52 protein-coding genes and 1 riboswitch (2 of these 53 only partly in view) are annotated in these 57,671 nt (G+C 71.0%); of the genes, 16 read left to right on the forward strand and 36 right to left on the reverse strand.

Features of this window, described 5'->3' with window-relative positions; genetic code table 11:
- The 4 genes from QSV35_RS08505 to rlmN form a co-directional block, all read right to left on the reverse strand.
- Window positions 1-100: the 5' end (the start) of an aldo/keto reductase family protein gene (locus tag QSV35_RS08505; protein WP_286288241.1), read on the reverse strand. The gene continues 908 nt to the left of window position 1, outside the view; 100 of the gene's 1,008 nt are visible here — the first part of the coding sequence; the start codon lies at window positions 98-100; its stop codon lies off the left edge, out of view.
- 37 nt (window positions 101-137) lie between these two features.
- Complete coding sequence (locus QSV35_RS08510) at window positions 138-1,667, reverse strand: DUF4407 domain-containing protein (protein WP_286288242.1); 1,530 nt, start codon at window positions 1,665-1,667, stop codon at window positions 138-140.
- A gap of 57 nt (window positions 1,668-1,724) precedes the next feature.
- Window positions 1,725-2,792: an alpha/beta fold hydrolase gene (locus tag QSV35_RS08515; RefSeq protein WP_286288243.1), complete on the reverse strand. Its 1,068-nt coding sequence runs from the start codon at window positions 2,790-2,792 to the stop codon at window positions 1,725-1,727.
- A gap of 119 nt (window positions 2,793-2,911) precedes the next feature.
- The gene (gene rlmN, locus QSV35_RS08520) at window positions 2,912-4,147 is read right to left on the reverse strand and encodes a dual-specificity RNA methyltransferase RlmN (protein ID WP_286288244.1); all 1,236 of its coding nucleotides are present in this window, start codon (window positions 4,145-4,147) and stop codon (window positions 2,912-2,914) included.
- A gap of 86 nt (window positions 4,148-4,233) precedes the next feature.
- Between rlmN and QSV35_RS08525 the strand changes: the two genes are divergently transcribed.
- The gene (locus QSV35_RS08525; protein WP_286288245.1) at window positions 4,234-4,866 is read left to right on the forward strand and encodes a LysE family translocator; all 633 of its coding nucleotides are present in this window, start codon (window positions 4,234-4,236) and stop codon (window positions 4,864-4,866) included.
- 1 nt (window position 4,867) lies between these two features.
- On the opposite strand, the gene QSV35_RS08530 is transcribed toward QSV35_RS08525, so the two are convergent.
- From QSV35_RS08530 to QSV35_RS08540, 3 genes are read right to left on the reverse strand one after another with little or no spacing between them, the layout of a single operon-like run.
- The gene (locus tag QSV35_RS08530) at window positions 4,868-5,698 is read right to left on the reverse strand and encodes an SDR family oxidoreductase (protein WP_286288246.1); all 831 of its coding nucleotides are present in this window, start codon (window positions 5,696-5,698) and stop codon (window positions 4,868-4,870) included.
- 53 nt (window positions 5,699-5,751) lie between these two features.
- Entirely contained in the window at window positions 5,752-6,579 is an 828-nt protein-coding gene (locus QSV35_RS08535; RefSeq protein ID WP_286288247.1) for an enoyl-CoA hydratase/isomerase family protein, read from the reverse strand.
- Between the two features lie 8 nt (window positions 6,580-6,587).
- Complete coding sequence (locus tag QSV35_RS08540) at window positions 6,588-7,349, reverse strand: SDR family NAD(P)-dependent oxidoreductase (protein WP_286288248.1); 762 nt, start codon at window positions 7,347-7,349, stop codon at window positions 6,588-6,590.
- Between the two features lie 105 nt (window positions 7,350-7,454).
- Between QSV35_RS08540 and QSV35_RS08545 the strand changes: the two genes are divergently transcribed.
- A complete protein-coding gene (locus QSV35_RS08545; protein WP_286288250.1) occupies window positions 7,455-7,802 on the forward strand; it encodes a DUF488 domain-containing protein in 348 nt (115 codons plus the stop codon).
- Complete coding sequence (locus QSV35_RS08550; protein WP_286288251.1) at window positions 7,799-8,524, forward strand: aminoglycoside 3'-phosphotransferase; 726 nt, start codon at window positions 7,799-7,801, stop codon at window positions 8,522-8,524. The genes QSV35_RS08545 and QSV35_RS08550 overlap by 4 nt, the downstream gene beginning before the upstream one ends.
- Here the strand turns inward: QSV35_RS08550 and QSV35_RS08555 are convergent, their stop codons facing one another.
- The 3 genes from QSV35_RS08555 to QSV35_RS08565 form a co-directional block, all read right to left on the reverse strand.
- Complete coding sequence (locus QSV35_RS08555; RefSeq protein ID WP_286288474.1) at window positions 8,525-9,322, reverse strand: energy-coupling factor transporter transmembrane component T family protein; 798 nt, start codon at window positions 9,320-9,322, stop codon at window positions 8,525-8,527.
- Between the two features lie 127 nt (window positions 9,323-9,449).
- Entirely contained in the window at window positions 9,450-10,922 is a 1,473-nt protein-coding gene (locus tag QSV35_RS08560; RefSeq protein WP_353618970.1) for an ABC transporter ATP-binding protein, read from the reverse strand.
- A gap of 1 nt (window position 10,923) precedes the next feature.
- Window positions 10,924-11,559 (reverse strand): ECF transporter S component, encoded by a 636-nt coding sequence (locus QSV35_RS08565; protein WP_286288252.1) that lies wholly within the window; start codon window positions 11,557-11,559, stop codon window positions 10,924-10,926.
- Window positions 11,551-11,655, reverse strand: a riboswitch (TPP riboswitch). It overlaps the preceding gene by 9 nt.
- Before the next feature lie 37 nt (window positions 11,656-11,692).
- Here QSV35_RS08565 and QSV35_RS08570 point away from each other — a divergent pair.
- The gene (locus QSV35_RS08570; RefSeq protein WP_286288253.1) at window positions 11,693-13,132 is read left to right on the forward strand and encodes a D-alanyl-D-alanine carboxypeptidase family protein; all 1,440 of its coding nucleotides are present in this window, start codon (window positions 11,693-11,695) and stop codon (window positions 13,130-13,132) included.
- A 19-nt stretch (window positions 13,133-13,151) separates the two neighbouring features.
- On the opposite strand, the gene QSV35_RS08575 is transcribed toward QSV35_RS08570, so the two are convergent.
- From QSV35_RS08575 to QSV35_RS08585, 3 genes are all read right to left on the reverse strand, one after another.
- Window positions 13,152-14,084, reverse strand: a complete 933-nt coding sequence (locus tag QSV35_RS08575; RefSeq protein WP_286288254.1) for a J domain-containing protein — start codon at window positions 14,082-14,084, stop codon at window positions 13,152-13,154.
- 13 nt (window positions 14,085-14,097) lie between these two features.
- The gene (locus QSV35_RS08580; protein WP_286288255.1) at window positions 14,098-15,156 is read right to left on the reverse strand and encodes an enoyl-CoA hydratase/isomerase family protein; all 1,059 of its coding nucleotides are present in this window, start codon (window positions 15,154-15,156) and stop codon (window positions 14,098-14,100) included.
- 88 nt (window positions 15,157-15,244) lie between these two features.
- The gene (locus tag QSV35_RS08585; protein WP_286288256.1) at window positions 15,245-15,760 is read right to left on the reverse strand and encodes a GNAT family N-acetyltransferase; all 516 of its coding nucleotides are present in this window, start codon (window positions 15,758-15,760) and stop codon (window positions 15,245-15,247) included.
- A gap of 234 nt (window positions 15,761-15,994) precedes the next feature.
- Here QSV35_RS08585 and QSV35_RS08590 point away from each other — a divergent pair, with 234 nt between their 5' ends.
- From QSV35_RS08590 to QSV35_RS08600, 3 genes are all read left to right on the forward strand, one after another.
- Window positions 15,995-17,350, forward strand: coding sequence for an HNH endonuclease signature motif containing protein (locus tag QSV35_RS08590; protein WP_286288257.1), 1,356 nt, complete (start codon window positions 15,995-15,997; stop codon window positions 17,348-17,350).
- Window positions 17,351-17,504: 154 nt separating this feature from the next.
- Window positions 17,505-20,666, forward strand: a complete 3,162-nt coding sequence (locus QSV35_RS08595) for an ATP-binding cassette domain-containing protein (protein WP_286288258.1) — start codon at window positions 17,505-17,507, stop codon at window positions 20,664-20,666.
- Entirely contained in the window at window positions 20,663-21,496 is an 834-nt protein-coding gene (locus QSV35_RS08600; RefSeq protein WP_286288260.1) for an ABC-2 transporter permease, read from the forward strand. The genes QSV35_RS08595 and QSV35_RS08600 overlap by 4 nt, the downstream gene beginning before the upstream one ends.
- Window positions 21,497-21,524: 28 nt before the next feature.
- On the opposite strand, the gene QSV35_RS08605 is transcribed toward QSV35_RS08600, so the two are convergent.
- The gene (locus QSV35_RS08605; RefSeq protein WP_286288261.1) at window positions 21,525-21,920 is read right to left on the reverse strand and encodes a hypothetical protein; all 396 of its coding nucleotides are present in this window, start codon (window positions 21,918-21,920) and stop codon (window positions 21,525-21,527) included.
- A 335-nt stretch (window positions 21,921-22,255) separates the two neighbouring features.
- On the opposite strand from QSV35_RS08605, the gene cofG reads away from it, so the two are divergent.
- From cofG to QSV35_RS08630, 5 genes are read left to right on the forward strand one after another with little or no spacing between them, the layout of a single operon-like run.
- Window positions 22,256-24,751: a 7,8-didemethyl-8-hydroxy-5-deazariboflavin synthase CofG gene (gene cofG, locus QSV35_RS08610; RefSeq protein WP_419956829.1), complete on the forward strand. Its 2,496-nt coding sequence runs from the start codon at window positions 22,256-22,258 to the stop codon at window positions 24,749-24,751.
- Entirely contained in the window at window positions 24,748-26,226 is a 1,479-nt protein-coding gene (locus QSV35_RS08615; RefSeq protein WP_286288263.1) for a flavin-containing monooxygenase, read from the forward strand. The genes cofG and QSV35_RS08615 overlap by 4 nt, the downstream gene beginning before the upstream one ends.
- Window positions 26,226-26,828, forward strand: coding sequence for a 2-phospho-L-lactate guanylyltransferase (gene cofC, locus QSV35_RS08620; RefSeq protein WP_286288265.1), 603 nt, complete (start codon window positions 26,226-26,228; stop codon window positions 26,826-26,828). The genes QSV35_RS08615 and cofC overlap by 1 nt, the downstream gene beginning before the upstream one ends.
- A gap of 31 nt (window positions 26,829-26,859) precedes the next feature.
- Window positions 26,860-27,876: a glucose-6-phosphate dehydrogenase (coenzyme-F420) gene (gene fgd / locus QSV35_RS08625; RefSeq protein WP_286288266.1), complete on the forward strand. Its 1,017-nt coding sequence runs from the start codon at window positions 26,860-26,862 to the stop codon at window positions 27,874-27,876.
- A 12-nt stretch (window positions 27,877-27,888) separates the two neighbouring features.
- Window positions 27,889-28,350 carry a GNAT family N-acetyltransferase gene (locus tag QSV35_RS08630; RefSeq protein WP_286288268.1) on the forward strand — a complete coding sequence of 154 codons (462 nt, stop codon included), beginning with the start codon at window positions 27,889-27,891 and terminating at the stop codon, window positions 28,348-28,350.
- Here the strand turns inward: QSV35_RS08630 and QSV35_RS08635 are convergent, their stop codons facing one another.
- From QSV35_RS08635 to QSV35_RS08645, 3 genes are all read right to left on the reverse strand, one after another.
- Window positions 28,351-29,061 (reverse strand): ion channel, encoded by a 711-nt coding sequence (locus QSV35_RS08635; RefSeq protein ID WP_286288269.1) that lies wholly within the window; start codon window positions 29,059-29,061, stop codon window positions 28,351-28,353. It lies immediately after the preceding gene.
- A 91-nt stretch (window positions 29,062-29,152) separates the two neighbouring features.
- A complete protein-coding gene (locus tag QSV35_RS08640) occupies window positions 29,153-30,289 on the reverse strand; it encodes a sensor histidine kinase (protein ID WP_286288270.1) in 1,137 nt (378 codons plus the stop codon).
- Window positions 30,286-31,011 (reverse strand): response regulator transcription factor, encoded by a 726-nt coding sequence (locus tag QSV35_RS08645; RefSeq protein ID WP_286288271.1) that lies wholly within the window; start codon window positions 31,009-31,011, stop codon window positions 30,286-30,288. The genes QSV35_RS08640 and QSV35_RS08645 overlap by 4 nt, the downstream gene beginning before the upstream one ends.
- 160 nt (window positions 31,012-31,171) lie before the next feature.
- Here QSV35_RS08645 and QSV35_RS08650 point away from each other — a divergent pair, with 160 nt between their 5' ends.
- A complete protein-coding gene (locus tag QSV35_RS08650) occupies window positions 31,172-32,305 on the forward strand; it encodes a lactonase family protein (RefSeq protein WP_286288272.1) in 1,134 nt (377 codons plus the stop codon).
- 237 nt (window positions 32,306-32,542) lie between these two features.
- Here the strand turns inward: QSV35_RS08650 and QSV35_RS08655 are convergent, their stop codons facing one another.
- The 10 genes from QSV35_RS08655 to QSV35_RS08700 form a co-directional block, all read right to left on the reverse strand.
- A complete protein-coding gene (locus QSV35_RS08655) occupies window positions 32,543-34,009 on the reverse strand; it encodes a pyridoxal phosphate-dependent decarboxylase family protein (RefSeq protein WP_286288273.1) in 1,467 nt (488 codons plus the stop codon).
- Window positions 34,006-35,385 (reverse strand): MFS transporter, encoded by a 1,380-nt coding sequence (locus tag QSV35_RS08660; RefSeq protein ID WP_286288275.1) that lies wholly within the window; start codon window positions 35,383-35,385, stop codon window positions 34,006-34,008. The genes QSV35_RS08655 and QSV35_RS08660 overlap by 4 nt, the downstream gene beginning before the upstream one ends.
- Window positions 35,386-35,744: 359 nt before the next feature.
- The gene (gene cofD, locus QSV35_RS08665) at window positions 35,745-36,689 is read right to left on the reverse strand and encodes a 2-phospho-L-lactate transferase (protein ID WP_286288276.1); all 945 of its coding nucleotides are present in this window, start codon (window positions 36,687-36,689) and stop codon (window positions 35,745-35,747) included.
- Window positions 36,686-38,026: a glutamate-1-semialdehyde 2,1-aminomutase gene (hemL, locus tag QSV35_RS08670; RefSeq protein WP_286288277.1), complete on the reverse strand. Its 1,341-nt coding sequence runs from the start codon at window positions 38,024-38,026 to the stop codon at window positions 36,686-36,688. Before hemL ends, cofD begins: the two co-directional genes overlap by 4 nt.
- Window positions 38,027-38,125: 99 nt before the next feature.
- The gene (hemB, locus tag QSV35_RS08675) at window positions 38,126-39,109 is read right to left on the reverse strand and encodes a porphobilinogen synthase (RefSeq protein ID WP_286288278.1); all 984 of its coding nucleotides are present in this window, start codon (window positions 39,107-39,109) and stop codon (window positions 38,126-38,128) included.
- Window positions 39,106-39,927, reverse strand: coding sequence for a uroporphyrinogen-III synthase (locus tag QSV35_RS08680; protein ID WP_286288279.1), 822 nt, complete (start codon window positions 39,925-39,927; stop codon window positions 39,106-39,108). The genes hemB and QSV35_RS08680 overlap by 4 nt, the downstream gene beginning before the upstream one ends.
- 228 nt (window positions 39,928-40,155) lie before the next feature.
- The gene (locus tag QSV35_RS08685) at window positions 40,156-40,428 is read right to left on the reverse strand and encodes a hypothetical protein (RefSeq protein ID WP_286288280.1); all 273 of its coding nucleotides are present in this window, start codon (window positions 40,426-40,428) and stop codon (window positions 40,156-40,158) included.
- On the reverse strand, window positions 40,418-40,828 hold the full coding sequence (locus QSV35_RS08690; RefSeq protein ID WP_286288281.1) for a phage holin family protein: 411 nt from the start codon (window positions 40,826-40,828) through the stop codon (window positions 40,418-40,420). The genes QSV35_RS08685 and QSV35_RS08690 overlap by 11 nt, the downstream gene beginning before the upstream one ends.
- A gap of 3 nt (window positions 40,829-40,831) precedes the next feature.
- Window positions 40,832-41,239, reverse strand: coding sequence for a hypothetical protein (locus tag QSV35_RS08695; RefSeq protein ID WP_286288283.1), 408 nt, complete (start codon window positions 41,237-41,239; stop codon window positions 40,832-40,834).
- Between the two features lie 76 nt (window positions 41,240-41,315).
- Window positions 41,316-42,911, reverse strand: a complete 1,596-nt coding sequence (locus QSV35_RS08700) for a protoporphyrinogen/coproporphyrinogen oxidase (RefSeq protein WP_286288284.1) — start codon at window positions 42,909-42,911, stop codon at window positions 41,316-41,318.
- 42 nt (window positions 42,912-42,953) lie between these two features.
- Here QSV35_RS08700 and QSV35_RS08705 point away from each other — a divergent pair, with 42 nt between their 5' ends.
- Window positions 42,954-43,523 carry an HhH-GPD-type base excision DNA repair protein gene (locus tag QSV35_RS08705; RefSeq protein ID WP_286288285.1) on the forward strand — a complete coding sequence of 190 codons (570 nt, stop codon included), beginning with the start codon at window positions 42,954-42,956 and terminating at the stop codon, window positions 43,521-43,523.
- A gap of 65 nt (window positions 43,524-43,588) precedes the next feature.
- On the opposite strand, the gene QSV35_RS08710 is transcribed toward QSV35_RS08705, so the two are convergent.
- The 6 genes from QSV35_RS08710 to QSV35_RS08735 form a co-directional block, all read right to left on the reverse strand.
- On the reverse strand, window positions 43,589-44,182 hold the full coding sequence (locus QSV35_RS08710; RefSeq protein ID WP_286288286.1) for a hypothetical protein: 594 nt from the start codon (window positions 44,180-44,182) through the stop codon (window positions 43,589-43,591).
- Between the two features lie 100 nt (window positions 44,183-44,282).
- A complete protein-coding gene (locus QSV35_RS08715; RefSeq protein WP_286288287.1) occupies window positions 44,283-45,746 on the reverse strand; it encodes a purine-cytosine permease family protein in 1,464 nt (487 codons plus the stop codon).
- 145 nt (window positions 45,747-45,891) lie between these two features.
- Entirely contained in the window at window positions 45,892-47,046 is a 1,155-nt protein-coding gene (locus QSV35_RS08720) for a thiolase family protein (RefSeq protein ID WP_286288288.1), read from the reverse strand.
- A 28-nt stretch (window positions 47,047-47,074) separates the two neighbouring features.
- On the reverse strand, window positions 47,075-48,460 hold the full coding sequence (locus QSV35_RS08725; protein ID WP_286288289.1) for a glycine--tRNA ligase: 1,386 nt from the start codon (window positions 48,458-48,460) through the stop codon (window positions 47,075-47,077).
- 101 nt (window positions 48,461-48,561) lie between these two features.
- Entirely contained in the window at window positions 48,562-48,939 is a 378-nt protein-coding gene (locus QSV35_RS08730; protein ID WP_286288290.1) for a DUF4870 domain-containing protein, read from the reverse strand.
- A gap of 53 nt (window positions 48,940-48,992) precedes the next feature.
- Entirely contained in the window at window positions 48,993-50,120 is a 1,128-nt protein-coding gene (locus tag QSV35_RS08735; protein WP_286288291.1) for a citrate/2-methylcitrate synthase, read from the reverse strand.
- Window positions 50,121-50,190: 70 nt separating this feature from the next.
- Between QSV35_RS08735 and QSV35_RS08740 the strand changes: the two genes are divergently transcribed.
- Complete coding sequence (locus QSV35_RS08740; RefSeq protein WP_286288292.1) at window positions 50,191-51,381, forward strand: citrate/2-methylcitrate synthase; 1,191 nt, start codon at window positions 50,191-50,193, stop codon at window positions 51,379-51,381.
- Between the two features lie 85 nt (window positions 51,382-51,466).
- Here QSV35_RS08740 and QSV35_RS08745 read toward each other — a convergent pair whose 3' ends face one another.
- The gene (locus tag QSV35_RS08745; RefSeq protein WP_286288293.1) at window positions 51,467-52,771 is read right to left on the reverse strand and encodes an alpha-hydroxy-acid oxidizing protein; all 1,305 of its coding nucleotides are present in this window, start codon (window positions 52,769-52,771) and stop codon (window positions 51,467-51,469) included.
- A gap of 160 nt (window positions 52,772-52,931) precedes the next feature.
- Between QSV35_RS08745 and QSV35_RS08750 the strand changes: the two genes are divergently transcribed.
- The gene (locus tag QSV35_RS08750; RefSeq protein WP_286288294.1) at window positions 52,932-56,573 is read left to right on the forward strand and encodes an Ig-like domain-containing protein; all 3,642 of its coding nucleotides are present in this window, start codon (window positions 52,932-52,934) and stop codon (window positions 56,571-56,573) included.
- 53 nt (window positions 56,574-56,626) lie between these two features.
- Here QSV35_RS08750 and QSV35_RS08755 read toward each other — a convergent pair whose 3' ends face one another.
- Together QSV35_RS08755 and menC are read right to left on the reverse strand one after the other, a co-directional pair.
- Window positions 56,627-57,409 (reverse strand): NAD-dependent epimerase/dehydratase family protein, encoded by a 783-nt coding sequence (locus tag QSV35_RS08755; RefSeq protein WP_286288296.1) that lies wholly within the window; start codon window positions 57,407-57,409, stop codon window positions 56,627-56,629.
- Between the two features lie 29 nt (window positions 57,410-57,438).
- A protein-coding gene (gene menC, locus QSV35_RS08760; protein WP_286288298.1) for an o-succinylbenzoate synthase crosses the window boundary here: on the reverse strand, window positions 57,439-57,671 show its final stretch. The gene runs 892 nt beyond the window's last position; only the last 233 of its 1,125 coding nucleotides appear in the window; the start codon falls outside the window, past its right edge — the gene reads right to left on this strand; it ends in the stop codon at window positions 57,439-57,441.

Below are 57,671 nucleotides of genomic sequence, written 5' to 3' on the forward strand. Positions count from 1 at the left end.
TCGCCGCGCTGTCGTCGATCTGGGACGCGTGCGTCACCCAGTTCCCGTACGTGATCTCCGAGACTTTCAGGCCGCTGTTACCGAGGTGGCGATACTTCATGCCTCCACGCTAACGGGCGGCGGGAGGTCGCGCCCGCTCAGGCCGGATCGGCGGATGCGGCGGCCGGCGCCACGGGCGCCGCGAACGCGGGGCTCTCGGCGGCCGTCGTGACGATGGCCGCGCGATCGCGGAAGCCCTCCGCGCTCACACGGTCGAGGTCGACCTGCTTGCGGATGCCGGCGGTCTGCTCGTACAGGCTCGGCTCGCCGAAGCTCGTCAGCACCTTCACGAGGACGGGCAGCAGCTCGATCATGAAGAACAGGGACGCGATCATCCAGTGCGCCCACAGGATGGCGGGCTGCTTCTCACCGAGGGTCGTGAGGCCGTTGATCTGGCTGAGGATGCCGACGGCCCCCGCATTGCCCTGGGCGACCGCATCCGCTCGCGCGTTGTAGGCAGCGAGGGCCGCGTCGTACTGCTTCTGCGCGGTCGGCAGCTGGCTCTTGGCCGCCGCACGGTTCTGCGACTCGGACGCGCTGGTCTGGTTCTTCTCCGCGGTGGTGGCGGCGTCGAGCGACGCGTTCGCGTCGCGCAGCTGCGCGGCCAGGGCATCGTACGTCTGCTGCGCCTGCGCGAGCTGCGCCTGCGCCGCCGACGAGCTCGCGCCCTTGCCCTTCACTCCGGTGCAGCCGGGCACGGTCCCGGCACCCTGACCGGTCAGCTCGCACTGGTAGAGGGCGCGCGCGTCGTCGATGACCTTCTGCTGATCGGCCATCTTCTTGGTGAGGTCGTCGACGTTCGACTGCGCGGCGGACTGGGAGGCCGAGGCACCGGACGTGCCCGCAACGATGCCGGTCTTCGCCTGCTGCTCGAGGGCGGCGACGCGCTTGGACGCGGCATCCATCGCCTTCTTCTCCGGCCCCTTGTCGAGCGCCGTCTGGTCCGCCTGCGACTGCACGATGTTCGTCGAGGCGACCTCGCGCGCGATGTCGTTGTGGAAGACCTGCAGCACGACGGGCTCGGCGACGACGAACCCGATGAGCGCCGCCATGAGGACGCGGGGGATCGCGAGGCCGATGAGCTTGCCGACGCTGCGCGTCGACGTCATGGTCGAGGTGAGGAATCGGTCGAGGTTGAAGATGAGGAGCGCCCAGACGAGGGCGATCGGGATGGCGAGCCAGATCGCCGCCTGCGCGCCCGTGGTGAGAGCGAAGAGCATCGAGATCGCCGAGACGACGGCCGTGCCGAGCAGCACGAAGAACATCTGCACGAACTTCGGCGTCTCGCCCGGGACGCGATCGAGGATGGGGCCGTCCGCGCCGCCGAGGATCGCGAGCTTGCGCAGCCGCGAGCCCGGGATGCGCGGCGTACGCTCGCGCTTCGGCTTGGGCTCACGCGCGGGCTCCGCCTGGAGGGGATGCGGGTCTCCCGCCGGCTCCGCGAGCGCCGGAGGTTCGGGAGCGATCGGCACCGTCGGGGCGTCCGGAACGGGCCTGACGGAGGCCTCAGGATCGAAGGCCCGAAGGAAGTCGAAACCGTCGTCCTCGCCGTCGATCGGCTCGTCGAGTTCGAACTGGATCCGGCCCTGCGAGTCCATGCGGCCCGGGCGATGCGCGGAGTACTCCATCCCTCCACGCTACGAAGAGCCGCCTGGACGTCCCGTGGACAACCCCTATGCGGGCTCTCAGGTTGAGGGGATCCCGATGTGCGCGGCGAGTTCCCGATCGAACGTCTCGGCCTCGTCGAGATGCGGCGCGTGGCCGGCGTCCGGGAGGCTCACCTCGCGATACGAACCGCCGTTCGCGGCGTACCGGTCGAGCACGGCACGGGTCTGCGTGACCATGGGCTGCGGGGGCGCGACCTCGGCGCCCGGCCAGCCCGGGATGATCCCGAGGAGCCCCAGCTGATTGAGGTCGAAGAACGACGCGTCCGAGACGATGGCGTCCTTCCCGCCGTGCACCCAAAGGATCGGGGGCTTCACCGCCAGGTCGACGATGCCGGAGAGGTCGAGGTGCTGGGGCGCCATCGTGTTGAGCACCCCGCGCATGCCGGCGGCGAAGCCCGGCCAGTTCTCCGACACGACCGAGTCCCCGGGGTAGTTGTCCAGCCCGGTCCTGGTCGTGAGCATGGAGGCGACCCACGCATCCTCGTGCGCGGCCTGCAACTCGGGCTTCGCGACGTACGAGCTGCGGTACACCGTACGCGGCGACGTCTGCGCGTCGGCGGATGCATCGCCGGCATCCAGTCGCGCGACGAAGTCGGGATTCGCCCCGCCGCCGCCTGTGCCTGCGCCGTCGGCGTCGTTGCGGACGCCGTCCGCGCCGTGGGTCCCGCCGAAGCCGTACGGCGAGACCGGCGCCTCGAGGGTCAGGGATGCCACTCGCCCCGGGGCGTCGAGCGCCACCTGCATCACGACCCCGCCGCCCATGCTCCAGCCGACGAGGTGGACCTGTTCGAGCTCGAGGGCGTCGAGCACCGAACGCACGTCGTCGGCGAAGTCGCGCAGCCCGCGCGCGGCGTCGACGGGCTTGGTCTCGCTGTCACCGAATCCGCGCAGATCGATCGCGAGCGCCCGCACGCCGGCCGGGAGCGCGAGCATCGAGGGCTGGTAGAACGCGGCCGACGACACGTTGCCGTGCACGAAGACGACCGTCGCCGTCGGATGTTCGGCCGCACGCTCGAGCACATTCGCCGTGTAGCGGGTCGTCGGGACACGACGGGCGGTGATGCCGTCGAAGAGCGTGCTGGCCATGTGGACTCCTTCGTCGTGCGGCGGCTCCGCCGAAGCGACGGATGCGGCCGTACCTGAAGGGTAATTCATGTTTCAGTTCCGCGCCACGGAATCGTCGGCGAAACCGCTGGACGCGGTCGTCAGGCGAGGGCTGCTGCGGCGGCCTCGTCCTCCGTCGTCGCGACGAGCTGACCGCACGCGCCGTCGATCTCCTTGCCGCGGGTGTCGCGGAGGGTCGTCGGGATGCCGGCGTCGTTGAGCCGGCGGACGAACTCGTCCTGCACGGCCTTCTCCGACGAGGTCCAGATGGAGCCCGGCGTGGGATTGAGCGGGATGGGGTTCACGTGCACCCACCCGCGGCCGCGGGCGTTGAGCTTCTCGGCGAGGAGATCGGCGCGCCACGCGTGGTCGTTCATGTCCTTGATGAGGGCGTATTCGATCGAGACGCGGCGGCCGGTGCGTTCGAAGTAGGCGCGCGCCGCATCCAGCGCCTCGTCGACCTTCCAGCGCGAGTTCACCGGGATGAGCTCATCGCGCAGCTCGTCGTCCGGGGCGTGCAGCGACAGGGCGAAGGTGACGGGGATCTCCTCGTCGGCGAGCTTCTTGATCGCCGGCACGAGCCCCACCGTCGACACCGTGATGCCGCGGGCGCTCATCCCCATGCCGTGCTTCTTGTCGGTCATCACGCGCACCGCCTGCATGACCCGGGCGTAGTTCGCGAGCGGCTCGCCCATGCCCATGAACACGATGTTGGTGACGCGCTCCTCCTCGTGCCCGACACCCCGCGGGTCGCCGAGGCCGCCGGCGCGGATGAGCGCGTTCGCCCGCACGACCTGGTCGATGATCTCGGCGGCGGACATGTTGCGCGTGAGGCCCGCCTGCCCGGTCGCGCAGAACGGGCAGTTCATGCCGCAACCGGCCTGGCTCGAAACGCAGAGCGTGATGCGGCCGGGGTAGCGCATGAGGACGGACTCGACGAGCGCGCCGTCGTGCAGGCGCCACAGGAACTTGATCGTGTCGCCGCGGTCGGTCTCCAGGCGCCTGACCTCCGTCAGAAGCGGCGGGAGGAGCCCCGCGACGAGCTCTTCGCGGCCGGATGCGGGCAGGTCGGTCATCGCGGCGGCGTCCCACGCGTAATGGGTGAAGTAGTGCTTCTCGAGCTGCTTCGCGCGGAATCCCGGCAGTCCGAGCTCCTTCAGCCTCTCGACGCGCTCCTCGGGCTTCAGGTCCGCGAGGTGCACCGGCGGCTTGCCGCGGCGCGGGCTCGCGAACTGGAGCAGCGGGCGGCCGTCGGCATCCTTCTTCTGCGACCAGCCCTCGGTCTTCGGCCGCACCTGGGTGACACGGGTGGTGCTGCTGCGGGGAGAGTCGGTCATGGATCCAAGGCTACCGGCGGGCACTGGGCGAAAGCAGGATGCCGCGGACCCGCCGCACTGCTGGCCCGCGGCCGTATGCTGGCGCGATGGTGCCACCTGACCGCCTTCTCGCGTTCGCCGCGGCGGCGCTCGTGCTGATCGTCATCCCCGGCCCGAGCGTGCTGTTCACGATCGGTCGCTCCCTCGCCCTCGGGCGCATCGGGGGCCTCCTGAGCGTCCTCGGCAACGCGCTCGGGCTGCTGCCGATCATCGCCGCCGTGGCCTTCGGCGTCGGCGCGATCGTCGCGGAGTCCGTCGTCCTCTTCACGATCATCAAGGTCGTCGGGGCCGTCTACCTCGCCTACCTCGGCATCCAGGCGATCCGGCATCGGAAGGATCGCGCCGCCGGCACCGCCGTGCTGCCGCGCTCGCACTGGAAGCAGCTGGGTCAGGGCTTCATCGTGGGCATCACGAACCCGAAGACGATCGCGTTCTTCATCGCGGTGCTCCCCCAGTTCGTGGACCTGCACGCCGGCATGGTGCCCATGCAGATGATGGAGCTCGGCCTCGTGTTCTTCGTGCTCGCGCTGCTGTCCGACGGCACGTGGGCGCTCATCGCCGCCGGTGCGCGGGATTGGTTCGGCCGCTCCCCCACGCGCATGGAGCGGCTGACCGCGACCGGCGGCGGGATGATGATCGGACTCGGCGGCATCCTGCTGCTGACCGGCAACAAGTCCTGAACTACAGGAAGATGTCCGGGAAGAGCTCGCCGTCGGGTGTGCCGGGCACGGCGGCGTAGCCCGAGAAATCGCTGACGCCGGCCGCCTCCAGCACGTCCTCGACGATGAGCGTCTGCCCCGTGTACTCTCGCGCCGGCTGCTGGAGGACCTCGTACGCGGCGTCGGCGTAGATCTCCGGTGTCCGGCTGACTTTCATCATCCGGTCGCCGCCGAGGGAGTAGAGCACCGCCGCCGTCGCGATCGTCGTCCGCGGCCACAGCGTGTTGGCGGCGACACCCTCGGACGCGAACTCCGCCGCGATGCCGAGCGTCGCCATCGTCATGCCGTACTTCGCGAGCGTGTACCCGGTGTGCGCGCCGAGCCATTTCGGGTCGAGATTCAGCGGCGGGGAGAGCGACAGGATGTGGGGGTTCTCCGCCTCCCGCAGGACCGGGAGCGCCACACGCGACAGCATGAACGTCCCGCGCACATTGACGTCCTGCATGAGGTCGTACTTCTTCGCGGCGAGATCGAGCGAGCCCGACAGGTCGATGACCGACGCGTTGTTCACGACGACGTCGATGCCGCCGAACTCGCCTTTCGTCTCGAGCACCGCACGCGTGATGTCGTCGTCGTCGCGGACGTCGCCGACGATCGCGAGCGCGTTGCCGCCGGCATCCCGGATCTGCTGCGCGGCGGTGTGCACGGTGCCTTCGAGCTTGGGATGCGGGGTGTCGGTCTTCGCAAGGAGGGCGACGTTCGCGCCGTCGCGGGCCGCGCGCAGCGCGATCGCGAGCCCGATGCCTCGGCTGCCGCCGGACATCAGGATGGTCTTGCCGAAGAGTGGGCCCACGCGCCCGGAGGCTCCGGGCGACGCGCCAGCGGCGTCTGGAGTGGGCGTGGGGATCACGCGTTCTCCTCGGGCTTGGCACGGCGGGCGGATGCGGCGGCGAACCCCGCGACGCGCGCCTTCGCGTCGGGCGTCTCGATCGCCTCGCCGATCGTCCGCGCCTCCTCGACCAGCTGCTCGGCGAACGAGCGCGCCGGCTGCGAGCGGACGAGGCGCTTCGCCTGCCCGTACGCGCCGTACGCGTTCGACAGCCAGAAGCGGGCCACCTCGTCAGCGCGCGCCCTGACCGCGGCGGCCGTCGATTCCGCGTCGGATCCCTCCACGACCTCGGCGACGAGCCCCCACTCGAGGGCCTCCCGAGCCGTCAGGAGCCGGTCCTGCAGCACGAGCTGGAGGGCGCGGCGCTGGCCGACGGCGTGGGCGAGCTGCGCCGAGACCGACAGGTCGGGCGTCAGACCGATGTTCGCGTACAGGCTGCCGATGCGCGAGTTCGCACCGACGATCGCGTAGTCCGAGCACATCATGATGCCGAGGCCGCCGCCCGCAGTCGTGCCGTGCGCAGCGGCGACGACCGGGATCGACGACTCCGTGAGCGCACGGATGCCGATGTTGATGACGCCGGCGAGCTCCGTGAGCAGGGCACCGGAGCCCGTGTCCTGCGCCATGTCGAGGACGTCGCCGCCCGCGCAGAACGACGGGCCTGCGGCATCCAGCACGATCGCGCCGACGTCGCCGCGGGTCGTCGCCGCGGTCGTGACCTCAGCCCACACGTGCGCCGTCTCGGCGTTGAACGCGTTGAGCCGGGCCGGGCGGTTGAGTGTGATCCGCGCGAGACCGCCCTCGACCGCCAGCAGGATCGGGCCGGAACCCACGTCCGAGCTCACGTCGGGGCTCACTTCGGTGCCATCCGGATCGCGCCGTCGAGGCGGATCGTCTCGCCGTTGAGGTAGCCGTTCTCGACGATCGCCATCACCATCTGCGCGTACTCGTCAGGACGGCCGAGGCGGGACGGGTACGGCACCTGCTGGCCGAGCGAGTCCTGCGCCGCCTGCGGGAGACCCGCCAGCATCGGGGTCTCCATGATGCCCGGCGCGATCGTGCAGACGCGGATCGCGTAGCGGGCGAGCTCGCGGGCGATCGGGAGGGTCATCGCGTGCACGGCGCCCTTGCTCGCCGAGTACGCGGGCTGGCCGATCTGTCCGTCGAACGCTGCGACGCTCGCCGTGCTGACGATGACGCCGCGGTCGCCGCCCTCGGTCGGCTCGGTCCTGGCCATGTACGCGGCCGCCTGGGAGGTGACGTTGTACGTGCCGATCAGGTTGATGCGGATGATGCGCTCGAAGTCCGCGAGCGACGACGGCTTGCCCTCGCGGTCGAGCACCTTCGCGGGCGGAGCGATGCCGGCGCAGTTCACGACGACCCGCAGCGGACCGGCGGTGGATGCAGCATCCACGGCCAGCGCGACCTCCTCGGCGCTCGTGACGTCGGCGGGGGCGAAGATGCCGCCCAGTTCGCCGGCGACCTCGAAGCCCGCCGAGTTGGGCAGGTCGACGATCGTCACTCGGGCGCCGGCGGCCGCGAGACGGGTCGCCGTGGCTTTGCCGAGTCCGCTGGCACCGCCCGTGACCAGGGCGGCGGCTCCTGCGATGTCCATGTGCTCTCCTTCGAACGGATGACATTCAGTGTCAGTCTAGGCGGGACTCAGTGTCAGCAGCATCCCGACCCCCACGAGCCTACCGATGGGTGTTGACTGGAAGGTATGGAGATCCGCATCGAGCGCGTGTACGACGACCCGTCGTCCGCCGACGGATTCCGTGTGCTCGTCGACCGGTTGTGGCCGCGAGGACTCTCGAAGGAGCGGGCCGACCTGGACCTGTGGGCCAAGGAGGTCGCGCCCTCGACGGAGTTGCGCAAGGAGTTCCACCACGAAGGGATGTCGTGGGACGCCTTCGCCGCCGCCTACCGCGCAGAACTCGCCGTGAACCCCGCAGTCCCCCAGCTGCGCGATGAGCTCCGAGGGCACGGCGTCGTGACACTGCTGCACAGCGTCCACGACGCCGTGCAGAACCACGCGGTCCTGCTGCGCGAAGCGCTGCTGGCCTCGTGACGATCCCGATTGAACCGGTGGAGGTCCCGCCGGTCGTCCGCGAACTCGCCGCCGACGCGACGGTGGATGCCGTGTGGCTCAATGGGATCGGCGGCCGCACCTTCCGCCTCGGCGACGACCGGTTCGTGAAGTGGCAGCCGTTCAATGCCGAGACCTCGATGATCGACGAGGTGATCCGGCTCGAGTGGGCGGGGCGGCACACACGGGTTCCCCGCGTGCTCGAGGTCGGGTCCGACCATACGCACGAGTGGCTCGTGACGGCGGCGCTGCCGGGTGCATCGGCGGTCGATCCGCGCTGGATCGCCGACCCGGCGACGGCCGTGCGCGCCGTCGGCGAAGGATTGCGCGCTCTGCACGATGCCCTCCCGGTGGACGAGTGCCCGTTCTGGTGGGATGTTCCGAATCGCATCCGGGATGCGGAGGCGCGCGGCATCCTCGTCCCGGAATCTCTGCGCACCCCGCCCGCAGACGACGTGCTCGTCGTGTGCCACGGGGATGCCTGCTGCCCCAACACCCTCCTCGACGACGACGGTCGCTGGACCGCGCACGTCGATCTCGGCTCGCTCGGCGTCGCCGACCGCTGGGCGGACATCGCGGTGGCCTCTATGAGCACGGAGTGGAACTACGGTCCCGGCTGGGAGGACGCTCTCATCGATGCGTACGGCATCGCGCCCGACCGTGACCGCCTCACCTATTACCGGGGTCTCTGGAACGCCACCTGATCAGCTCCAGACGAAGCGGAAGGTGCCCGCCGCCACCGCGACCGTGAGAGCGATCACGATGATGGCGATGCCTCCGACGATCGCCACCGCATCCCTCGGTCCCACCGTCGAGGTGCGCGCCCACGTGCGCTCGATCCCGGAGCCGAGTCCGCGGGCCTCCATCGCCGTCGCGAGCTTCGTGCCGCGGCGCACCGCGAAGACGAGCAGCACGAACGCCATGGAGAAGAAGCGTCGCAGTGCTCCCTTGTCGCCGACGCCGCGCGCACGGCGGGCGAGGCCCATGCTGCGCCAGTCGTCGAGGAAGAGGCCGAGCGTGCGGGTGCCGGCGAGGACGCCGAGGACGAACCTGCTCGGCAGGTGGGCAACCTGCGCGAGGGCGTCGGCGAGCTCCGTCGGGTCGGTCCGGGCGAACAGCAGGATGGTCGGGAGCGCCAGCGCCACGACCCGCAGCGAGATCGCGATGGCCAGCTCGATCGAGCCGTCGCTGATCGTCGCGGCGCCGAACGTCCAGTAGACCTCGCCGGACGACTGCCCATAGAGGAGCATGCTGACACCGGCGATCGGCGCGAACAGCAGAACCGGCGCGAGCCGTTTCGCGACGATCGCGAGGGTGAGCCCGGTGAGCGGGATGCACATCAGCTGCAGCAGGATGGCGACCCCCGCGCTCGTGACATCGATCGACGCCATGAGCGGCACCGCGAGGATGAGGGCGAGGAGCACCTTCGTCACCGGGTTGACGCCGTCGAGCCACGCACGACGCGGGTCTTCACGTCGATGCCGGTCGTTGAGCGAGCGCAGCGAGTCGAAACGCGGCGAGCCTTCCAGATCAGCCCCCTGCGTTTCGTCTCGGTCGTCCCTCCCTCGCTCAACGCCCGGCACGGGCTCAACGACCGGCACGGGCTCAACGACTCGTGAAGGCTTGTGTTCAGAGACCGACATGCGCCGCCTCCGCTTCGAGGGTGACCCGCTGCCCGCCGAGGTGCCGGACCACGCCCTCGTCGTGTGTGACGGCGACGATCGACGAGCCGCGGGCGATCTCGTCCTGCAGCAGGCGGACGAGCTCGATCCAGCCGACGCGGTCCTGCCCGAACGTCGGCTCGTCGAGGACGATGACGGCAGGGGATGCGGCAAGCACCGTCGCGACGGACAGCCGCCGCTTCTGCCCGCCCGAGAGCGTGAACGGGTTGGCCAGGGCGAGCGGCGCGAGGTGCAGCCGCTCGAGGAGGTCCTCGACGATCCGCTCGGTCTCGGCGACCGGCAGCTTCAGCGCCTTGGGCCCGACGGCGAGCTCGTCGCGGAGCGTCTGGGTGAGGAACTGATGCTCGGGCTCCTGGAACACCGTGCCGATGCGGGTGAGGAGTTCGCGCGAGGTCCACCGGATCGGCCGCCGTCCGGAACGCCCTTCGAGGTCGGCTGACGACAGCACTTCGCCGGACTTCTCCGGAAGCAGTCCGGCGAGCGTGAGAGCGAGCGTCGACTTCCCCACTCCGTTCGGCCCGGTGAGGACGGTCCCCGTCCCTCGCGGCACCGTCAGGTCGAGCGCATCCCGGACGACGGTGCGGCCATCGCGGCTGACGGCGAGGCCGGACGCGGAGAGCACCGCATCCATCGCCGGGTCGGCAGGGGGGAGTGCGGGCAGATCGATCGCCTGCCCCGGCACCCACACCCCCGCCGCCGCGAGCGCGTCGCCGTACCGGCCGAACACCGTGTCGGGGGTTCCGTCGGCGAGCACGCCGCCCCCCGCGTCCAGCACGATGACGCGCGTCATGAGGTCCACCCACGCCTCGGTGCGATGCTCGATGACGACGAGGGTCGCCCCCGATTCGCCGACCGCGTGCTCGACAGCACGTCGGACCTCACCAACCCCCTGCGGGTCGAGGTTCGCCGTCGGCTCGTCGAGGAGCAGCACGCCCGGGCGCATAGCCAGCACGCCCGCGATCGCCAGCCGCTGCTTCTGCCCGCCCGACAGCGCGTTGGTCGGTCGCGACACCGGGACGTCGAGCCCCACCGCCTCGAGCGCCTCCGCGACGCGGGACGGGATGTCGGATGCCGGGACCCCGAGGTTCTCGCAGCCGAAGGCGACGTCATCCCCCACCTTCGACAGCACGACGCCCGTGTCGGGGTCCTGCAGCACGAGTCCGACGCGGCCGCGATGCGCCTCGGGCCGCTCGCCGTCGACGAGCAGGGCGCCGGTCTCCTCGCCCTCGTCGGCGCCGCCGAGGAGGCCCGCGATGCCGGCGAGCAGCGTCGACTTGCCGGAGCCGGACGCTCCGAGCAGGAGGACGCGCTCGCCGGGCTCGATCGTGAAGGAGACGTCGCGCACGGCCGGCAGGCGCCGGCCGGCGTAACGCCATCCCCAGTCGATCGCGGTGATGCGACCGGGCGGGATGCGGGTCACGTCAGACCTCGCGCCGCACTTCCCGACCGGCGGCGAATCGGCTGAGCGCTCCTGTCGCGGCCAGTGCCCGCACGAGGAGCCAGCCGACGACGCCCGCGAGCAGCGCACCGGAGATGATCATCGTGACGAGGTAGATGAGGTTGAACTCGATCGACTTCTGGATGTTCGCGAAGACGAAGAGCTCGAGCACCCACTCGACGACCGCAGCTCCGGCACCGGCCAGCATGGCGACCGGAAGCGTGAAGCGCGCGTAGAGGAAGAGCGCGAACACGATCTCGGCGCCGAGACCCTGGGCGAGCCCGGAGAACACGGTCGAGATGCCCCACTGGTTCCCGATCAGAGCCGACAGGATCGCGGCGATCACCTCGACGGCGATGGCCGCACCGGGCTTTCGGATGACGAGGCCGCCGATGACGCCGCCGATCAGCCAGATGCCGACGGCGATGCCGCCGAGGCCGGGGGTCAGGCCGTCCATGACGGAGAACCAGGCCCCGCCGATGGTGTTCCAGCCCCAGAAGACGAGGCCGACGGCGACGCCGAGAACGGCGGTGACGACGATGTCGACGACTCTCCAGTGAAGACGACCAGGGGTCTTCGCTGCGGACGGCGACAGATGGGCAGGCGCGGACGCGTGCATGTTCTCTCCTCCCTGCGCTGGCATTACCCAGATCAGGTTCGACGGTCGAAGCCGGGTGCTTCCTCTCAGCCCTGTCGGGCTCCCGTGTGTGTGGTGGAAGTATATCTCCGGACGCGCAAGGTAGGTTTGGCGGGTGACATCCACCGACGCCGACAGCGACGCCGCCCCCTCTGCGGGCGCGGGCGCTGACGGTCGCGGTGCGCTCGACGGGATGTTCGGGCCGAGCACCGCGCCGACGTCGGTCGCGGTCCCGTCGACGAGCTCGACGCTCGCGCTGACCTGGGTGGATGACAACGCGTTCGCCGCCGGTCACAGCACGACCACCGGCTGGCTGACCAGCGAGGACCTTCTCGCGACGCGCCCGCGCAGATCGCCCGTGGCGACCCTGGTGCCGATCCTCATCGTCCTGGCGGTGATCGGCGCCTACGTCGCCGGGACCGCGCTGTGGCCTCTGGATGCCATCCGTCCTCAGCTGACGACGGACACGGTCTCCGCGGCCGCAGCGCCGGCCGCGAACCTCACCTGGCCCGCGAAGGGCAGCGGAGCGGTGGTCGTCGAGGGCTTCGGGACGCCTCTGGCCTCGACGCAGGGTCCGACGACGATCGCGAGCATCACGAAGGTCGTGACGTCGCTCATGATCCTCGACAAGCTGCCGCTGAAGCCCGGCGAGCAGGGCCCCTCTTACCCGATCACGGCAGCCGACGGCGCCCTGTACCGGACGATGCAGAAGGCCGGCGAGTCCGTCCTGAAGGTGCCGGTCGGCAGCTCGCTCACGGAGTACCAGCTGCTCCAGGGCGGCCTCATCGGCTCTGCCGGCAACTACATCACGAAGCTCGCACGGTCCCAGTGGGCGTCCGACGCGGACTTCGCCGGCGCCGCCCGGGTGTGGCTCGGCCAGCACGGTCTCACCGGGATCTCACTCGTCGGCCCGACAGGCATCAGCAAGCTCAACACCGCCGACCCGGCATCCCTCATCGCGCTCGGCAAGCTCGCGATGGCCAACCCGGTCTTCGCCGAGATCGTGGGCACGAAGCAGGTCGTCCTCCCGGGCGCCGGGCCTGTCGAGAACACCAACGAGCTGCTCCTGACCGAGCCGGGCGTCGTCGGCATCAAGACCGGCACGCTCGACACATACGACCTGCTCGCCGCGAAGGACGTCACCGTCGGATCGACGAAGGTGCGGCTGTACGCCACGGCCCTCGGCCAGCCGAACGACAAGGCCCGCACGGCGGAGACGAGCGCCCTGTTCGCTCAGCTCGAGAAGCAGCTGACGCCCTTCCCCTCGGTTCCCAAGGGGACGACGGTCGGCACCGTGACGACGAAGTGGGGCGACAGCGTGCCTGTCGTGACGACGACGGATGCGGGGGTCGTGCTGTGGAACGCGGCGACCGGCACCGTCAAGACCGACGTCGCGGTGAAGGATGCCGACACCAAGGGCGCCAAGGTGGGGACGCTGACGGTCACCGGGCCGCTCGACAAGGCGGCGACGGACGTCGTCCTCGCGGGGGACATCACGGCGCCGAGTCTCATGTGGCGCCTCACCCACCCGCTGGAGCTTCTCGGCCTCGGCTGACGGCGTCTCGCCCGGGCCCTCAGACGAAGCGAACGGCTTGCTGGAGGCGCGTCCGCACGTCGAACAGCTCGTTGCCGCCGATGTCACGCGTCCCGGTGATGCCACGGCGCAGGGCGGTCGCCAGCCCGGAGCGGCTCGTGACGGCGACGGGTACGCTCCGGATGCGGCCGAGCTCGGTGATCGCCTGCGGCACGTCGCCGTCGGGCAGCACGACGAGCGCGGCGCCGAACTTCACCCGGGCTGCGCGGGAGACGACGCGCGCCTGGCCGAGGAGCCGCGTGATCGGGGCGCCCGCGACCGCCGGGCCCACGATCTCCCCGCGGCGGAATCCGACCGGGCCGCCGAAGTCGTCGGAGGTGATGGCGTAGAGCCCGCTCGGGCCGAGCACGATGTGGTCGAGCTTGTCTTCGGGATCCGCGCTGGTCGACACGTCATGCCAGACGGTGTAGCCCATGCCGAGGTCGCCGATGATGCGTGCCGTCTCCTCCTCCGCGAGCGCATCGGCGAGCAGGCGCCGCACCTCGCGGGGCGCCGTGCGCACGAGCGCGGGATCGTACGGATCGGCGAGATCGACGCCGCGGCCCGCCCACTCGCGGATGAGGCGCAGGTAGCGCTCGCGACGCCAGCCGCCCGGCTGGCCGAAGGAGCGTGCGCGGGGGCGCGTGTCGGGCCGCTGCGCCGGGGCGCGCCATCCACTCCACTCCGCCTCCCCCGCTCCCTGAGCCTGTCGAAGGCCGAAGCCGTGCCCGCGGTCGTACGCCGCGCGGGCATCGGGGGTACCGACGAGCTCCCACGCGAGCTGCACCTGGACGAACAGCGCCGCATCCCCGCCCGTGTCCGGATGCGTCACGCGCAGCCGCAGCCGGTACGCCTTGCGCAGCGCCTCGTCGTCGGCATCCGGGGCGACGCCGAGGACCTCGTACGCCGACGCCGAGAGCGGACTGTCGAACACCTGGTCCGCCCGTCTATGCCCAGAGCGCGACGTGCGGGACGTACGCGAGCGCGTCCTGCGCCGTGCCCGCCGCGACGCCCGCGTGGGTGTCGGGCTGCCAGCGCGGCGAGCGGTCCTTGTCGACGAGCTGCGCGCGGATGCCTTCCACGAGGTCGGGCTGCGTGTTCGCGAACCACAGCACGAGGCCGTACTCCTGAGCGAGGGCGGCACGGAGATCCGGGAGCTCGCGGGCGGCGCGGACCGCGGCCAGTGTCACCGCGAGCGACGTCGGCGACAGCTCGGCGAGGGTGTCGGCGGCGATGGATGCCTCGGCCTCCGGCCGCGCGCGCAGCCGCTCGACGATCTCGGCGACGGTGTCGGCCGCGAAGGCGTCGTCGATCCACTTGCGGGCGGCTTCGAGCTTCGAGGGCTCGGCCGTCTCGTCGAAGAGCAGCACGAGCTCGGACGGCGTGCCCGGGTCGGCCCGGGTCTCCAGCGCATCGAGCAGCGCGGGCAGGTTCTCGGACGGCACGAGATGGTCGGCGAGGCCCGCGTAGATGGCGTCCGAGGCATCCATCACCGCACCGGTCAGCGCGAGGTACTCGCCGAGCCGGCCCGGCGCGTGGGCGAGCAGCCAGCTGCCGCCGACGTCCGGGGTGAGGCCGATGCGCGTCTCGGGCATGGCCAGGCGCGAACGCTCCGTCACGATGCGGATCGAGGCGTGGCCCGCGAGGCCGATGCCGCCGCCCATCGTGACGCCGTCGCCGAATGTCACGACCGGCTTCGGGTACTCCGCGATGAGGTCGTTTACGGCGTACTCGACGCGGAAGAATTCACCGGTCGCATCCGCGTGGCCGGCGAGGATCATCTCGCGCAGGCTCCGGACGTCGCCGCCTGCGCAGAACCCGCGGTCGCCCGCGCCGTCGATGAGGACGACGTCGACGGAGGGGTCGTTGCGCCACTCCTCGAGCGCCGTGCCGATGGCACGGAGCATGTCGACGTCGAGGGCGTTGATGGCGCGCGGACGGTTCAGGGTGATTCGGCCAAGTCCCGCGCGGGCGCGGACGAGGACGGTCGGTTCGTGCTCGGTCACGGTCGCAACGCTACCCTCACACGTTGAGCGGCCCTCTCACCTTGAGTCGTCGGCGCACCGCGAGCCGCCCTCTGACCGTCGGCCGCACTCACACCGTGAGTTTGAAGCCGATGTGCGAGTCGGTGAAGCCGAGACGCGCGTAGAAGCGGTGCGCGTCGGCGCGCTGCGAGTCACTTGTCAGCTGGATGAGCCTGCTGTTCGTCGCCGGCGCGGCGGTGTCGATGACCCACCGCATCATCGCGGTGCCTGTGCCTTGTGATCGCTGTGCGGTTCTCACGCGCACTGCTTCGATCAGCAGGCGTCTGCTGCCGCGACGGGCGAGCCCCGGGATGACGGTGAGCTGCAGCATCCCCCTGATCTCTTCTTCCTCGCCGCCGGCGTTCTTGCCGATGGCGAGGATGACCGTGTTGTTCGGATCTCGGGTGATCTCATCGAGACCGCGGGCATAGTCGGCCCGGTCCTCCCCCGAGGCGCGGTCCCCGCGGGCACGGCTGATCGGGTCGTCGCTCAAGAGCTCGATGATGGCGTCGAGGTCGCCTGGTTCGGCGTTGCGGAGGAGAAGGTCGGGGGCGATGGATGCGGGGAGCTCGAGCGAGGCGATCACGCGATCAGTCTCGCGGATGGCCTGCCGGCGTTGTTCCGGCGCCCGCTGAGTAGATTGGCGGCATGTCCATGGTGACGCCGGGAGTGGCCGTGGCGGATGCGGCCGGATGATGGGCGCCACCATCGGTGCACTGGTCGCAGTGTTCGTGGCGATCTTCGTCATGCTGATCGTTCGCCGCAGGCGCTGAGTTCGTATTTATCATCGAATGTCGGTGGCCATCCGTACTCTTGAATCATGTACAGATCAACGGATCTTGAGGACCCGGCGAAGGACCTCTACGAGCATGATCTGCTGTTGCCGGGCGAGCTCCCGCCGACGGCCGACGGTGAGTCGGACCTGTGGACGAGCGGTGCGGCGCACACCGCCGCGGCCGATGCGCTCGAGGGACTGTCGGTCCGCTTGAACGCGCTGCTCGCGGAGCAGTACGCGTCGATCGCCGCGATCCTCGCGGAGGCGGAGCGGTGCCCGGATCCGTGGGTCGGTCCCGATCCGACGCTCGATCCTTTGTGGGTCGATCCACGCGACCGAACCGCGGGCGACGTGCGACGCGAGCGACGCGAGGTCGCGGTGCGTGCGGCGGTCGCCGATCTCGCGGTCCGGCTTCGCCTGTCCGAGACCGCCGTGCGCACACGCGGCGCTTACGCGGCGACGTTGAAGGAGCGATGTCCGCGCGTCTGGGCTGCGTTCGGCGCCGGCTGGGTCGTCGAGCAGAACGCCGTCTTCGCCGCTCGACTGGCCGCGAGCCTGCCTGACGACGGCGACGGGTGGACCGAGTTCGACGAGCGCGTCGCGGATCCGGCGACATCGGCGTCACCCGGGCCGTTCCGCATCCGTGCACGACGCGCACGGGAGCACGCCCACCCCGAGTCGCTCGACGAGCGTCACCACCGCGCCGCGACCGACCGGCGGGTGTGGCTCGAACCCGAGTTCGACGGGATGGCGATGCTCAGCGCGCTGCTTCCCGCCGCCGAAGCGATGGCAGCGTTCGGACGCATCGACGCCGACGCCCGGCATCTCCACGACCAGCCGGGCGAGACGCGCACGCTCGCGCAGCTGCGCGCGGATGCTCTCGCCGACCTGCTGACGGGAGGAGTGATGGATACCGTGCAGCCTGCTCCCCGCGCGACGGTCGCCGTGACGATTCCGGTGATGACGCTGCTCGGCCAGTCGGAAGAGCCCGCCACACTCGACGGATACGGACCGATCGACATCGAGACGGCGAAGCACCTGGCGGGAGAGGCGTCGAGCTGGGTGCGCATCCTCACCCACCCCGTCACCGGGACTGTGCTCGACGTCGATCGCACCACCTATCGAGTGCCGAAGGCGCTGCGGCGCTGGCTCGGGGTACGAGACCCCGTGTGCATCTTCCCCGGCTGTGTTCGAACGGCGCGAGAGTGCCAGATCGACCACCGGCTGGATTGGCAGTACGGCGGGAAGACAGCGAGCACGAACCTCGCCCCGCTGTGCGAGCCGCATCACGTCGTGAAGACCAGGAGCGAATGGAGACTGCATCGAGATCCGGACACCGCGACCACGTGGTGGATGAGTCCGACGGGTCAGATCGTGGATACCGAACCGCCGCCGTGGTAGACCGGTGCACGGGCATGCGCGCATCCGTGTGAATCGGCGCGCGAAGGCTCGGATCTTGTCAACGCCTGCGGCTCACCCCATTTGAGCGTTCCCTATACGAACGGGGCTTTTCCGGCAGGATAGTGAGAACGCCCGCGATACGGAGAGGTGCCGCATGCCCGAAGGACAGGTGCTGGAGTTCTCCCGTCTCACGAAACAGTTCGGAGCAGTGCACGCGGTCTCGGATCTCACCGCCCGGGTGCAGCCAGGAGCCGTCACCGGATTCCTCGGTCCGAACGGAGCCGGAAAGACCACCACCCTGCGGATGCTGCTCGGCCTCGTCCGCTCCACCTCCGGGACCGCGACGATCGGCGGCGCGCCGTACGCGAAGCTGACCCGGCCCCTGCAGACCGTGGGCGCCGTGCTCGAGGCATCCAGCTTCCACCCCGGCCGCACGGGCGCGAATCATCTGAAGGTGTACGCGCAGGCGGCGGGGATCGCGACGTCTCGCATCGACGAGACCCTCGGACTGGTGGGTCTCGCGGATGCCGCGGGCCGCAAGGTCGGCGGCTACTCGCTCGGGATGCGCCAGCGCCTCGGCCTCGCCTACGCGCTGCTCGGCGACCCGGGAGTGCTGGTGCTGGACGAACCGGCGAACGGACTCGACCCGGAGGGGATCAAGTGGCTGCGCGGCTTCCTGCAGCAGCTCGCCCGCGAGGGCCGCACCGTTCTGGTGTCCTCGCACCTCCTGACCGAGATCCAGCAGACGGCGGACGCCGTGCTCATCCTCGCGAACGGCCGCCGCGTGTTCAGCGGCGCCATCTCCGACCTCGTCGACCCGTCGGAGCAGGTGACGATCGTGGACTCGACGGACCGTGCCGCGCTCGTCGGCGCACTGCGCGCGGCGGGCATCGAGTCGGAGGTGCTCCGCTCGGGTGTCAACGTCCGCGGTGCCGAGCCCGTCGATGTCGGCAGGGCGGCGGCGGCAGCAGGCGTCGCCCTCACTGCGCTGCAGCGACGCGGCCCCGCACTCGAGGAGGTGTTCCTCGAGCTCGTCAGCGGCGTGCGCGTGCACCCGAGCGCGAACCCCGACTTCGACGGGCGGTCCGATGCGGGCGCCGCGCTCGCGCTGGGGGTCGCAGGCGCTGCGGCGGCGGCACCGGGTGTCATGCCGGGCGAAGATCGCCGCACGGATGAAGAGGCAGCCGCCGGGGCTGCGGGTGCTGTCACTGCGGGTGCTGTCATCCCCGCAACGGCCGATGACTCGACTGCACCGGCCGGCGCTGCCGCCGTCACGTCGACGGGCGATGCGTCCGCTGCATCCGCGGGGGACGGCAGGACTTCAGAGAAAGCCGAGAGCGCCGATGAGGGCGGTGCAGACGCAGACGGTGCCGATGAAGGCGGTGCCGACGCAGGCGGAGCCGACGCAGGCAGTGCCGACGCAGGCGGCGCCGATGAAGGCGGAGCCGACGCAGACGGAGCCGACGCAGACGGTGCCGACGCAGGCAGTGCCGACGCAGGCAGTGCCGACTCACGCGGAGCCGACGCCGCCCCGGCGGCGGTCGCTGCGACAGCGGTCGCTGCGGCAGCGGCGGGACACGGGGCGGGACCGGGCACAACGCCCGGACCGGATCGCGCGACTTCGTCGGATGCCACAGCTTCCGTGGCCGGGAAGAATGCGGCTGGCGCGGCGCTCGCCGGCGCGGGCGCGGTCGCCGCAGGTGCATTGATCGCGGGCGTCGCCGCGCATTCTGACGACACTGAGCGCGACGACGATGCCGAACTCGGACAGGACGGGAGTGCCGGTGATGACGCCGGGCCTGGCGGACACGCGGGCACCGACGAAGACGAACCGGCCGACGGATCCGCCGTCGCCGGCGAGGGGAAAGCGACCGACGAGGACGGAGGCGCCGACGAACGCACCGCGACCGACGAGGACGCAAACACCAGCAACGGCACGGCGTCCGACGACGGTGCGGTGATCGACGGAGGCCTCGCGACGGCGGAGGCAGCGGATGTGGACGATGTCCGGAATACCGCTGCGAGTGATGCCGATTCGGACACGAATCGCGCGGCCGAGGGCGGCGCGGCATCCGAGAAGAATCTCGCTGCCGACAGCGACGCCGAGACCGGGACAGACCGCACAGCCGACGGCGACGCCGACTCGGGCACCGATCAGGACGACCCCGACGGCACCGACTCGACCACCGACCAGGGAGCGGGCGACACCGACTCTGTGACGGATCAAGCAGCCCGGGGCACGTCCTCGGCGGACGACCTCGCCGAGGACACACATGCCGCCGCGGACGCTGGAGCAGCGGCGACCTCGGTCGACGCGGATGCTGCGGGGATCGGGCCTGGCACGGCGGAGGATTCGGGCCAGGCGTCCACCGAGAACGCCGACGACGACCCCGACGCGGATGGCCGCGCTGAGCCCGAGGCCCACTCCGGATCAGCAGTTGCTGCATCCGTTGAGGAGCCTGCCGCGGTCACCGGTGTCACGGCACTCGCTGCGCTCGGGCTCCACAATGACCGCGCGTCGGCGGATGGCCGGCAATCACTCGCTTCCGATCCGGCGTCGTCCGACGACGGGGCTACGGACGACCCGCTGTCGTGGATCACGGCGGCGGAGAACGACGCAGCCGCCCGCCGCGCAGCGGCCGTCGCGAACGCCGCTAAGAAGACGGACGAGCCCGAGGCTCCGCGGCCCGCATACTCCGTCGCGACGACGGGGATCATCGATGTCGTTCCGCTCGCCGCGACCGCCGATGCGGACGAAGAGACCGACATCGACGTCGACGACACCGACGAGGTCGCCTATGAGGACGACATCGACTCGATGTACGTGACGAACTCGGCCCATGCCGGCGAAGGCGAGAAGACCGACTCGGATGTCGCAGCCGACGCGTTCTTCCGCGCGTTCGACACGTCGACAGGTGCCGCGGCAAAAGACCAGGCCGCCGAGCCCGCCCGGACCGACGACACGGGAGAACCCTCGTCGGATACGAGTGAGGGGCCAGAACCGGCGGGCAGCGACGTGGACGGCCCGGACGGCCCCGACGAGGACCCATCGGAGCCAGATGAGCGTGAGGATGCTGAACCCGCATCCGGCGAGCCCTCCGTGACCGACGAGTCGGACGGGTCGGACGGGTCGGACGAATCGAGCAGTCCCGACCAGCCGGAAAGCGACCATCCGGAAGACGCGCAGCCGGAAGACGCGCAGCCGGAAGACGCGCAGCCGGGCGGCGAACAGCCCGAAGGCGACCTACCCGAAGACGCGCAGCCCGAAGACGAGCAGCCCCGCAAGGGTGACCACGAGGAAGGTGACGAGCGATGAGCCTGGTCGCAGCGAGCCGCTCCGAGGTCACGAAGCAGTTCTCCACCGCGATGTGGTGGGTGCTCGCGATCGTCCTGGTCGTCTACGTCGGCATGACCGCGACGGGCCTCGGCGTCGTTTTCGCGGCATCCTCGGCAGGGAAGCTCACGGGAACCAACGCGCCGAAGCTCCCGGCGGAGACGATCGTGCCGGTTCTCTATGCACTCGCCTCGTCTATCGGGTACGTTTTCCCGCTGCTCATCGGCACGCTGATGGTGACGACGGAGTTCCGCCACAAGACGCTGACCCCGACCTTCCTCGCGACGCCGCGACGCGGGCGCGTCCTCGCGGCGAAGGTCGTCGTCGGGATCGTGCTCGGAGTCCTGTACGCGATGTTCGCCCTCATCTCCACCGTCGGACCCGCCGCCGGCGTGCTCGCCGGATTCGGCATCGACACACAGCTCGGCGAGACCAGCACGTGGGCGCTGCTCGGCCGCATAGTCCTGGCCTTCGTCGTGTGGACGCTCATCGGCATCGGCGTCGGCACGCTGGTGCGCAACCAGGTCGCCGCGATCGTCATCGTGCTCGCCTTCACCCAGTTCATCGAGCCGATCGCGCGCGCGGCATCCGCTTTCGTCTCCGGGATGTCGGACATCACCCGGTTCCTCCCCGGCGCCGCGAGCGACGCGCTCGTCGGGTCGAGCGTCTTCACGACGTTCTCGACCGGCGGCTCGAGCGCAGCGGCCGGCCATCCGCTCGAGTGGTGGGCCGGCGGACTCGTCCTGCTCGGCTACGCCGTCGTGTTCCTGGTGCTCGGCTACCTCACGAGCTGGCGACGCGACGTCAGCTGACGTCTGACCCCGGCCGATACCGTCGCGGCTATTCGGCGACGAGTTCGGCCACGTCGGCCAGTTCGTCGCCGACGCTGTCGAGGCGCAGCGCCTGCACGAGCGCGACCCCGTGACGGGTCGTCAGCACGAGACGCTGGAACTCGTCGTGGCCCTCGAGGTCGATGACGACGCTCGGCTTCCGGCCCCGCAGCATCACGAAGTCGCGGCCTCCCGCCGACTTCCACGAGCCGGCGGCGACGGTGACGGGGAAGTTCGTGCCCGGGTCGGGAACTCCGCGCAGCCACGTCCACGCATCATCCGTCAGCTGTACCTTCGCGATCGCGGACCGCTCGACGGTGACGTCGCGGCGGCGGAACGAGAGCGCCCGCTCCGTCCGTGAGAGCACGACTCGGAGCTGCGCGGAATCGAGCAGCAGCGTGACCATTCCCCCAGTCTGCCAGCGCACCCCGATGCCGAACCTCGTGTTTGCTCACAGACCGGCAACGATCCGGTTGTCGGTGAGCACATATCCGGCGGCGTCAGGACGGTCCGTCGCGGCGCGGCCCACGGTGCCCGACCCCCGCGACCGCAGATGCGCGTCCCGCCCTTCAGGAGCGAACCGGCATACGGCCGCCGCGAACCGCGCATCCTTCTCCGGCCCGGGCGCGCACCGGGCGGTGCAAGACTGGAACAGTGACTCTCGACAGCGCCACCGTCAGGGCCATCCGCGACGCCCCCGCCCCGTCCGAGGACGCCCGCGAGCTGCCCGAAAGCACCGGGATCGACTCGACACGGATCGATCCCGCACACATCGATGCAGCCCTCGACCGCACCGCCTCGGGCGGTCGCGTCGAGGTCGACGACGCGGAAGCGCTGCTCCACGCGCGCGGCGCGCAACTGGAGCAGTTGCTCGGCCTGGCATCCGCGCTGCGGGATGCGGGGCTCGCCGCCTCCGGCCGCGCGGGCGTCATCACCTACTCGCGCAAGGTCTTCATCCCGCTGACGACCCTCTGCCGCGACCGCTGCCACTACTGCATCTTCGTCGACACCCCCGGCCAGCTCCTGAAGCTCCACAAGCCGGTGTACATGACGCCTGAGCAGGTCCTGTCGGTCGCGCGCCAGGGCGCGGCGCTCGGCTGCAAGGAGGCGCTCCTCACGCTCGGCGACCGCCCCGAGGAGCGGTGGCCTGCAGCCCGCCAGTGGCTCGACGACCACGGCTACGCGTCGACCCTCGACTACGTCGCTGCGATGGCACGCCTCGTGACCGCGGAGACGGGACTCCTCGCCCACGCGAACCCCGGCGTCATGTCGTACGACGAGCTCGTCGCCATGCGCCCGGTGGCGCCGTCGATGGGGATGATGCTCGAGACGAGCTCGCGGCGCCTGTTCGAGGAGCCCGGCCAGGTGCACTACGGGTCGCCCGACAAGGATCCGGCGGTCCGCCTGCGGGTGATCGAGGATGCGGGTCGCGCACGAGTGCCGTTCACGACCGGCATCCTGGTGGGCATCGGCGAGACGGTGCGCGACCGGGCGGAGTCGCTCGTCGCGATCCGCGCGGCGCACGAGCGCCACGCCTCCGCAGGTCTCGGCCACGTGCAGGAGGTGATCGTCCAGAACTTCCGCGCGAAGGACCACACGGCCATGCGCGGGGCGGCGGATGCGGAGACCCTCGAGTATGTCGCCGCCGTCGCCGTCGCCCGGCTCGTCATGGGACCGGACATGCGGATCCAGGTGCCGCCGAATCTGTCCGACGTCACGGAGCTCGATCTCCTCGTGCGAGCCGGCGCCGACGACTGGGGCGGGGTCTCGCCGCTCACCGCCGACCACGTCAACCCGGAACGTCCCTGGCCGCACCTCGACGACCTCGCCGCGCGCACCGCGGACCTCGGCTTCGAGCTGCGCGAACGCCTCACCGCCCAGCCGCCGTACGTCGTCGATGCCGAGGAGTGGATCGATGCGGGGCTGCGGCCCGCGGTGCTGCGGCTTGCGGGGGTCGATGGATTGGCCGCTCGGCGCTTCACAGAATCCACCCGCAACTCGACGGACGACCCCTCGACAAGCTCGGGGGCCGGGAGTCATCCGAACTCGAACGCCAACCGGTCGCCGAGCCTGTCGAGGCGTCGCACCCACGACGGACAGGTGGAAGACCCCTCGACGAGCTTGGGGGTCGTGAACGCGCGACCAGTCGGGCAGCTCATCGAGCGGGCGGCGGCGTCCCCCGCATCCCTCGACGACGACGAGTGGGTGCGCCTCCTCGAAGCGACGGGCGACGACCTCGACCTCCTCACCGCGACCGCGGACGACGTGCGTCGCTACACGATCGGCGAGGCGGTCACCCTCGTCGTCAACCGCAACCTCACCTCCTCCGGATTCCGGAGCACCCCCAGCACCGAAGACGACACGGACCCGCAGACGTTCACGCTCTACGACGTCGCCGCGATCGCGGTGGATGCCGCGGACCTCGGCGCCACCGAGCTGTGTGTCCAGGGCCGGCTGCCGGCATCCGAAGACCCGTCCGCCTATCTCGAGATCGTCCGTACGGCGAAGCGCGCCGTACCGAGCCTTCACCTGCACGCCTACCGCCCGCAGGACGTATGGGATCTCGCCGACCGCGGCGGATACGGCCTCGAGGCCGCGCTGAGCGCGATGAAGGACGCCGGCGTCGACACCGTCCCCGGCACCGGCGTCAAGATCCTGAGCGAGCGGGTGCGCGCACTCGTCGCCCCCGGCGACCTTGAGATCGACCGCTGGATCGAGGGCATCACGGCGGCGCACCGCGCGGGCTTCCACTCCACGAGCGTGCTGTTCTACGGCCACGTCGAGACCGCGCGCGAGCGGATCGCGCACCTCCGGGAGCTCATCCGCATCCAGCGCGCCTCGACGAGCTCGGCGACCGGAGGCGGCTCGGCGACCGGAGGCGGTTTCACCGAGTTCGTTCCGATCCCCCTGCCCGGGCCGCAGGGCGGCATCCCCCTCGTCCCCGGGCGCGCGGACGTCGACGAGCACCGTGCCGTGGTCGCGGTCTCGCGCCTGATGCTCTCCGGATCGATCCCGCACATCCAGATCCCCTGGACGCGGCTGGGCCTTCCGACCGCGGGCGTCCTGCTGCAATCGGGCGGCGACGACCTCGGCGGCGTACTCCTCGACGGGCGCGTGAAGCCGGCGGCGGGCATCGAGCAGGGCCTCGAACTGCCGGTGGCGGATGCGGCGGCCCTCGCCGCACGCATGTTCCGGCCGTTCCGGCTGCGCACGACCGACTACCAGGTCGCGACATGACGCACCACGAGGTCGTGGTCGTCGGGGCGGGCTTCGCGGGGCTCGCCGCGACGATGGCCCTGCGCGACGCCGGCATCGACGACGTGCTGGTCGTCGAGCGTGCGGCATCCCTCGGCGGCACGTGGCGGGACAACACGTATCCGGGGGTCGCGTGCGACATCCCGAGCCACCTCTACGGCTTCGCCGCGCACCCCAACCCGGACTGGTCCGGCGTGTACGCGAACGGCGCGGAGATCCGCGCGTACCTGGAGCGTGTCGCCGCGGACGAGCGCATCGCACCACGGCTGAACACGCCCCTCACGTCCGCGAGCTGGGACGACGATCGGTGGCGCATCGACCTCGGCGGGCGGCATCCCGAGACCGTCACCGCGGACGCTCTCGTCCTCGCGTGCGGGCGGCTGACCGAGCCTCGCATCCCGTCCGTCCCCGGTCTCGCCCGATTCCCCGGCCCGGTGTTCCACTCGTCCCGGTGGCGGCACGATGTCGACCTCCAGGGCACCCGCATCGCGGTCGTCGGCACGGGGGCGTCCGCCGTGCAGCTCGTCCCCGAGCTCTCCCGCACGGCGCACGTGACGCTCTTCCAGCGGACTCCGGCATGGATCGTCCCGCGCGGAGCGCGCGCGTACAGCGAAGCCGAGCGCATGCGGTTCCGCGAGCGTCCGGACGAGCTCGCCGCCCTCCGCGCCGAGCTGTACGACGAGGGCGAGGAGCGATTCGCTTCGCGATCGGGGGATGCCGCGGCATCCGCCCTGGCCCGCGAAGTCGCGCTCGCCCACCTGTACGACCAGCTCGACGACCCGGCCCTGCGAGAGCTGCTGACTCCGGACTACGCCTTCGGCTGCAAGCGGGTGCTGCTGAGCGACGACTTCTACCCCGCGATCGCGTCCGGAGCCGTGACGCTCGAGGCATCCGCGCTGGCCACCGTCGAGGGGAGCACGGTCGTCTCCGCGGATGGCGCGCGTCACGAGGTCGATGCCATCGTCTTCGCGACCGGGTTCGCCTCCACGCAGCAGCCGTATGCCGAGCTCGTGACCGGCGAGCGGGGCACGCTCGCCGAGCACTGGGCGGGCGGGATGACGTCCTTCGCCTCGACCGTCGTGAGCGGCTTCCCGAACCTCTTCGTCCTCGACGGCCCGAACGCCTCGCTCGGGCACAACTCGTCCGTCCTCATGATCGAGGAGCAGGCCGCCTACGCCGCGCGCACGCTCGCCGGCCGCTTCGAGGACGACCGCGACGGCGTGCTGCGCGTCGCGCCGGAGGCGGAGAGCGCGTACACCGCAGAGATCGACCGGGCCGCGGCATCCACCCCCTGGATCACCGGAGGATGCCGCAACTGGTACGTCGACGCGCGGTCCGGGCGCCTCACCCTGCTGTGGCCGGGCACCGTGGGCGCCTTCCGCGAGCGTCTCGCGCGGGCCGACGGCTCCGAGTTCGAGCCCTCTCGACGGTTCACCCGAGAGCGCGAGGTCGCGTGATGTGGACCATCGTCATCCCGGTCAAGCACACCGACCACGGCAAGTCGCGCCTCGCGGTGCCGGGGCTGCGGCGCACCGAGCTCGCCCGCGCGATCGCGCTCGACACGATCGCAGCGGCGGTGGATGCGGCGCGCGTCGTCGTCGTGACGTCGGATCACACGGTCGCGCGCGAAGCGCAGGTACTGGGGGCGACGATCGCGGCGGATGCCGGCGGCGGCATCGATGCGGCGATCGCGGCAGTCATGCCGGCGACCGGATTCCGTGCGGCTCTGCTCGGCGACCTGCCGGCCCTCCGCTCGGAGGATCTGACAGATGCGCTGCGGGATGCCGCATCCCGGCCCCGCGCGGTCGTCCCGGATGCCGAGGGCACGGGCTCGACGCTCGTGACCGCGACCCCGGGCCAGCCGTGGGCGTCGGCCTTCGGCCACGACTCGTTCGCCCGCCACGTCGCGCTCGGGTGCGTGCCACTCGCGGTGGCCTCGACGTCGAGCCTGCGCCGCGACGTCGACACGCTCGCCCAGCTCGAGGCCGCCGCGTCTCTGGGACTCGGGCCGCGTACGGCGGCCGTGTTCGCCACCCGGATGCTGACTGCATCTGCCTGACCCGCCCGCCGGTTCCACTGAAGGAGACACGATGACCCTCACCCTCGGCTACAAGGCCTCCGCCGAGCAGTTCGGCCCCCGCGAGCTCGTCGAGATCGCCGTCGGCGCGGAGCGCCACGGATTCGAATCGGTGTTCGTCAGCGACCACTTCCAGCCGTGGCGGCACACCGGCGGGCACGCACCGTTCTCCCTCTCGTGGATGGCGGCGGTCGGTGAGCGGACCTCGACGATCCGCATCGGCACGAGCGTGCTCACCCCGACGTTCCGGTACAACCCGGCCGTCATCGCGCACGCGTTCGCGACGATGGGATGCCTCTACCCCGATCGTGTGATCCTCGGCATCGGCACGGGCGAGGCGCTGAACGAGGTCGCGACCGGCTTCCGCGGCGCGGGCGACCAGGACTGGCCCGAGTTCAAGGAGCGCTTCGCGCGCTTGCGTGAAGCCGTCCGCCTCATGCGGGCGCTGTGGGCGGGCGACCGGGTGACGTTCGAGGGCGAGTACTACTCGACCCACGACGCCTCGATCTACGACCGTCCCGAGGGCGGCATCCCGATCTACATCGCGGCCGGCGGCCCCGTGGTCGCGAAGTACGCGGGCCGCGCGGGCGATGGGTTCATCTGCACGTCGGGCAAGGGCCCCGAGCTCTATGTCGACCAGCTCATCCCCGCGGTCGCGGAGGGTGCCGAGGCGGCCGGCAAGGACCCTGCATCCATCGACCGCATGATCGAGATCAAGCTCTCCTACGAGCACACGCTCGATGCCGCGCTCGACAACACGCGCTTCTGGTCGCCGTTGTCGCTCTCCAAGGAGCAGAAGCACGACATCACCGACCCCGTCGAGATGGAGCAGGCCGCGGACGCGCTGCCGATCGAGCAGATCGCGAAGCGCTGGATCGTCGGCACCGACCCGGACGAGGTGGTGGCGCAGATCGGCCAGTACATCGACTGGGGCTTCAACCACCTCGTCTTCCACGCGCCCGGTCAGGACCAGGAGCGCTTCCAGACCCTCTTCGAGAACGAGCTCGCCCCGCGCCTGCGGGCGCGGTGACCGTGACCGTCCGTGCACCGCGCGCCGCCGACATCCCGGCCCTCGCGCGGGCACGTGCAGGCGTGGCAGGAGGCGTATCGCGGGCTCTTCTCCGACGCCATCCTCGACGACCCGACCTTCATTCCGCGCCGCGAGCGCTTCTGGGCGAACGTGCTCGCGGACGACTCGGGCCGCACGCGCGCCGCGCTCGCCGAGATCGACGGCGAAGTGGTGGGGCTCGCGCTGTCCGGACCTTCGGAGACGGCGGATGCGGAGCGCCAGCTGTACAACCTGTACCTCCTCGCCGCGCACTACGGGAGCGGTGCCGGTGCAGCCTTGCTGAATGCCGTCGTCGACCCCGACGAGGACGTCATCCTGTGGGTCGCCGACCCCAACCCGCGCGCGCAGGCGTTCTACCGCAAACAGGGCTTCGCGCCCGACGGACCCGTCAAGATCGAGCACGACGTCCGCGAGATCCGGATGCGCCGCACCTGATCAGCGTTGCAGTGTGGAGATCATCTCCTGCAGCGTCTCGATCTTGGATTCGAGCGACTTGATGTGGGCGACCGTGACCGCCTGCTGCTCGGCGTCCTGCACCGCGATCTTCTCGATGATCCACGCCGCGAAGGTCGCCGTGACGATACCGAGGAGGGCGATGCCGCAGACCATGAGGGCGGCCGCGATGATGCGGCCCTGCGGGGTGATCGGCACCTCGTCGCCGTAGCCGACGGTCGTCACGGTGACGACCGCCCACCACAGCGCGTCGCCGAGGGTCTTGATGGTCGAGCCCGCTGCGGGCCGCTCCGCATCCAGCACCGCCAGCGCCGCGACGAACACCAGGAGCGACGCGGCGCTCGTCACGTAGAGGGCGATGCGACCGCGGATGGCGACGCCCGCCGTGCGATCGAGTACCCGCAGCAGCGTCACGAACCGCAGCGCGCGCAGCGGACGCATCATCGGCAGCACGACGACCGCGAGATCGAACAGATGCGAGCGGAACCATCTCCCGCGCGGTTTCGCGAGATACAGGTTCATGCCGTAGTCGACGAGGAACAACGCCCACGTCAGCGCCTGGATCAACTCGGCGGGCACGGCGGCCGGCCCCGACAGGTCCGCGATCACCTCCCACGCGTATGCCGCGAGGAAGATGAGGGCCGCCGCCACGAGCGGCCATTCCATGACTTTCTGCCAGCGCTGCTGATCCATGGCGTGATCGTACGACCGCGGCAGCGCTCTCGGGCAGAACAATTCTCTGCCGGTCGTTGAGCGAGCGAAGCGAGTCGAAACGCAGCGACCGTCAGTCGGCGACGGCCATGTCCATGACGAACCGCGACCCGCCATCGACATTCGTCACGCGCAGGTCGCCGTCGTGGGCGACGAGGATGCCGTGCGCGATCGCAAGGCCGAGTCCCGCGCCGCTCGAGCGCCCGACGAGGGGTGGACGGGATGCGGCACCCCGCCATCCCGCGCGGAACACCTCGCCGAGATCCGCGGGTGGGATGCCGCCGCCCTGATCGACGACGGCGAGCAGCGCCCGTCCCCCGAGCACGGACGTCTCCACCCGGATCGCCGAGCCGGACGGCGAATGCTGGATCGCGTTCAGGAGCAGGTTTCCGACCGCCCGGCCGAGCTCGCGCGCATCCCCTGTGACGAAGATGTCCTGATCAGGCGACTCGCGGATCGTCACGTCCCTCATCGCGGCAAGGGTGTGCAGCTCCGCCACGGCGTCGCTCACCAGGTCGTGGAGCGACACCGTCTCCATCGCCAGCACGAGCCGCCCGGACTCGATCTTCGACAGCTCGAACAGATCGTCGACGAGGTCGGACAGGTGGTCGACCTGCACGCGCATCTGCCGGTGGAAGCGCTGCGGGTCGTCGGCCAGGCCGTCCTCGAGCGCCTCCGCCATCGCGCGGAGTCCGGCCAGCGGCGTCCGCAGGTCGTGGGAGATCCACGCGACGAACTCGCGACGAGACGCGTCGAGCGCCGCGACCTCGGCCCGCGCGTCCTCGAGCCGGCGGCTCGTCCGGGCGAGCTCGGCGGCCACCGCGGCGAGTTCGGAACCGCCGTCGAGCGCCGAGTCCGAGGCATCCGTCGCCTGCTGCTCCCCGACGATCGCCGCCATCCGGCGGACCTGCCGCGCCTGCCGCACGAACGTCACCGCGAGCACCACCGCGACCGCGAGCGCGACGACGGCGGCGATGCCGGCGACCCACAGGCTCACCAACAGATCGTGCGACGAGAGGAACATCGCCCGGGCGACGGCGACCATGCCCGCGACGACCGACAGCATGCCGGTGAGGACAACCACGGACACCTGCACGACCATCGGCGCGCGTCTTGCGAGCCGCAGCGCGACGAGCCCCACGAGCCCGACGACCACGCCGCACAGCAGCGCGATCCCGACGATCGCAGCGAGATCGCGCCCCGGGATCATGCCGGCTCACCGACCGAAGGCTCACCGACCGAGAGCCGGTACCCGACGCCCCACACGGTCTGCAGGATGCGGGGATGCGTCGGGTCGTCCTCGACCTTCTCCCGCAGGCGCCGCATCGTGACGGTCACGGTCGAGAGGTCGCCGTAGCTCCACCCCCACACCGAGCCGAGCAGCTCCTCGCGCGTGAACGCGCGCTGCGGGTGCTTCAGCAGGAACGAGAACAGGTCGAACTCGCGCGCGGACAAGGCCAGCGGCATCCCGTCCTTCTGCACGAACCGGGCGGACGGATGCAGCGTGAACGCGCCGAGGTCGAACGGCGCCTCCGGCGCGTACTCGACGAGGCTGCGCCGCAGCACCGATCCGACGCGCAGCACCAGCTCGCGCGGGGAGAACGGCTTCGTGAGGTAGTCGTCGGCGCCGGCCTCGAGGCCGTCGATGCGGTCGTCGGTCGCGCCGAGCGCGGTGAGCATGATGACGGGGATGTCGTGCGCGGCGCGGATGCGACGGCACACTTCCACTCCGTCGATGCCGGGGAGCATCCGATCCATGACGATGAGGTCCGGCGCGCGTTCGGCGACGAGGTCGATCGCCTGGAACCCGTCGGACACCTCGTCGACCAGGTATCCGGCGTCCTGCAGGTAGGTGCGCACGACCTCGCGCACCGTCTCGTCGTCCTCGACGAGGAGGATGCGGCGGTCCCGCAGATCGCCCGCGATGTCCATGGGCTCATGCTAGGTCGGCCGTGCGCCAGGCGGGCGGGTGCGCCTTACGAAACGGTGACAGCGACCGTCACGGGTCGGTAAGCGGATGACGGTTCCCCGCCGCTGGGCGGGGTGCGACTGTTGCCTCGCCCCCCAACCAGATACTCCGAAAGGACTCATCATGAGGCTCTCACTCAAGGCGTCCGCGGCCGGTGTCGCGGCCCTCGCGGCGGTCGCGACCGCCCTCCTCGGCGGCGGCGCGGCGCAGGCGACGACGGGCTCGCCGGCCGGTTCCGATCCCGTCGGCGCGGTGTTCGTGCAGACCGACGGGCTCGCCGGGAACGCGATCGTCGCCTATGACCGGAACGCCGACGGCACGTTGCACTGGGCCGACACCTATCCGACCGGAGGCCTCGGCCTCCAGCTCGCCGGCTCCGCCGTCGACCACCTCGCATCGCAGGGCTCGCTCGCTCGCGCCGGCGGATCGCTCTTCGCCGTGAATGCGGGGAGCAACACGATCACGTCGTTCGCCATCCGCGGCGACCGGCTGGTGCGGCTGCAGACCACCGGTTCGGGCGGTGATGCGCCGGTGAGCATCGCGACGCATGACCGACGCGTGTTCGTGCTCAACGCCCGCGGAGGCGGCTCGATCCAGGGCTACCTCAACGTCGGCGGCCTGCTCGTGAAGGTTCCGGCGTGGCATCGCGATCTCGGGTTGAACCCCGCCGCGACGCCGCAGTTCGTCACGACGCCGGGCCAGATCGCGTTCACGCCGGACGGTTCGAAGCTCATCGTCACGACGAAGGCGAACACGAACGCGTTCGACGTCTTCTCCACTGCCGGGTTCGGGCTGTCCGCATCCCCCGTCGTCACGACGGTGCCGGGGACGGTGCCGTTCGGGATCCAGTTCGACGCGGCGGGCCACCTCGTCGCGGTGGAGGCCGGCCCGAGCGCGATCGCCACGTTCACGGTGAACGCGGACGGCTCGCTGACGCAGCTTGCCTGGGCCGCGACCGGGCAGGCCGCCGCGTGCTGGGTCGTCGTCTCAGGCGCCTACGCGTACACGTCGAACGCGGGCAGCGCGTCGCTGAGCGGCTACCGCCTCGGGACCGTCGGGTCGCTCACCGCGCTCGGCAACACCGCGACCGACCCCGGAACGGTGGATGCCGCCACGGCCGGCGGGTTCCTCTACGTGCAGACCGGCGCCACCGGCACGGTGGACGAGTTCCGCATGGGCGCGGACGGTTCCCTGACGAAGGTCGGCTCCGTGCTCGTGCCGGACGCGGTCGGTGGCGAAGGGATCGTCGCGAGCTGACCAGTAGTCCCCGAGCCAGCCCCCGGTCCCGAGCTTGTCGAGGGCTCGAAACGCTCAACGACCCGCGCAGATCGCATGATGCGCGGGTCGTTGAGCGAGCGAAGCGAGACGAAACGCAGTGCTGCGCCGAGGTGCGGGGGTCGTTGAGCGAGCGAAGCGAGACGAAACGCAGGTGCCGCGCCGACGTGCGTCGGTCGTTGAGCGAGCGAAGCGAGACGAAACGCAGTCAGTCTGAGATCAGCGTTCGAGACCCACGGCGAGGAGCTCGATCAGCAGCCGCTCGACGAGCTCGGACGGCAGCGCCTCGACCAGCGCGAGCACCGGAGCGAGCGCTCCAAGGCCGGACGGCTCGAGCAGACCCGCCGCGCGGAGGATCTCGACCGCCGCATCCGAGTTCAGGTGCCTCAGGTCGTCGGGCTCGAAACCGCCGAGCAGCCCCTGCGCGAGCGCGGCGCCGTCGAGGTGCGGCATCCCGCGCACCGCGTCGGCGGCCGCCGCTGCGGCCGGGACGAGCTCATCGACGACCTGCTCGGTGACCGGCGTGATCGTGAGGTGCGCCGTCGAGGGCAACCACGATCCGTCGGGCTGGATGGATGCCGGCTGCAGCTGCACGACGAACCCGTAGTCGCGCATCGCGTCCGCCCACAGGTGCGGGTCGACACGGCGATCGGCGGGCACGGAGGCATCCACCGCGACCGCGACCATCGGGCCCGTCGGCCGCCCGACCACCGACAGACCCTCGATCGCATCGATCGCCTCTACGATGCGGCCCGTCGAGGCGGCCATCGAGTCGGTGAGCTCGCGGAAGCCCTCGACCCCGAGGACAGAGGTGATCGCCCACGCCGCCGCAAGCGGGGCGGCCGACTTCGAGCCGAGGAGCGTCGCGTTGACGACGGGGTAGCCGGGCCAGGCGCTCGTCGCGAACCACTGGTGGCGCTGCCGGTCGCGGCCGCGCTGCAGCAGGACCGAGACGCCCTTCGGCGCGTAGCCGTATTTATGCAGGTCGGCAGACAGACTCGTGACGCCGGGGACGGCGAAGTCCCACGGATGCGCGGGAGCCCCCGCCGCATGCTGCGGCCAGAAGGCGAGCGCGAACCCGCCGATGCACGCGTCGACATGCAGGTCCACTCCGGCGGCGAGCGCGGCAGCAGCCACCTCGACGACCGGGTCGAGCGTCGCGTAGGGATACGACGGCGCACTGACGACGACAAGCGCGACATCGTCGCCGAGGCGCTCGATCACGGCAGAGGCATCCGGACGTCCCGTCGACGGGTCGACCGGCACGAGGTCGAGCGCGACATCCAGGAGCGCCGCCGCCTTGCGGAACGCGGCGTGCACCGTGGTCGGAGCGACGAGGCGGGGCGTCCCCGACCGGTGTCGTGCGCGCCAGGCATCCCGCGCCGTCTTCACCGCGAGGATGCAGCTCTCGGTGCCGCCGGAGGTCGCCGTCCCGACGACCTCGTCATCGGCGTGGAACACCGACCGCGCGAAATCGACGAGCTCGCGCTCGATGACCGCCACCGACCGGAAGGTCGTCGGGTCGAGACCGTTCACGGGCTGCATCGTGCGCACCGCGGCGGCAGCGAGCTCGTCGAGCTCGGGGCGGCCCGAGTCGTAGACATACGACAGCAGGCGCCCGCCGTGGGTCGGCGCGTCGAGGGCTCGCAGCTCCGCGAGCCGGGCGATGACGTCTTGCGGGTTCATGCGAGTGCCTCCTGAGGGATGCCGGGACCGTCGATATCCTCGCGCCGCAGTCGGTAGCGCGAGAGGGTGAGGAGGCTCAGCGCCGCGAGGGCGGCGGGGACGACGCTGAATCCGACCGCGATGCCGACGACGGCGCTCCCCGGCTGGACGACGACGTGTCCCGCGACCGTCTGCACGTACCCGGTGATCGACAGCACGGCCGCGAGCGCGGCGGCGCCGAGCGCCATCCCGGTCGTCTCGCCCGCCGTCCAGACGCCGCCGAAGACGCCCGCGCGCGCTTCGCCGTGCAGCCTCGCGTCGTGCGAGATGACATCTGGGAGCATCGCCATCGGGAGCGCCTGCATCCCCGCGTACGCCGCACCGGCGGCCGCGACGGAGGCGTACATCCACGCGCCGGGCGCCCAGATCGCGATGGTCAGCGTCGCCGCGGCGATCGTGAAGATCACGGTCGCCCACACGTACGCGCGCTCCTTGCCGATGCGGCGCGAGATCGCGTTCCAGACCGGGGAGAACAGGATGGCGGGGCCGATCAGCGCGACGAACAGGAACGTCAGCGCGTCATCGGAGTGCATGACCCACACCGCGACGTAGTTCGCAGCGGCGAGCATGAGGCCCGTCGCGAGCGCCTGCAGGAGGAAGGTGCCGAGGAGCGCGCGGAACGGAGCGCTGCGCCGAAGAGCCGCGATGCCCTCGCGGTAGCCCTCGGAGAACGGGATGCCGTGGGCGTCGGGATACGGCATCCCCTTCGGTGCGACGGTCGACGCGATCAGCATGCCCGCCCCGATCACGAGCCCCGCGACGAGCGCCATCACGAGGTATCCCGTGTAGGGGTCGCCGATCTTGCGGAGGATCGGACCGCCCGCGCCGAACAGCAGGATCGCGCCGCTGAGCACCGCGACGCGCGTCGTGAGGAGTCGCGTGCGCTGGTCGTAGTGGTCGGACAGCTCCGCGGGCAGCGCGATGTACGGCACCTGGAAGAGGCTGAACGACGTCGAGGCGAGGATGAACGCGATGACGACCCATGCGCCCGCTGCGGCCGGCGCGACTCCGGCGGGCACGGCGAAAGTCAGCAGGAAGAAGATCGGCAGCGCGATGCCGCCGACGATCATGAGGCGCCGGCGGGATCCGCTGTGCAGCAGCGAGCGGTCGGAGAGCCCGCCGATCAGCGGATCGATCAGCACGTCCCAGATCTTCGCGACGGTCACGACGAGTCCCGCGGCCCACGCCGCGACCCCGAGCGTGTCGGTCATGTAGAAGACGAGGACGAGGCCCGGCAGCGTGGCGAATCCGCCCGTGCCGAGCGAGCCGATCGCGTAGCGCGCGACGACGGAGGTGGACAGCCGCGACGACCCTGTCGCAGACGTGCTTGCAGGCATGAGAGCGATCCTATGCCGGTCCCACGGTGCTCATTGACGGACCGCCAGTTGGCCTCGGTCCACAAACGCGTACGCGGTCCCGAGCCTCACGGGTCCGCGAGCCTTCACCGATCCCCGAGCCTCTCCGGTCCCGAGCCTTCACCAGTCCCCGAGCCCCTCCGGTCCCCGAGCCCCTCCGGTCCCCGAGCTTGTCGAGGGGTCGTCGCCGCTCGGACAGTTGCGACGCCTCGACAGGCTCGGCGACCGGCGATTTTCGGCCGACCGGACCGCAGCCGCTCGGGGGGTACGACGCCCCGACAGGCTCGGCGACCGACGATATTCGCCGACCGGAGCGCAGTGAGCGATCGCGGGTCTGGGCGTCAGGCGGCGAGAGCGGCGCGGACGATCTCGGCGGAAGCCGCCGCTTCCGTCATCCAGAGCGGTGCGACGACCGCGCGGATGCCGAGCGCCTCCACGGCAGGGACGAGGAATGCGTCCTCCTCGGCGACGAGCCACGCGTCGAGGATGCCGTCCGCCGACCGCGCGCCGTAGTGCGCGGCGACCGCATCCGCCCGCGTCTCGACGCCGATCGCCGTGAGGCACACGTCGGCCATGCCGCGGACGACGCGTCCGCCGATGATGCCGGACACGCCGACGACCTTCGCGCTCGTCTGCCGCAGCGCCTCCCGCATGCCGGGGACGGCGAGGATCGGGCCGATCGACACGACCGGGTTGGACGGCGCGAGCAGCACGACATCGGCGTCGGCGATCGCCTCGACGACTCCCGGGGCGGGAACCGCCGCGGCCATGCCGGGGTTCTCGAAAGCCGCGGGGGCGAGGGCCGCGCGGTGACGCGTCCACCACTCCTGGAAGTGCATGCGGCTGCCGTCGCCGAGCACGATGTTCGTGTCGACCTCCGCATCGGTCATCGGCAGGAGCCGAACGCCGAGCGGCCACCGCTCCTGCATCCGTGCGAGCACCTGCGTCGGCGTGAGTCCGTCGCGGAGCCACCCCGTGCGGGCAAGATGCGTGCCGAGATCGAGGTCGCCGAGGGTGAACCACGGCCAGCCCGCGCCCCACGCCTGAAGCTCCTCGTTGACGCGCTCGCTGTCGCCGGCACGACCCCACCCGCGGTGCGCGTCGTTGACGCCCGCGAGCGCGTAGACGATCGAGTCGACGTCGGGCTGCAGCCGGACGCCGGACAGCCAGAGGTCGTCGCCGGTGTTGACGACGACGGTCGCCTCATCCTCCGGGCCGAGCGCCTCGCGCACGCCGAGCGTGAACTTCGATCCGCCGACGCCGCCGGCCAGCACGACGACCTTCACGCGGTGGCCTCGGCGGCGGCGCGGGCGGCGGCGGGCAGGGCCTCGACGATGCGGCCGAGGGCGTCGTCGTCGTGCGCGGCGGTGAGGAACCACGCCTCGAAGACGCTCGGCGGCAGCGAGACGCCGGCATCCAGCGTCGCGTGGAAGAAGGGGGCGTAGCGCCAGGCCTCCTGGTCCTGCGCCTCGTCGTACGTCGTCGGGATGCCATCGCGGAACGCGACGCCGAAGAGCGAACCGGCCCGCGGCACGCTGTGCACGACGCCCTCAGCCGAGAGCGCGGAATCGAGCGCGTGCGCGACGACGGCGGCGGCCGCATCCACGCGCGCGTAGACGTCGGGCGTCGCGAGCCGGAGCGTCGCGAGACCTGCGGCGACCGAGAGCGGGTTCCCGCTGAGGGTGCCTGCCTGGTAGACGGGTCCGACGGGGGCGAGGGCGTCCATGACGTCGGCGCGACCGCCGAGGGCGGCCAGCGGCATCCCTCCGCCGACGACCTTGCCGAAGGTGAACAGATCGGGCGTGTAACGCTCCCCCGCCGCCTGCTGGAGTCCCCAGAATCCGGCCGGGTGCACGCGGAAGCCCGTGAGCACCTCGTCGAGGATCAGAAGCGCCCCGTGCCGGTGGGCGATGTCGGCGAGGAAGGCGTTGAATCCCGCGGCCGGCGGGACGACGCCCATGTTGGCGGATGCGGCCTCGACGATGATCGCGGCGATGCGTTCGCCGTGGATCGCGAAGGCCTCTTCGAGCGCGGTCGGGTCGTTGTACGGCAGCACGAGGGTCTGCGCGGCGATCGGGGCGGGGACGCCCGCGGAGCCCGGCAGCGCAAGCGTCGCGACGCCGGAGCCGGCGGCGGCCAGCAGCCCGTCGGAATGCCCGTGGTAGTGCCCGGCGAACTTGATGAGCAGGTCACGGCCGGTGTACCCGCGAGCGAGGCGGATCGCCGTCATCGTCGCCTCGGTGCCGGTCGAGACCAGCCGCACGCGGTCGATGGGATTGATCCCCGAGCCCGTCGAGGGGTCGCCGAACGCGACCCGCGCGGCGATCAGCTCGGCGAGCTCGACCTCGCCCTCCGTCGGTGCGCCGAACGACAGACCGCGGGATGCCGCCTCCTGCACGGCGGCGACGACCTCGGGCTGCGCGTGCCCGAGGAGCGCGGGGCCCCACGACGCGACGAGGTCGACGTACTCGCGGCCTGCGGCATCCGTCACGTAGGCGCCGCGCGCCGACCCGAGGAACCGGGGGCTTCCGCCCACCGATCCGTATGCGCGTACGGGCGAGTTCACGCCGCCAGGGATGACGCGACGCGCCTCGTCGAACAGCTCATCGTTGCGATCGGTCATAACGCTCCTTCATCAGACTCGGCCGCCCGGCGACGAGCGAAGCGAGGAGACGAAACGCAGTGCGCATCGCGTTTCGTCACTTCGTCTCGCTGCGCTCGCTCAACGACCGGCGGCCAGCAGGCGGGCGGCCTCGACGGCCCAGTAGGTCAGGATCGCGTCGGCGCCGGCACGGCGGATCGACAGCAGGCTCTCCAGGATCGCGGGCTCGCGGGAGATCCAGCCGTGGGCGGCGGCCGCTTCGACCATCGCGTACTCGCCGGACACCTGGTATGCCCAGACCGGGATGTCGACCGACGCGCGCACGTCGGCGAGCACATCGAGGTACGGCAGCGCGGGCTTGACCATCACGACGTCGGCGCCCTCTTCGGCGTCGATGAGCGCCTCGCGCACACCCTCGCGACCGTTGGCGGGGTCGAGCTGGTAGGTGCGGCGGTCGCCCTTCAGCTGCGAGTCGACGGCCTCGCGGAACGGTCCGTAGAACGCGCCGGCGTACTTGGCCGAGTACGCGAGGATCAGCGTGTCGGTGTAGCCCTCGGCATCCAGCGCCGCACGTACGTGGGCGACCTGGCCGTCCATCATTCCGGACAGGCCGAGCATGACCGAGCCGGCACGGGCCTGCGCGAGGCCCATCGCGGCGTAGCGCTCGAGGGTCGCGTCGTTGTCGACGGAGCCGTCGGCAGCGAGAACCCCGCAGTGACCGTGGTCGGTGAACTCGTCGAGGCACAGGTCGGTCTGCACGACGAGCGCGTCCCCGACCTCGGCGGCCACGAGAGCGGTCGCGACGTTGAGGATGCCGTTCGGGTCGTCGGCTCCGGAGCCGCGCGCGTCGCGCACCTCGGGGACGCCGAACAGCATGACGCCGCCGACGCCCGCGTCCGCCGCATCCGTCACCGCCCGGCGCATCGAGTCGAGCGAGTGCTGCACGACTCCGGGCATCGAGCCGATCGGCTGCGGCTCGGCGAGGCCTTCGCGCACGAACAGGGGCAGCACGAGCTGCGAGGGAACGAGGTGGGTCTCGCGGGCGAGGCGCCGTACGGCCGGCGACTGCCGGAGGCGGCGCGGTCGATGCGTTGGGAAGCTCACGGCAGGAACTCGTCGGCCGCGTGCGGGAGCGGAAGCTTCGAGACGGCGTCGATGAGCGCCGTCACGGTCTGGGTCTCCGCGACGATGTCGACGTCGAGGCCCAGCTTGCGGGCGTCCTTCGCCGTGCGCGGGCCGATCGCGGCGACGACGGTCTCCGCCGGAAGGCTCGGGAACTGGTCGTGCACCTGGCGGGCGACGGACCCGCTCGTCACGAGGATCGCGTTGATGCGGCCGGATTCCACATCGCGCATGATGCGCTCGGTGACCGGCACGCCGACCGTGCGATACGCGATGACGCTGTGGACGTGATGGCCCGCATCCAGGAGGCGCTTCGTGAGGACGGGCTTCGCGATCTCGCTGCGGAGGGTGAGGATCTCGCGGGGCTCCGGCTCGAGGGCGAGGAGCTGGTCGGCCATGCCGGCAGCGGAGTTGTCGCGCTCGGGGACGAGGTCGACGCGGTAGCCGGCGGCCTGGAGCGCTGCGGCCGTCGTCTCGCCCACGGCGGCGACCTTCGTGTTCGCGGGGATCTTCGCGCGGTACGCGAAGAGGACATCGACCGTCGTCGCGCTCGTGAGCGTCAGCCAGTCGAACTTCCCGTCGGCTAGGTCGGCGAGGGCCTGCTCGAGCGGCGCGACATCGTGCGCCGGAGCGAAGTCGATGAGCGGTGCGACCACGGGCACCGCGCCCTGGTTGCGGAGGGATGCCGCGACCCCGTCTCCCCAGGGACCGCCACGGGGCACGAGCACGCGCCAGCCCGCGAGGGGCTTCGGCGCAGTCGTGTCAACGCTGCCGGTGATGGGATGGGGGGCTGTATTCATAGGGTCGACTCTCGTGGTGACAGTCAGCCGCCCCACGTTCGAGCAGCCGACAGGCCTGCGTACCCCTGCGCACAGAGCGTGCGCACTTCGGGTTCGCGCTGTCGGCAGCGTCCGCACCATTGCCACTGCCTGATCACTGAGCATACCCCGGACCGGCTGAACGTGGACAGGTGCCGTTCTCAGCACCCGCCGACGACCCCGCCGGCAGCCCTGCCGTCAGCGCTGCTGTCAGCGCGTGTACAGCCTGACGAAGCCCCACACGACGCCTCCGACCACGGCGGCGGCGCCGACGACCGCGGCGGCGACGCCGATCGGGTTGTCGCGGGCCATCCGGCGGGCCTTCACGATGCGCGCCTCGGTCGCGTCGGCGACGCGCCTCGGCATGTTCGCCTTGACCTCGATCGCGGCGAGCGCGGCCTTCAGTTCAGCACGCGCTTTCTCGACGGGATCGGTGATCCCCGCCGGGACCGCGGTCTTCGCCAGCGGCTGGTCAGAACTCATCGGCCACGTCCTTCACGATCTCGATGTCGGTCGCGACCGACTGCACCGGATTCTCCCGTGCGGCGAGCTTCCGGAAGCGGAGGATGCTGAGCAGTGCGAACACCGCGACGATCACGAGCGTCACGCCGAGCACGACGAGCGCGGACAGCCACACCGGCCACCACGACGACAGGCCTGCGATGAGGAAGGCGTCGAACACGGGGATCGACCAGAAGAGGAAGAACAGCGCGAGCGCCATCCAGCCCGCGCCGTAGCCCGCATCCTTCGCCGTCTTGGTCAGCCACACCTTGGCGGCGTTGACCTCTGCGATGACGAGGTTGCGCAGGAGCTCCGGAAGCTCGCCGAGGAGCGTCAGGAGACTGTCATCAGCCCGATCGCGGGACGCGCGAGGCGTGGGCATCGTCTACTCCTCGGACTTCTTCTTCACCGAGCTCTTGGCCGCACCGGTCGCCTTGGCGGCGGCGCCCGACGCCGCGTCGCCCACGGCGTCAGCGGAGGTCGCGGCGGCCTGGGCGATGTCGTCGGCCGAGTCCTTCGCTGTGGCGATGCCGGCATCGAGGCGCTCGCCCGGCGTGCCCTTCGAGGCCGCGGCCTTGGTGACCTTCACCGCGCCGTCCCGCAGGGCGACGGGCAGCGCCATCGCCGCCGACTTGCCGAACTCCTTCGCCTTGTCGACCTGGTTCTGCACGGGCTCGAGCTCCCACAGCTTGAGCGCCTGGGCCTTGATCTGCTCGTACCTCTCGCGGCCGGCGCGCGTGCCCAGCACGTAGCCGATCGCAAGTCCGACGACGAGTCCTGCTTTGCCCTTCATGAGGTCCCCTCACGCGTGGTCATAGGTCGTTCGCTCCCCAGCGTAGCCCTATATTCCGATTCCGGCATCCGTCGCCTCAGGCCTCCGCGGGCGCGCCCCACAGCAGCGCGCGACGGATGCGGTCGGCCTCGGCGCGCGCGTCCGGAACCACCTGGGCGAGCCCCGTTCCCGCGATCCAGGCGCCGACGGCGGCGAGTCCGGGGACCGCCGAGACAGCGGTGCGCGCCGCCGCGACGACGTCCGAACGACCGATGATCGCGGCCGGCTGCGACTGCGCGAACCGCACCCGGCTCGAGCCGCGCAGTGCGCTCGCGTCGAGTTCGACGCCGAGGAGAGCGGATGCCTCGTTCAGCGCGAGGACGGCGGCATCGGCGTCGCTGAGGCCCGTGGTCGCGGGCTCCTCGCCCTGCGCTCCGAACGAGACCCGGACGACGTGCACCCCTGTGCCTGCCGCGCGCGCGACCCATTCCCACTTCGCAGTGGAGTGGGTGAGCGCCTTCGCGGTGTGCGATCCGGGGACGGTGAGCACACCGGTGCCGCGGGGCGCCGCATCCAGTCGCGCGTCGGTGATGACGAGCGTGACGATCTCGACGATCGGCGACGGCCCGACCTCGCTCTGCAGACCGGGTGCGACCGGCGAGAGGAGCCGCCGCGCGGTCGCCTCGTCCGTCGCCACGATCACCGCCGCTGCAGGGAAGCGCGTCGAGACGGCCCCCGAGCCCGCCCCGGTCCCCGAGCCAGCCCCGGTCCCCGAGCCAGCCCCGGTCCCCGAGCTTGTCGAGGGGTCGTCCCTGTCGAGCGGCGACGACCCTTCGACGGGCTCGGGGACCGCAGCCTCGACGACCCAACCGCCGGGCGCGGACGCGATCTCCTCCACGGCAACGCCGGTCAGCACCCGGGCTCCCAGCTGCTCGAGCCGCGCGACGAGAGCGTCGACGAGGCGCGTCATCCCGCCGTCAAGGCCCGCGACCGCCGCACCCGGAGCGGCACCCGGAGCGCCGCCCGCCCGCTCGCCCAGGATCAGCCCCACTCCGCCGGACAGGGATCCCGCACGGGTGAGGGCGGCGCTGAGGCCGGGGGCCGCGAGGTCGACGTCGATGTCGTCCGGGCGGGCGGAGTACACGCCCGTCGTCACCGGGGCGACGAGCGCGTTCAGCACGGTGTCGCCCATCCGCGAGCGCACGAGCTTGCCGAGGCTCCGCTCGCTGCCGATCGTCAGCGGCGGGCGCAGGCGATCGACGTACGCGCGCCACGCGCCCTTCCAGCCGATGATCCGGCGGACGTCCGGATCCCACGGATTGGCCGGGATGCCGAGGAGGCCGCCGCCGGGCAGGGGCGCCGCATCCTCCGACCCGGAGAGCCCCGCGACCCACGCGCGCCCTCCGGCGGGCGCGACCACGGCGTCCGCGAGCCCGAGCTCGTCGATCAGCGCGCGCACGTGACCGCCACGCGTCGCGAAGCTCTCCGCGCCCGCGTCCAGGCGGAGGCCCGCGACATCCGTCGACCGGACGACCCCGCCGACTCGATCGGATGCCTCGAGCACCGTGACCTGCAGGCCGACCTTCGCGCATTCGAGGGCGGCGACGAGGCCGCCGATCCCGCCGCCCACGATCACGACGCGTGTCTCGTGGGCGTGCGCCGCGATGGTCTCCATGCTGCTGTCGTCGCTCATCCCGTCCATCCTTTCACCCGCTCCCGATGGGAGACTGTGGGCATGAGCCTGCACATCACCGCGGACCCCGCAGCCGACGATCTGCTCACGCGCGACCCGCTCGCCCTCCTCATCGGCATGCTGCTGGATCAGCAGGTCGCGATGGAGGTCGCCTTCACCGGTCCGTTGAAGATCGAGGAGCGCGTGGGGGCGATGGATGCGGCGACCCTCGCCGACTACGACCCCGAGGCGTTCGCGGCCGCCTTCAAGGAGCCGCCCGCGGTCCACCGCTACCCGGGCTCGATGGCGGGCCGGGTCCAGGCGCTCAGCGCCGCGGTCGAGGAGGACTGGGGCGGGGATGCCTCCGCCATCTGGACACAGGGCGCCCCGAGCGGCGCCGAGGTCCTCAAGCGACTGAAGAAGCTGCCCGGCTTCGGGGAGCAGAAGGCGAAGATCTTCCTCGCGCTGCTGGGCAAGCAGTGCGGGTTCGCGGGCGAAGGATGGCGCGAGGCATCCGCCCCGTACGGCGAGGCCGGGTCGTTCCGCAGCGTCGCCGACATCGTCTCGCCCGACTCGCTCGCCAAGGTGCGCGAGCACAAGCGCGCGATGAAGGCCGCCGCGAAGCAGGCCTGAATCCGCCCTCGCCTGTCACGATCCCCGGCGGGGGCCGGCGTCGGTGACAGGCGAGGGATGAACCGCTACGGCTTCTGCGCGTTGCGCCGGCGGACGACCACGACGATGGCGACCGTTCCGCCCGCGATGACGACGAGCCCGAGCAGCCACCAGAGCCAGGCCATGTCCGAGGACTCGACGTTCTGATCCGGCAGTGCGCTCTCGGACGGCGACGGCGTCGCGGACTCGGTCGGAGTCGGCGTCGGTGTGGGAGTCGGCGTGGGCGTGGGGGCGACGGTCTCGACAGGCGTCGGCTCGGTCGTGGCCGGCGGAACCGGCGCGACCGAGGCCTCGGGGCTCTGCACGGGGCTCGTCGGGATCGGGACGGGCGGGGCCGACGTCGGAAGCGGGACCGGGGGCGTGGTCGGCAGGGACCCCGTCCGCGTCGGGATGGGGACGGGCTTGGCCGTGGGCAGCTCGACGGTCGGCACCGGCGAGGGCAGACCTGTCGGCAGCCCTGACGGCAGACCCGACGGGAGGCTCGAGGGCAGCGCGGTCGGCAGAGCCGTCGGCAACCCGCCACCGCTCCCGCATCCGGCCAGCCCGATGACGAGCGCGAGCGAGGCGGCCGCGAGCGCGGCCGTGCGGAATCCACGGCGTTGCCGATGGTTCGATGTCATGACGGCCTTCCCCGGGGGTCCGATGAATGACAGCATCCTGACCCGCCGCGACGGCGCGCCGCAAGACGTGATCCGCGGATTCACGCGATGTGCGTGACGCTCACGGGAGCTCGTGGTGCGCGGCGGCCTCCTCGATCTCCTTCGCCTGGGTCTCGGCGAGCGCCCGCTCCGACGCGACGTCGATGTGACGCGTCATGAGCCAGTAGGCGACGGCCGCGACGGGGAGCCCGATGAACAGCGAGATGTCCACGCCGCCCATCGCCTTCGACACCGGCCCCTCGTAGAACCCGGCGACGTCGAAGAACGGGATCATGACGACGAATCCGAGCAGGTACGCGACGATGCCCGGCCAGCCCCACCGCTTGTAGATGCCGTTCGGCTTGAAGATCTCCGCGATCGCGTAATGGCCCTTGCGCACGATGAAGAAGTCGGTCAGGTTGACCGCCGTCCACGGGATGAACAGGTACAGGATCAGCAGCAGGAACGCGTTGAAGTCGCCGAGGAAGTTCTCGGTCGCGAACAGCGCGAACGCGAGCGAGATCGCAGCTGTGATGACGAGCGTGACGATGCGGATGCGGAGCGTCGGCCGCACCTTGACGAAGCTGTCGATCGACGAGATCAGGGTGAGCGACCCGCCGTACATGTTGAGCGCCGTCACCGACACGAGGCCGAGCGCCGCGACGATGAGCGCCACCACGCCGAACCCGGGGAAGAGGAGGTCCGCCACTTTCTTGAGGTCCTCGACCGTGTTCGCCCCGATGTCCTTGTATGCGACGGCGACCCATGAACCGAGGAACATCACCCAGATGCCGCCGAGCGCGCTGCCCCAGAACGTCCACTGGAACGTGCTGTTCGTCGAGGTCGTGCGCGGGAGGTAGCGCGAGTAGTCGGAGACGTAGATCGCCCACGAGATCTGGTAGCCGGCTGCGACACCGAGCTGGCCGAAGAACGCGACCGCGTTGAAATGCGACAGGTCGAACTGCGATGCGGGAACGTGGATGTGCACGAGCGCCGACACCGTCAGCAGGACGAGCACCGCCACCGTGACGTACATGAGGTAGCGCTCGAACGAGTGGATGAGGTCGTAGCCGACGAGCGCGATGACGACCGCGATGATCGTGACGACCCAGATCCACAGCGGATTGGCCGCCTGCTGCGGGCTGATCGCACCGCCGACCGCCTCGCCTGCCAGCACCGAGTTGAAGATGTTGAACCCGGCGTACTGGATGTAGGCGAACAGCCACACCAGCAGTGCGCCGATGTAGCCGAACTGCGGACGGGACTGGATCATCTGCGGGAGCCCCAGCTGCGGTCCCTGCGACGAGTGCGCGGCCATGAAGAACGTGCCGATGAGGATGCCGAGCACGATCGCGATGAACGACCAGATCAGGTTGCCGCCGGTCGTGATGCTGATGAGTCCGGTGGCCAGAGTGGCGATCTGCGCGTTGCTCATGAACCACAGGGGTCCGATGTGCGAGACCTTGCCGTGCCGCTCGTTCAGCGGAACGTAATCGATCGAGCGGACCTCGAGTCCGCGGGTGGGGGTTGCGGTGGAAGTGCTCATCCGTGCTCCTTCGCTCGGACCGCCCACGGTGCGCCAGGGGGTGCGCATCGGCGCGGACAGCGCGATCGTAGACCCGTCGCGGCCATGGCCGCAGCACGCGACCGGGCGGCGCGCGGAGCACTCAGCAGATGCTTAAGAACCGCCCTCAGAGCAGCTCGAGGATCGTGGCGTTCGCCATCCCGCCGCCCTCGCACATCGACTGCAGGCCGTACCGGATCTCGGCGTCGCGCATGTGGTGCACGAGCGTCGTCATGAGGCGTGCGCCGGAGGCGCCGAGCGGGTGCCCGAGCGCGATCGCCCCGCCGAGCGGATTGAGGAGGGCGGGGTCGGCACCCGTCTCGCGCAGCCACGCGAGAGTGACGGATGCGAACGCCTCGTTGATCTCGAACACGCCGATGTCGTCCAGGCTCAGCCCCGACTTCGCGAGCGCCTTGGCCGTCGCGGGGATCGGGCCCTTCAGCATCGTCACCGGGTCGACTCCGGCGAGGACGGCCGTGTGGATGCGGGCGATCGGCGTCCAGCCGTTCGCCGCGGCGATCTCGCTCGTCGTGATGAGGAGGGCGGCCGCGCCGTCGGAGATCTGCGAGGCGTTGCCCGCCGTGATCGAGCCGTCCTCGCGGAAGGCGGGCTTGATCGCCGCCATCGACTCTGCGGTGGAGCCGCGCCGCACGCCCTGGTCGGTGTCGAACACCGCGCCGTCGGGGAGGGTCACCGGCGCGATCTGGCCCGCGAACAGGCCGTCGTCGATCGCACGGGCGGCGCGCTCGTGCGAGAGGAGGCCGAAGGCATCCATCTCCTCGCGCGTGATGCCGTACTCGTCGGCGATCATCTGCGCGCCCATGCCCTGGTCGAAGCGGATGCCGTCGTACCGCGCCCATACGTCGGGGCCGAAGGGCTCGCCGAACCGCCCGTCGAAGACCGGGGAGCCGAGCGGAACGGCGCTCATGATCTCGACGCCTCCGGCCACCGCGATGTCGTACTGGCCGCTGATGACGCCCGCGGCCGCCTGGTGCACGGCCTGCTGGGACGAACCGCATTGCCGGTCGACCGTGACGGACGGCACGGACTCCGGCCACCCAGCGGCTAGGACCCCTGCGCGACCGACGCTGCCGGTCTGCATCCCGGCCTGGTCGACGCATCCCCACACGACGTCGTCGACGGAGGCCGGATCGAGCGCGGTCCGCTCCGCGAGCGCATTCAGCACGAGCCCTGACAGGCTTGCGGCGTGAGACCCCGCGAGTGCGCCGTTGCGCTTTCCGACCGCCGTGCGGACGGCGTCGACGATGACCGCATCTCTCATGCGGTCAAGCGTAGGCGGCCCTGCGGGCTCAGGCGCCCTTGAGCCGCTCCGCCAGGTACTGCTGCAGTCCCTCGAGCGGCACGCGCTCCTGCGCCATCGAGTCGCGGTCGCGCACGGTCACGGCCTTGTCGTCGAGCGAGTCGAAGTCCACCGTGACGCAGAACGGCGTGCCGATCTCGTCCTGGCGTCGGTAGCGGCGGCCGATGGCGCCGGCGTCATCGAAGTCGACGGTCCAGCGACCGCGGAGGTCGTCGGCGACCTGGCGCGCGAGCGGCGACAGGTTCTCGTTGCGGCTGAGCGGCAGGACCGCGACCTTGATGGGGGCCAGTCGCGGGTCGAGGCCGAGCACCGTGCGGGTGTCGGTGCCGCCCTTCGCGTTCGGCGCCTCCTCCTCGCGGTAGGCGTCGACGAGGAACGCCATCATCGATCGCGTGAGACCGAACGACGGCTCGATGACATACGGCGTGTAGCGGTCCCCCGACGCCTGGTCGAAGTACGTGAGGCTCTGGCCGGATGCCTCGGTGTGCGACGACAGGTCGTAGTCGGTGCGGTTGGCGACGCCCATGAGCTCGCCCCACTCCTTGCCGGCGAAGCCGAAGCGGTACTCGATGTCGATCGTGCCGTCGGAGTAGTGCGCGCGCTCCTCCTCCGGGACGTCGAAGCGGCGCATGTTGTCCGCGTCGATGCCAAGGTCGGTGAACCAGTTCCAGCACTCCTCCACCCAGTGCTCGAACCACTCCTGCGCGTCGGCCGGCGGCACGAAGTACTCGATCTCCATCTGCTCGAACTCGCGCGTGCGGAAGATGAAGTTGCCGGGCGTGATCTCGTTGCGGAACGCCTTGCCGACCTGGCCGATGCCGAACGGCGGCTTCTTGCGGCTCGCGGTGAGGACGTTCGTGAAGTTCACGAAGATGCCCTGCGCGGTCTCGGGGCGCAGGAAGTGCAGGCCCGACTCGTCGTCAACGACGCCGAGGTAGGTCTTCACGAGGCCCGAGAAGGCCTTGGGCTCGGTGTACTGGCCCTTCGTGCCGCAGTTCGGGCACGGGACATCCGCCAGCCCGTTCTCGGCCTTGCGGCCCTTGCGCGCCTCGAAGTCCTCGAGCAGGTTGTCGGCGCGGAAGCGCTTGTGGCAGTGCAGGCACTCCACGAGCGGGTCGGTGAAGGTCGCGACGTGACCGGACGCCTCCCACACGCGCTTGGGCAGGATGACCGACGAGTCGAGGCCGACCATGTCGCCACGGCCGCGCACGAACGTCTGCCACCACTGGCGGCGGATGTTCTCCTTGAGCTCCGTGCCGAGGGGGCCGTAGTCCCACGCCGAACGCGATCCGCCGTAGATCTCACCCGCTTGGAACACGAACCCGCGATGACGGGCGAGGGCGATGACTTTGTCGAGGCGGGACTGCTCGGCCACGGTGGCTCCAATGGTCGGAGAGAGAAAAGAGGATGCCGCGGACTCGCGGCATCCTCGATTCTATCGGCGGGGCGGCTGAGGCCCCGCCGGTCGTCAGACCGTCACTTCACGAACGGGATCGACATCGGATACGTGTACCACTCGCCGTTGTTGGCCTTCACGGCCGCGATGATCGAGAAGACGATGTTCACGACCCAGACGGCCGCCAGGATGATGAACCCGATGACCACGACGCTGAGCACCCAGCCCACGACGTAGGCGATGAGAAGGGTCAGCTGGAAGTTGAGCGCGGTCGCGGAGTACGAGCGGATGAACGGCCCGCGGTCCTTGAGGACCAGATAGCCGATCAGCGCCGGGATGAAGCCGAACAGCAGTCCGCCGACCTGGATGAGGATCGCCCAGAGCTTCTCGTCGGACGGTGTCATCGGCTGCTGCGCTGCGCCGCCGTAGGGCGGCTGGGGAGGAGGAGGTGTCGCCATGCCGCCAGAATAGGCCACCCGGACGACGCCCGTCAGGGGGATGTCCCCCATCTTCAGGACGACGTCACGAGCGGCGGCCCGACATACCGCGCGGACGGACGGATGATCTTCGGGTCCGCGGCCTGCTCCAGGATGTGCGCCGACCAGCCGATCGCGCGGGCGAGCGCGAACGTGGGCGTGAAGAGCGCGCGCGGGACGCCCACGCGCTCGAGCACGACGGATGCGTAGAACTCGACGTTCGCGTGCAGGCCGCGACCGGGCTTCATCTCCGCGAGGATGCGTTCGGCCTCGGCCTCGAACCGGAGCGCGAACGCGACGCGCTCTCCACCGAGCCCGATCGCGATCTCCTTCATGAGCTCCGAGCGCGGATCGGTCGTCCGGTAGACAGCGTGCCCGAACCCCATGAGGCGGCGGCCGGATGCGACCGCCGCGCCGATCCACGCGGGGATGTCGCCCTGCGCCCCGATCTCATCAAGTGCGTCGAGCACCCGCGAGGGCGCACCTCCGTGCAGGGGGCCGGACAGCGCTCCCAGTCCGCCCGCGAGCGCGGACGCGACATCCGCCCCCGTCGAGGCGATGACGCGCGCGGCGAAGGTCGACGCGTTGAGGCCGTGGTCGACGACCGCGATGAGGTACGCGCTGAGGGCGCGCTCCTCCTGTTCGGTCGGCACGCGTCCTGTCAATCGGTGCAGATAGTTCGCGACGACCCCGCGGTCGGCCGGCGCCTCGGCATCCGGTCCGGCATCCCGTCCGGCGAGCGCCGTGAGCAGGTGCGGGAGCGCGGCCGTCAGCGCGAGCGCATCGGCGCGACGCTCGTCGGGCGAGAGGTCGTAGACCGGCCGCATCCGCCACGTCGAGGCCAGCAGCGGCCACGCCGCTTTCATCCCGTGCAGGACATCGGGATGCTCCGTACCGAGCTGCCGCGCGATCTCGCCTGCGTCCCGGACGATCCGCGGATCGGCGAGGGATGCGGCGAAGGCCGCCGCCTGCGCCGCGTCCGGGAGCCCGCCGACGAGGAACAGATGCCACACCTCCTCGAGACTCGAGTGCCGGGCGAGGTCGATCGCGGAGTGCCCGCGGTACTGGTACCAGCCCTCGAGGCCGTTGACCTCGCTGATCGCGGTGTCGGCGACGACGACGCCGGCGAGGCCTCGCGGCGCATCGATGAGTGCGTCCGGCATCTCCGCTCCCTCCCGTGTCAGAATCAGTGTGAGAGTTGATCACCTGTCAGTCAACGTTGATCGGATCAATATGGATGATGCCCGCCTGACCGCAGCGCAGGCCGCGGCGCGCCTCGGCGTGAAGCCGCAGACGCTGTATGCGTACGTGTCGCGCGGGTGGCTTGCGCGCGAACGGGACGCGCACGGCTCGACGTTCGATCCGCTCGAGATCGAGGCGTTCGCCGCGCAGCGCACGCGTCGCGCGCCGGCCGAGTCCACCGCCTCCGGCTCGCCGCTCATGGTGCTCGACACCGACGTCGCACTGATCGAAGACGACGAGCTGTTCTTCCGCGGGATGCCCGCGAAGGACCTCGCGAGGATGCACACGTTCGATGCGGTCGCAGCGTGGCTATGGGGCGAGCCGCTCTCTCCTGACCGCGTCCTGGCCGCACCCGACGAGTTCGTGCGGGTCGCGCGAACGGTCGTCGAGCAGCTCCCGGCGGCAGCATCCTGGATCGACCGCGCCGTCGTCGCCGTCCGCACGCTCGCGATCGCCGACCCCCTGCGCGACGACGTCGACGTCGCCGCGCTCGGCCGCGTCGGCGAAGTCATCGCCGCGGGGCTCCCCCGCGTGCTCGGCGGATCGGGGTCGTCGGTGCCCGACGCGCTGTGGCATGCGATCGCCGGACGCGATCCGAGTGCCGCGGAGAGCGACGCCCTCAACGCGGCGATGGTCCTCTCGATCGACCACGATCTGGCGGTGTCGACGTTCGCAGGGCGGGTCGCCGCATCCGCCCGCGGCTCGGGCTACGCGGTCGTGACGGCCGCGCTCGGTGCGTTCGATTCGCCCCTCCACGGCACCGCGAGTCACGCAGCGGCGCAGCTCATCGCGTCCGTGGTCGACGGGACGCCGGCCGACCGCGCGATCCGCACGCAACTGAAGACGCTGGGCCGGCGCACTCCCGGATTCGGGCAGCCGCTGTACCGGGGTGTCGATGCCCGCGCGGCGGCTCTGCTCGAGTTCATCACCCCGCTCAGGGACGGTCCGCGAGTGCTCGATGCCGTCGCCGAGCTGCGACATGCGATGCGGGCGACGCACCTCGAACCGAATGTGGATCTGGCGCTCGGCGCGTTGACGGTCGCGGCCGGGCTTCCCGACGACGCCGGTGCGCTCGTGTTCGCAGTCGCCCGCTCGGCCGGCTGGATCGCGCACGCGCAGCGCGAGTATGCCGAGCCGCCCCTGCGCCTCCGGCCCCGCGGCCGCTACATCGGCCCGCGCTGACCGCCTGCACCGGCCCCACCCTCGACTTGCCGCATATGGCGGGTTTCGAGCATCCGATAACCGCCATTTGTGGCAATTCGAGAGATCAGGTACGGCGGAGGGCGTCGGAAGCGATCTCGCGGATCGACGTGTGGCCGGACAGGCCGAGCGTGATGTCGAGCTCGGCGAGGACGTTGCGCACGACCTCCCGTACGCCCGCCTCGCCCGCGATCGCGAGGCCGTACGCGTACGGCCGGCCGAGCGCGACCATCGTCGCGCCGAGTGCGAGCGCGATGAACGCGTCGGCACCGCCGCGGACACCGGAGTCGAAGACGACCGGGACCCGACCGTCGACCCTCTCGACGATCTCGGGCAGCACGGCGAGGGTCGGCACGGACGCGTCGATCTGCCGCCCACCGTGGTTGGAGACCCACACGCCGTCGGCACCCGCATCCACCGCCCTCGAAGCGTCGTCCGGGTGCACGATGCCCTTCAGGATGATGGGCAGGCTCGTCCACTCGCGCGCCTTCGCGAGGTCGGCCCACGTGAGGGCGGGCGTCGAGAACACGTCGAGGAACGTCTCGACCGCGGCCCGCGGCAGCGGCGAGCGAAGGCCTCCGCGCACCCCCGTTCCCGTGATCGGCGCAGCCTTGCGCGCCATCGAGACGCCTGCGATCACCGTCTTCGGCGTCATCCGCACGCTCGGCGCGGGTCCGGCCTGCCGAGCCCTCTCGCGCACCAGCTGCTGGAAGACCGGATCGCTCGTGTACTGCGCGATGCCGAGCCCACGTGTGAACGGGAGGTAGGCGAGGTCGAGATCTCGGGTGCGCCAGCCGAGGAGGTGCGTGTCGAGCGTCACGACGACCGCCTCGCATCCGGATGCCTCGGCCCGGCGCAGCAGCGACGCGTTGAGCTCATCCGACGACGACCAGTACAGCTGGAAGAGGCGCGCACCGCCGCTCGCCTCCGCCACCTGCTCCATGGGGAAGGACGCCTGGTTGCTGAGGACGTACGGGACGCCGAGGGATGCCGCGGCCCGCGCGACGGCGAGGTCTGCCTCCGGATGCGCCATCTCCATGACGCCGAGCGGCGCGAGCAGCAGGGGGCTCGGCCGGGTCTTCCCGAGGAACGACGTGGACAGGTCGCGGTCCGATACATCCCGCAGAGGCCGCGGCCACACCTGCCACCGGTCGAACGCCGCGCGATTGGCATCCATCGTCCGTCCCGCGCCTGCGCCGCCCGCGATGTACGCGAACGCCTCGGCGCTGAGGGCCTTCCGCGCCGCCTGCTCGAGGGCTTCTGGATGCACCGGCACGGCCGGGCGGGCGCCGGAGATGCCGGCGCGATAGATGTCGGACTGCGCGCGCCGGCCGATGCCGCGAGCTGCAGCCGGATCGTCGGGAACGCTCATCCCGTCACCCTACGGCGCGCGCCCCGCGCCGTCATGCGGTTGCGCGGAATCCGAAATTGTCCCCCGAAGAGGGGACACGCCGTTGCCGCCTCGGCCGATATCGTCCGAGGCAGACGTCACCCGCGGAACAGGCACCGCCGGGACGTCACGGGGGTGTGCAGTGAAGCGTTCTTGGTTCGCGTCGGGGGTTGTGGCGGCGGTCATCGTCGGAACGGTCGGGATCGGCGCCGTCGGCGTATCGTCGCCGGCCGTGGCGGCACCACCATCCAGTCCATGGAGCGGAGACGCGGGCGGCAACGTCGCCGACGTGACGACGACCGCGGCGACGCTCAACGTCGCCGGCCTCGGCGTCGCCGTCAGCAATGCGACCACGGATTCGACGGCGTCGCCTCAGGTGCGTTCGACCTCGAGCAACATCGACGCAGCGGTGGCGGGGCTCCCCATCGCCGTCAGCACGAACTCAGTCTCCGCTCCGCCGGATGCGGGTCCCACGACGGGCGGGATCGCCGCCGATGTGACCGGCCTCATCGATGTCGGCGCCATCACGACGACGAACGAGGCGCACTGGAGCCTTCCCGCAGTCTGCAACACGACCGGCGTCATCTCGGCCGCGACCACCCAGACAGCCGGGCTCAGCGTGCTGCCCGCGCTCGGCGGCGGGATGCTGAGCCTCGGTGTCTCGCAGTCCAACGGTTCCACGTCGCTCACTCAGGTCAGCGGTCAGAACAGCGGGCTGAACCATGGCGTGAAGAGCGTCGCGACCGGCAGCATCACCGGACTGAGCATGCTCGGCGGAGCCGTGAACGTGAACGTGCAGGGCACCACCACCCTGACGGCGACGGCCAGCGGAACTGTGGCTGGCACGGTCGCCTACCAGCCCGCTGTCGTGACCGTGACGGCGAACGGCACCACCACGACCCTCAACGTCGGCGACCCCGCGACGGTCATCAACATCGCGCTGGTCGGAAGCGTCACCCTCCAGATGAAGGCGCCGGTCTCGACCACGACCGCAACCTCCGCGCAGACGAGCGTGTCGCTCCTGTCAGTGAGCGTCGCGCTCCTCGGCGGTGTCGCGTCGACAGATGTCAACGTGCTGCCGCTCACCGCAAACGCCACCGCACCCGCGGGCGGCATCGACTGCCCGCCCCCGGCGCCCGTCATCACCGTGCCGACGGCCGGTCAGGCCTTCAACACGCCGACGCCGACCATCACCGGCACGGCCGAGCACGGCGCGACCGTCACCGTGAATGTCGACGGCCTTGCGCCGGTCACGACGACCGCGGACGCCACCACGGGCGCGTGGAGCGTGCCCTCGCCGAGCCTCGCCGACGGTCCCCACACCGTGAACGCGACCCAGGCGGTGAACGGGGTGAGCGGTCCGGCGTCCGCCGACGTCGCCTTCTCCGTGGACACCGTCGCCCCATCGGCGCCGACCGTCATCACCCCGGCGAACGGCACGGTCACCAACAACAACAAACCACCGATCACGGGGACCGCTGAGGCGAACAGCACGGTCACCGTCAACATCGACGGCACCGCGGTCGGGACGACGCCGGCGGACGGAACCGGCAACTGGACCTTCACGCCGACCACCGCGCTCAGCGACGCCTCCCACACGGTCAACGCGACCGCCAAGGACGCCGCCGGCAACATCTCCGCGGTCTCCAACACGAACACCTTCACCGTCGACACGGTCGCGCCCGTGGCGCCGGTCGTGAGCACCCCGGCGAACGGATCCGTGACGAACAACCCCAAGCCGCCGATCACCGGAACGGCGGAGGCGAACAGTACCGTCACCGTCAGCATCGACGGCACCGTCGTCGGCACGACTCCCGCCGACGGAAGCGGCAACTGGACCTTCACGCCCACCACCGCGCTCAGCGACGCCTCGCACACGGTCAACGCGACTGCGAAGGATGCTGCCGGCAACATCTCCCCGGTGTCCAACACGAACACCTTCACCGTCGACACGACACCGCCCGCCGCACCGGTCATCAGCAGCCCGGTCGACGGATCGTCGACGAACGCCGTCCAGCCGCCGATCACCGGTGCCGCAGAGGCGAACAGTGTTGTCACGGTGACGATCGATGGGACGCCCCGGGGAACCACCGCGGCGGACGGGTCGGGCAATTGGACGTTCACGCCCCCGACTCCCCTGGCGGATGGCGTCCACTCCGTCGTCGCGACGGCAAAGGATGCCGCGGGCAACATCAGCCCGGACTCCAACCAGGTGCAGTTCACAGTCGACACGCTTCCTCCCGCGCCGCCCGTGGTGCTGACCCCCGCGAGTGGTTCCGTGACCAACAACCCCAAGCCGCTCGTGACGGGAACGGCGGAGGCGAACAGCACCGTCACCGTCAGCATCGACGGCGCCGTCGTCGGGACGACCCCCGCAGACGGAAGCGGCAACTGGACCTTCACCCCGACCACCGCGCTCACCGACGCCTCGCACACGGTCAACGCGACCGCCAAGGATGCCGCCGGCAACGTGTCGCCCGTGTCGAACACGAACACCTTCACCGTCGACACGACACCGCCCCTCGCACCGGTGGTGAGCACCCCGGCAACCGGTTCGGTGACCAAGAACCCCAAGCCGCCGATCACCGGAACGGCTGAGGCGAACAGCACCGTCACCGTCAGCATCGACGGAGCCGTCGTCGGGACGACCCCCGCAGACGGAAGCGGGAACTGGACCTTCACGCCGACCACCGCGCTCACCGACGCCTCGCACACGGTCAACGCGACCGCCAAGGATGCCGCCGGCAACATCTCCCCCGTGTCGAACACGAATACCTTCACCGTCGACACCACGCCACCCGCAGCCCCGGTCATCACGGCGCCTGTGAACGGCTCGTCCACCGCCGACACGACGCCGGCCATCACCGGCACCGCCGAGGCGAACAGCACCGTCACCGTCACGACCAACGGCTCGGTTGCCGGGACGACTACCGCGGATGGCTCCGGCAACTGGTCATTCACACCGTCGACGCCGTTGACCGACGGCCCGTACACGGTGACCGCCACCGCGACCGATGCGGCCGGGAACACGAGCCCGGCTTCGGCGCCGGTGACCTTCACCGTCGACACGGCCGCGCCGGCCGCGCCCGTCATCACCGCACCCGCGAGCGGTTCGTCGACGAGCGACACCACACCGGACATCAAGGGCACCGCCGAAGCCGGCAGCACCGTCACTGTCATCATCGACGGCACCGCCGTCGGAACGACCAAGGCCGATGGTTCCGGCAACTGGACCTACACCCCGACGACGCCACTGGCCGAGGGTGCTCACACGGTCACAGCGACGGCGACGGATGCAGCAGGCAACGTGAGCCCGGAGGCCTCCCCCGTCTCGTTCACGGTCGACACACTCGCACCAGCGGCACCCGTGATCACGAGCCCGGCGGACGGCTCGACGACGACCAACCCCACGCCGCCGATCACCGGCACGGCCGAGCCGAACAGCACCGTCACGGTGATCGTCAACGGGACGCCCGTCGGGACCACGAAGGCGGACGGCCAGGGGAATTGGACCTTCACGCCGACGACGCCGCTCCCGAATGGAACCGACACGATCACCGCGACGGCCACGGATGCCGCAGGCAACATCAGCCCCGCATCGGCGCCCGTGACGGTCACCATCAGCGCACCGACGCCAGATCCGTCGCCGACGATACCTCCGACGACGCCGAGCAGCCTGCCGGTGACCGGTGGCGGGGACATGCTCGGTGGCTGGGTCATCGGCGCGCTGCTGATCGCTCTCGGCATCGCCGCCGTCCGGTTCGGCCGCCGTCGCGTCGGCTGAGTCGGCACATCAACGGCCGGTCGCCCTCGGGCGGCCGGCCGTTCGACGCCCGGTCAGAGGCCGAGTCCGTCGCGCCAGGACGGATGCGCCGGACGCCACCCGAGCGAGCGGGCGGCGGCGCCATCCGCCACGCGCGCGGGGCCGCGCGATGTCACACGCGGCACACCCGCGTAGCCGGCGCGCCGCGCGAGCACGGCCGCCCAGTCCTCGAGCGCGGCGGGCTCGTCGTCGACGATGTCGAAGATGCTCACCGGCCACGTCAGCGCGGCCATGACGGCGCTGACCGCGTCGTCGACGTGCAGCCAGTTCGTCGTATCCGCGATCGCATCCACCACCCCGACGCCGGCGCGTGCCGTGGTCGCGCCGTCCGCCGCGTACCAGGTGCCGGGACCGTACAGGAGACCGAACCGCAGCACCATGCCGCCGGGATGGCTCATGACGGCGTGCTCCAGCGCTGCCACGGGAGCGCTGTGCGGATCCCACGAGATGCTCTCCGCAATGACGCGGTCCACCCCGGCCGCATGGGATGCCTCGACGAGTGCCGGCGCGCCGACCTCCCGGAGCCGCGCGTTGGCCGCGTAGTCGAAGGACGCGAGATCCGTCGCGAGGAAGATGACTGTCGTCGGCTGCACCTCGGCGAGCGCCGCGTCGATCGAAGCGGGATCGAGCGCATCCAGGACGACGCCGCGAGCGCCGGAGCTCTCGACCTCGCTCAACCGCTCCGCGCGACGGCTCGTGCCGTGGACCTCGTGGCCCGCTGCGACGAGCGCGCGCGTCGCCGGGGCGCCGAGGACTCCGGTCGCGCCGACGAGGAGGATGCGTTCGGTGGCCGTCACGAGCCCGACAGTACCGGACGGCGAGCAGGTCAGCGCCGGACCACGGCCCGCTCGACGGTGAAGTCCTCCAGGGCGACGGGGTCGATCTCGACGCCGAGGCCCGGCCCGGTCGGAACGCGCACGTGCCCGTCCTCAAGCACGGCGGGCTCCGTCACGATGTCCCGCATGTAGAACCGCGCGGAGGCCGAGACGTCGCCGGGCAGGGTGAAGCCCGGGAGCGCGGCGAGTGCGGCGTTCGCGGCACGGCCGATGCCGGTCTCCA

Origin of the sequence: Microbacterium candidum (assembly GCF_030315975.1) — a bacterium.
Lineage (GTDB): Bacteria > Actinomycetota > Actinomycetes > Actinomycetales > Microbacteriaceae > Microbacterium > Microbacterium candidum.

Coding starts and splice junctions, on each gene's coding strand:
- QSV35_RS08510 (WP_286288242.1), bottom strand. CDS start 1,667: ATGGAGTACTCCGCGCATCGCCCGGGCCGCATGGACTCGCAGGGCCGG.
- QSV35_RS08515 (WP_286288243.1), bottom strand. CDS start 2,792: ATGGCCAGCACGCTCTTCGACGGCATCACCGCCCGTCGTGTCCCGACG.
- rlmN (WP_286288244.1), bottom strand. CDS start 4,147: ATGACCGACTCTCCCCGCAGCAGCACCACCCGTGTCACCCAGGTGCGG.
- QSV35_RS08525 (WP_286288245.1), top strand. CDS start 4,234: ATGGTGCCACCTGACCGCCTTCTCGCGTTCGCCGCGGCGGCGCTCGTG.
- QSV35_RS08540 (WP_286288248.1), bottom strand. CDS start 7,349: ATGGACATCGCAGGAGCCGCCGCCCTGGTCACGGGCGGTGCCAGCGGA.
- QSV35_RS08545 (WP_286288250.1), top strand. CDS start 7,455: ATGGAGATCCGCATCGAGCGCGTGTACGACGACCCGTCGTCCGCCGAC.
- QSV35_RS08565 (WP_286288252.1), bottom strand. CDS start 11,559: ATGCACGCGTCCGCGCCTGCCCATCTGTCGCCGTCCGCAGCGAAGACC.
- QSV35_RS08590 (WP_286288257.1), top strand. CDS start 15,995: ATGTACAGATCAACGGATCTTGAGGACCCGGCGAAGGACCTCTACGAG.
- QSV35_RS08595 (WP_286288258.1), top strand. CDS start 17,505: ATGCCCGAAGGACAGGTGCTGGAGTTCTCCCGTCTCACGAAACAGTTC.
- QSV35_RS08600 (WP_286288260.1), top strand. CDS start 20,663: ATGAGCCTGGTCGCAGCGAGCCGCTCCGAGGTCACGAAGCAGTTCTCC.
- QSV35_RS08605 (WP_286288261.1), bottom strand. CDS start 21,920: ATGGTCACGCTGCTGCTCGATTCCGCGCAGCTCCGAGTCGTGCTCTCA.
- QSV35_RS08615 (WP_286288263.1), top strand. CDS start 24,748: ATGACGCACCACGAGGTCGTGGTCGTCGGGGCGGGCTTCGCGGGGCTC.
- cofC (WP_286288265.1), top strand. CDS start 26,226: ATGTGGACCATCGTCATCCCGGTCAAGCACACCGACCACGGCAAGTCG.
- fgd (WP_286288266.1), top strand. CDS start 26,860: ATGACCCTCACCCTCGGCTACAAGGCCTCCGCCGAGCAGTTCGGCCCC.
- QSV35_RS08635 (WP_286288269.1), bottom strand. CDS start 29,061: ATGGATCAGCAGCGCTGGCAGAAAGTCATGGAATGGCCGCTCGTGGCG.
- QSV35_RS08640 (WP_286288270.1), bottom strand. CDS start 30,289: ATGATCCCGGGGCGCGATCTCGCTGCGATCGTCGGGATCGCGCTGCTG.
- QSV35_RS08645 (WP_286288271.1), bottom strand. CDS start 31,011: ATGGACATCGCGGGCGATCTGCGGGACCGCCGCATCCTCCTCGTCGAG.
- QSV35_RS08650 (WP_286288272.1), top strand. CDS start 31,172: ATGAGGCTCTCACTCAAGGCGTCCGCGGCCGGTGTCGCGGCCCTCGCG.
- QSV35_RS08655 (WP_286288273.1), bottom strand. CDS start 34,009: ATGAACCCGCAAGACGTCATCGCCCGGCTCGCGGAGCTGCGAGCCCTC.
- QSV35_RS08660 (WP_286288275.1), bottom strand. CDS start 35,385: ATGCCTGCAAGCACGTCTGCGACAGGGTCGTCGCGGCTGTCCACCTCC.
- hemL (WP_286288277.1), bottom strand. CDS start 38,026: ATGACCGATCGCAACGATGAGCTGTTCGACGAGGCGCGTCGCGTCATC.
- QSV35_RS08680 (WP_286288279.1), bottom strand. CDS start 39,927: ATGAATACAGCCCCCCATCCCATCACCGGCAGCGTTGACACGACTGCG.
- QSV35_RS08685 (WP_286288280.1), bottom strand. CDS start 40,428: ATGAGTTCTGACCAGCCGCTGGCGAAGACCGCGGTCCCGGCGGGGATC.
- QSV35_RS08690 (WP_286288281.1), bottom strand. CDS start 40,828: ATGCCCACGCCTCGCGCGTCCCGCGATCGGGCTGATGACAGTCTCCTG.
- QSV35_RS08695 (WP_286288283.1), bottom strand. CDS start 41,239: ATGAAGGGCAAAGCAGGACTCGTCGTCGGACTTGCGATCGGCTACGTG.
- QSV35_RS08700 (WP_286288284.1), bottom strand. CDS start 42,911: ATGAGCGACGACAGCAGCATGGAGACCATCGCGGCGCACGCCCACGAG.
- QSV35_RS08705 (WP_286288285.1), top strand. CDS start 42,954: ATGAGCCTGCACATCACCGCGGACCCCGCAGCCGACGATCTGCTCACG.
- QSV35_RS08710 (WP_286288286.1), bottom strand. CDS start 44,182: ATGACATCGAACCATCGGCAACGCCGTGGATTCCGCACGGCCGCGCTC.
- QSV35_RS08715 (WP_286288287.1), bottom strand. CDS start 45,746: ATGAGCACTTCCACCGCAACCCCCACCCGCGGACTCGAGGTCCGCTCG.
- QSV35_RS08720 (WP_286288288.1), bottom strand. CDS start 47,046: ATGAGAGATGCGGTCATCGTCGACGCCGTCCGCACGGCGGTCGGAAAG.
- QSV35_RS08730 (WP_286288290.1), bottom strand. CDS start 48,939: ATGGCGACACCTCCTCCTCCCCAGCCGCCCTACGGCGGCGCAGCGCAG.
- QSV35_RS08735 (WP_286288291.1), bottom strand. CDS start 50,120: ATGCCGGACGCACTCATCGATGCGCCGCGAGGCCTCGCCGGCGTCGTC.
- QSV35_RS08740 (WP_286288292.1), top strand. CDS start 50,191: ATGGATGATGCCCGCCTGACCGCAGCGCAGGCCGCGGCGCGCCTCGGC.
- QSV35_RS08745 (WP_286288293.1), bottom strand. CDS start 52,771: ATGAGCGTTCCCGACGATCCGGCTGCAGCTCGCGGCATCGGCCGGCGC.